Raw genomic sequence first — 56642 nt, forward strand, 5'->3', positions numbered from 1 at the left:
CAGCTCCAGGCGATGGGCCTGGCGATCGACTGGAGCCGCGAGATCGCCACCTGCGATCCGACCTACTACAAGTGGAACCAGTGGCTGTTCCTGAAGATGCTGGAGAAGGGCATCGCCTATCGCAAGACCCAGGTCGTCAACTGGGACCCGGTCGACCAGACCGTGCTGGCCAACGAGCAGGTGATCGACGGCAAGGGCTGGCGCACCGGCGCCACGGTCGAGCGGCGCGAGATCCCGGGCTACTACCTGAAGATCAGCGACTACGCGCCCGAGCTGCTCGAGCACACGCAGCACAAGCTGCCGGGCTGGCCCGAGCGCGTCAAGCTGATGCAGGAGAACTGGATCGGCAAGAGCGAGGGCGTGCGCTTCGCCTTCACGCACGACATCCGTGGCGCCGATGGCGCTCCGGTGCAGGACGGCCGCATGTACGTCTTCACGACGCGCGCCGACACCATCATGGGCGTGACCTTCTGCGCCGTCGCGCCCGAGCACCCGCTGGCCCTGCACGCCGCCCGGACCGACCCCCGGGTCGCCGCCTTCATCGAGGAGTGCAGGAATGGCGGCACCACCGAGGCCGAGCTCGCGACGCAGGAGAAGAAGGGCGTGGCCACCGGCCTGACGGTGTCGCACCCGATCACCGACGAGCCCGTGCCGGTCTGGGTCGGCAACTATGTCCTCATGAGCTATGGCGACGGCGCCGTGATGGGCGTGCCGGCGCACGACGAGCGCGACTTCGCGTTCGCCAACCGCTACGGCATCCCGATCGTGCAGGTCGTGCTGGTCGACGGCGAGCCCCACTTCGACTATCACCGGTGGCAGGACTGGTACGCCGACAAGACGCGTGGCGTGACCATCAACTCCGACAACTTCAGCGGCATGCACTTCAAGGAGGCCGTGGCCGCCGTCGCGCATACCCTGCAGCAGAAGGGGCTGGGCGAGACGCAGACCACCTGGCGCCTGCGCGACTGGGGCGTGAGCCGCCAGCGCTACTGGGGCACGCCGATCCCGATCATCCATTGCGCCGAGCACGGCGCGGTGCCGGTGCCCGAGCAGGACCTGCCGGTCGTGCTGCCGACCGACTGCGTGCCCGACGGCTCGGGCAATCCGCTCGTCAGGCATGAAGGCTTCCACGCCGGCGTCGTCTGTCCGGTGTGCGGCCGGCCCGCGCGCCGCGAGACCGACACCATGGACACCTTCGTCGACTCGTCGTGGTACTTCATGCGCTATTGCGATCCGAAGAACGACCAGGCCATGGTCGGCGCGGGCGCCGACTACTGGATGCCGATGGACCAGTACATCGGCGGCATCGAGCACGCCATCCTGCACCTGCTCTATGCGCGCTTCTGGACCAAGGTGATGCGCGACCTCGGCCTGGTCAAGGTCGACGAGCCCTTCGCCCGGCTGCTCACGCAGGGCATGGTGCTCAACCACATCTACTGGCGGCGCAACGAGAAGGGCGGCAAGGACTACTTCCCGCCGCTGGAGGTCACGCCGGTGCTTGACGCGCAGGGCCGGATCACCGGCGGCACGCTGGCCGACGGCTCGGGGGTCGAGTACGGCGGCGTCGGCAAGATGGGCAAGAGCGAGCGCAACGGCGTCGATCCGCAGGACCTGATCGAGAAGTACGGCGCCGACACCGCCCGGCTCTACACCATGTTCACCGCGCCGCCGGAAGCCACCCTGGAGTGGAACGACGCGGCGGTCGAGGGCAGCTACCGCTTCCTGCGGCGGGTCTGGAACTTCGGCGTCGCGCGGCAGACCGCGCAGGTGGCCACGGGCCTGCCGGGCGCGGCGCCGGCCGCCTTCGGCAAGGCGGCCCAGGCCCTGCGCCGCGAGGTCCACATCGTGCTGCGCCAGATCGACTACGACTACCAGCGCATGCAGTACAACACCGTCGTCTCGGGCGCGATGAAGCTGCTCAACGCGCTGGAGTCGTTCAAGACCACGGGCGAGCCGGGCGACGCGGCGGCGCTGCGCGAAGGCTTCGGCATCCTGCTGCGCGTGCTGTATCCGGCCACGCCGCACATCGCGCAGCAGCTCTGGAACGAGCTGGGCTACGCCCGCGACCATGGCGACCTGCTCGACGCGCCCTGGCCGGTGGTCGACCCCGACGCGCTGGTGCAGGACGAGATCGAACTGATGCTGCAGGTCAACGGCAAGCTGCGCGGCGCGGTGCGCGTGCCCGCCGGCGCCTCGAAGGAGGAGATCGAGGCCATCACGCGCGCCAGCGAGATCCTGGCGCAGCATGCCGCCGGTGCCGTGCCCAAGCGCGTCATCGTGGTGCCCGGCCGGCTCGTCAACGTGGTCCTGTGAGGCTGTCCCCGATGAAGATGAATTCCCCCACGCCGCCCTCGCGCCGCGCCGCGCTCGCCCTGCTGGGCGCCCCGGTGCTGGCCGCCGGCCTGGCCGGTTGCGGCTTCGAGCTGCGCAAGGCGCCGGTGTTCGCCTTCAAGACGCTGTCGGTGGCGGGCAACTCGGCCTTCATCAACTACCTGCGCCGCCTGATCGTCGCCGCCGGCACGGTCACGCTGCTGCCGCCGGAGCGCGCCAACGAGGCCGATGCCGTGCTGGCGATCCTGAGCGAGGGCCGCGAGCGCGTCGTGCTGTCGACCAACGCGGCCGGCGAGGTGCGCGAGCTGCAGCTGCGCCTGCGCGTGCGCTTCCGGCTCGCCACGCCCGGGGGCAAGGAGCTGCAGCTGGCGGAGATCGTGCAGCAGCGCGACCTGACCTACAACGAGACCAACGCGTTGGCCAAGGAGGGCGAGGCCGAGCTGCTGTTCCGCGACATGCAGAACGACATCGCCCAGCAGACCCTGCGCCGGCTCGCCGCGGTCAAGCAACTGTAGGGAGCCGCGTCCCATGCAGCTGAGCCCGGCGCAGTTGCCGGCGCACCTGGCCAAGGGCCTGCGCTCGCTCTACGCGATCCATGGCGACGAGCCCCTGCTGGCGCAGGAAGCCGCCGATGCGATCCGCCAGGCGGCCCGTGCCCGGGGCCATACCGAGCGCACCTCCCACACCGTCGCCGGCGCGCATTTCGACTGGAGCACGGTGCTCGCCGCCGGCGGCTCGCTCAGCCTGTTCGCCGAGCGGCAGGTGGTGGAGATCCGGATCCCCTCGGGCAAGCCCGGCAAGGACGGCAGCGCCGCCCTGCAGCAGATCGCCGAGGCCGCGGATGGCAACGACACCACGCTCACGCTGGTGCTGCTGCCGCGCCTGGACAAGGCCACGCGCAGCGGCGCCTGGTTCGCGGCGCTGGAGAACCACGGCGTCACGCTGCAGGTCGACCCGGTCGAGCGCGCCGCGCTGCCGCAGTGGATCGCCCAGCGGCTGGCGCTGCAGGGCCAGCGCGTGAAACCCGGCGAGGAGGGCCAGCGCACGCTGCAGTTCTTCGCCGACCGCGTCGAGGGCAACCTGCTGGCCGCCCACCAGGAGATCCAGAAGCTGGCGCTGCTGCATCCGGCCGGCGAGCTGGGCTGGGAGCAGATCGAGGGCGCGGTCAACAACGTCGCGCGCTACGACGTCTTCAAACTCTCCGAAGCGGTGCTCGCCGGTCAGCCGGTGCGCGTGGCGCGCATGCTCGACGGCCTGCGCGCCGAGGGCGAGGCCGAGGTGCTGGTGCACTACGCGCTGGCCGAGGACATCCGGGCCCTCAAGCGCGTGCGCGACGCCCTGTCGGCCGGCCGCCCGCTGCCCCTGGCGCTGCGCGAGAACCGCATCTGGGGCGCGCGCGAGCGGGCCTTCGAGCGCGTGCTGCCGCGCCTGGACGACCGCGCCCTGACGCGGTTGCTGCGCGCCGCCCACATCGTCGACGGCATCGTCAAGGGACTGCGGCAGCCCGACTGGCCCGCCGGCGGCTGGCCCGCGCTGCAGCGCCTGGCGCTGATGCTGTGCCGCGCCTGCATGGCCGCTCCGGCGTCCTCCTGAGCGGGACCGGCACAGGCGCTTTCGCCGGCATCGGGCGCCGGCGGTGGGAAAATGCCGACATGAATGCCTTCAATTCGAACGAATCCATGCAGGTCCTGGGATCCCAGGCCAAGGCCGCCTCGGCCCTGATGGCCAAGGCCAGCGCCGCCAGCCGCAACGCCGCCCTGCTGGCGCTGGCCCGCCGCCTGCGCGCCGCCGGCCCCGCCCTGGCCGAAGCCAATGCCCGCGACATCGAACGCGCCAGCGCCGCCGGCCTCGCCGCGCCGATGGTAGACCGCCTCAAATTGACGCCCCCGGTGATCGAGACCGTCGCCCTGGGCTGCGAACAGCTCGCCGCCATGGCCGATGTCATCGGCGAGATCATCGGGCTCAAGCAGCAGCCCAGCGGCATCCGGGTCGGCCAGATGAGGGTGCCCATCGGTGTCTTCGGCATGATCTACGAGAGCCGTCCGAACGTGACCATCGAAGCCGCCAGCCTGGCCATCAAGAGCGGCAACGCGGCCATCCTGCGCGGCGGCTCCGAGGCCATCGAGTCGAACAAGGCGCTGGCGCAGCTGGTGGCCGGGGCGCTGGAGGAGGCCGGGCTGCCGGTCGAGGCCGTGCAGCTGGTGGGCACCACCGACCGCGCGGCGGTGGGCCAGCTCATCGCCATGCCGGAATTCGTCGACGTGATCATCCCGCGCGGCGGCAAGGGGCTGATCGAGCGCATCAGCCGCGAAGCCAAGGTGCCGGTCATCAAGCACCTGGACGGCAACTGCCACGTCTATGTCGACGACACCGCGCCGCTGGACATGGCGGTGCGGGTGGTCGACAACGCCAAGACGCAGAAATACAGCCCGTGCAACGCCGCCGAGGGCCTGCTGGTGGCGGCCTCGGTCGCCGAGATCTTCCTGCCGGAGATCGCCGCCGTGTTCGCGGCCAAGGGCGTGGAGATGCGCTGCGATCCGGCGGCGGCGGCGATCCTGCGCGCCGAGGGGGCCACCACGGCCACGGCGCGCGTCGTCGACGCGGTGGAGTCGGACTGGTCGGAGGAATATCTCGCCGCCGTCATCAGCATCAAGGTGGTGTCCGGCCTGGACGAGGCGATCGCCCATATCAACCGCTATTCCAGCCACCACACTGACGCCATCATCACGCGCGACCACGTCAATGCCCAGCGCTTCCTGCGCGAGGTCGATTCAGCCAGCGTGATGGTGAATGCGAGCACCCGCTTCGCGGACGGCTTCGAGTACGGGCTGGGAGCTGAAATCGGCATCAGCACCGACAAGTTTCATGCGCGTGGTCCGGTCGGGATCGAGGGCCTGACCTCGTTGAAATACGTGGTGCTCGGACAAGGCGAGATCCGCGGCTGAGCGCGCGGGTGGACGGGTGGACGGCGGGCGGTAGCGCTGTCGATTCACGCCACGCGTTGCGAATCTTCGTGGCGCCCCCAAATCCTCTCATTCCACTCAACTTCTTTCGCGCAACGCACAAGGCCGCCGTATGGTCCCCCACCTCGTCACCGCCCTGACCGGCCCGATCAACGAACTCGAACAGCGTGTCCTGGATTCCACGCCGGCCATCGAGCGCTGGTTCCGCCTCGAATGGATGGAGCACACGCCGCCGTTCTACAGCGCGGTCGACATCCGCAACGCCGGATTCAAGCTGGCGCCAGTGGACACCAACCTGTTCCCGGGCGGCTGGAACCACCTGACGGCGCAGATGCTGCCGCTGGCCGTGCAGGCGGCCCAGGCCGCCATCGAGAAGATCTGCCCCGAGGCGCGCAATCTGCTCGTGATCCCGGAGAACCGGTCGGACAACACCTTCTACCTGGCCAACATCGCGCAGCTGGTGCGCATCTTCCACATGGCGGGACTGAACGTGCGGGTGGGTTCCATCGATCCGGCCATCAAGTCGCCGCGCACCATCGAGCTGCCCAACGGCGACGCGGTGACATTGGAGCCCGTGGTGCGCACCAAGCGGCGTCTGGGCATCAAGAACTTCGATCCCTGCACGATCCTGCTGAACAACGACCTCATGGCCGGCACCCCCGGCATCCTGGAGGACCTGCACGAGCAATACCTGCTGCCGCCGGTGCATGCGGGCTGGTCGATCCGCCGCAAGAGCAACCACTTCCGCAGCTACGAGGAGATCGCGAAGCGCTTCGGCAAGCTGCTGGGCATCGATCCCTGGCTGATCAACCCGATGTCCACCCGCGCCGAGGACGTCGACCTGACCACCGGCGTCGGACTGGACGACGTCGCCGGCCACGTCGACGCCATGCTCGCCAAGGTGCGCCGCAAGTACAAGGAATACGGCATCAACGAGAAGCCGTTCGTCATCGTCAAGGCCGACGACGGCAGCCATGGCCTGGGCGTGACCACGGTGCGCGACGCCAAGGACTTCGAGGCCTTCGGGCGCCAGCTGCGCGAGCGCAACCTGCCGGCGGGCGAGGGCCCGGGCCTGGGCTCGCACGACGTCATCATCCAGGAAGGCGTGCTCACCCAGGAACGCGTGCACGACAGCGTGGCCGAGCCGGTGATCTACATGATGGACCGCTATGTCGTGGGCGGCTTCTACCGCGTGCATGCCGGGCGCAGCACCGACGAGACCCTCAACCTGCCGGGCGCCAGCTTCGTGCCGCTGGCCTTCTCCGACAGTGCCCACCTGCCGCAGCATGGTGCCAAGCCGGGGGCCAGCGCGCCCAACCGGTTCTACATGTATGGCGTGATCGGCCGCCTGGCGATGGTGGCGGCCAGCTACGAGATGGAAGCCACCGACCCGGATGCCGAGGTCTATGAGTAACAACCGTCACTGATCTTTGCCAAGGGGTGCGTCGAAGGCAGAATAGCGGCCCCACAGCCAATGGAAAAACAGGCGATTCGACAGGGAGCGGGCAGCGTCGCCCGACACCGGTCGATGTCCTTCCACTCGACGCGTGTCTTCCCCCAAAAGCTCCTCGGCCGGCCTGATCCTGGGCGCCATCGGTGTCGTCTACGGTGACATCGGCACCAGCGTGCTGTATGCCACCAAGGAGGTCTTCGGCCACGGCCACGTGCCGTTCACCGTCGAGAACGTCTACGGCATCCTGTCGATGTTCTTCTGGACGCTCACCACCATCGTGTCGATCAAGTACGTGGTGCTGGTCCTGCGGGCCGACAACGAGGGCGAGGGCGGCCTGGTCGCGATGCTGGCGCTGGCCTCGCGCGCGGTGGCGGACAAGCCCAAGCTCAGGGGCGTGCTGCTGGCGGTGGGCATCTTCGGCACCTCGCTCTTCTATGGCGACGGCGTCATCACGCCGGCGATCTCGGTGCTCTCGGCGGTCGAGGGCCTGGAGGTGGTGTCGCCGCATTTCACGCACTACGTCATCCCGATCACGCTAGTGGTGCTGTTCGTGCTCTTCCTGGTGCAGAAGCGCGGCACCGCGGGCATCGGCAAGTTCTTCGGGCCGGTGACGCTGGTGTGGTTCGTCGTGCTGGCGGTGCTGGGCGTCTCGCAGATCGTCAATCATCCGGAGATCCTCAAGGCGGTCAACCCGTACTACGCGCTGCGCTTCATCTGGGACAACCCGATGACCAGCTTCATCGTGCTGGGAGCGACCGTGCTGTGCGTGACCGGCGCCGAGGCGCTCTACGCCGACCTCGGCCACTTCGGCAAGGGACCGATCCGCATCGCCTGGTTCTCGGTCGTGATGCCGGCGCTCACGCTCAACTACTTCGGCCAGGGCGCGCTGCTGCTGGAGAACCCCGAGGCGGTGAAGAACCCGTTCTTCATGATGGCGCCGGAATGGGCGCTGATGCCCCTGGTGCTGCTGGCCACGCTGGCCACGGTGATCGCCTCGCAGGCGCTCATCACCGGCGCCTTCAGCGTCACGCGGCAGGTGATCCAGCTGGGCTACCTGCCACGGCTGAACATCCAGCACACCAGCGTGCGCTCGGCCGGGCAGATCTACATCCCGTTCATCAACTGGGGGCTGTTCGTGGCCATCGTGCTGGCCGTGGTGATGTTCCGCTCGTCGAGCAATCTGGCGGCGGCCTATGGCATCGCCGTGACGACCGACATGCTCATCACCACCGTGCTGACCTTCTTCGTCATCCGCTATGCCTGGAAGCTGCCGCTGGCGCTGTGCATCGGCGCGACCTCGGCCTTCTTCGTCATCGACTTCGCCTTCTTCGCCTCCAACCTGCTGAAGCTGCCGCAGGGCGGCTGGTTCCCGCTGCTGATCGGTGGCGGCATCTTCATGCTGATGATCACCTGGAAGGAGGGCCGGCGCCTGATGGGCGAGGCGCAGCGCTCCGATGCCATCGACCTGCGCAGTTTCCTCGACGCCGTCTTCGTGAGCCCGCCCGCGCGCGTCGAGGGTTCGGCCGTCTTCCTGACCGCCGAACCGGGCTCGGTGCCCAACGCGCTGCTGCACAACCTCAAGCACAACAAGGTGCTGCACGAGCAGAACCTGTTCGTCACGGTGCGCAGCCACGAGGTGCCCTGGATCCCGATGGCGCAGCGGGTGGAGATCACGCCGCTGGGCCACCACTGCTGGCAGGTGGTGGTGAACTACGGCTTCAAGAACGACATCGACCTGCCCCGCGCGCTGGAGAACGCGCGCATGCGGGGCTGCCAGCTCGAGCGCATGACGACGAGCTACTTCCTGTCGCGCGACGTCGTCATCCCGACGCTGGGCAGCGGCATGGCGCCCTGGCGCGAGAAGCTGTTCGCCCAGATGCACCACAACGCCAGCGGCGCCGCGGATTTCCTCAACCTGCCCAACAACGCGGTGGTGGAGCTGGGGTCCAAGATAGAGATCTGACTCGCCCCCAGGCTGCGCGCACTGCGTGTCGCTTCGCCTACCCCCTACCGGGGGGCGACACTGACGGACCGGCGGAGCCGGTTGCGCTGTGTCCCTGGAATGGGAGCGGGACCGGAGCGAGCGGTGAGGGCGGAGGGCGGCAAGGTTCGTGCTTTCGGGTGGGGTGCTCGCGTTGCATGCCCCAACCCTCCAACTTTCCGGCGTTCACGGCCCTTTCCATGTCGACCTTGCGCCACAGCCATTTCGAGGATGCCCAGGCGATCTTCGCCGGGACGCTGTTCGTCTCGCTCGCGCTGATCCTGTTCAAGCAGGTCGGGTTGCTCACCGGTGGCGCGGCGGGCATCGCCTTCCTGCTGCACTACCTGACAGGCATGGGCTTCGGCAAGTTGTTCTTCCTCATCAACCTGCCGTTCTACGGTTTCGCCTGGCTGCGCATGGGGCGCGAGTTCACGCTCAAGACCTTCGTCGCCATCAGCCTGCTGTCGGCCATGACCGAGTGGTCGCCGGCGCTGTTCGCCATCGAGCGGCTGCATCCGGCCTACGCGGCGGTGCTGGGCGGACTGCTGCTGGGAGCGGGCTGCCTGTTCCTGGCGCGGCACCGCGGCAGCCTGGGCGGTGCGACGATCATCTCGCTCTACATGCAGGAGAAGCACGGCTGGCGCGCCGGCAAGGTGCAGATGGCCATCGACTGCAGCATCGTCGCGCTGGCCTTCCTGGTGATCGATCCGGTCCGGGTGCTGTATTCGGTGCTGGCGGCGGTGGTGATGAGCGTGTTCCTGGCGGTCAACCACAAGCCCGGCCGGTATGTGACGACGATCTAGCGCCGGCCAGGGTCGGCCGGGCCCGTGGCCATGCCCTCCGTTGGGGGCGCGTTCAGGCGAAGTCGTCCGGGCGTTCGGCCGCCAGCGCCTGCATGTGCGCGGCGATGGCGCCCGGCGTGGTGAACCAGATCTCGCCCCGGTCGCGGGCGTGCGCCAGGTGTTCCAGCGCGCGGCGCAGGTGCCGCAGGCGATAGGGCTGGCCGACGATGTAGGGATGCAGCGCGAGGCCCATCACCAGCGGCTGCGCGCGCGCCTGCTGCCGCATCTCGTCGAAGTTGTCGATCACCATGGCGGTGAAGTCCTTCATGTCCAGCTGGCGGCCGACGATCATCGGGATGTCGTTGAGCTCCTGCGGATAGGGCACCGACCAGAGCGTGGCGCCGCCGCGCGTGCGCATGCGCGTGGGCTGGTCGTCGTGGCACCAGTTGAGCGTGTAGCCATAGCCGGTCTCGGCCAGCAGGTCGGGTGTCGTCGCGCTCTCGGAGATCCACGGCGACAGCCAGCCGGCGGGCGTCTGGCCGCTCTCGCGTTGGATGCGTTCGCGGCAGCGCAGCAGCAGGGCGCGCTCCTCGGCCTCGTCGAGCACGCCCTGGCGCTCGGCGTTGCTGTGGCCGTGGCCGATCAGTTCGTCGCCGCGCGCCACGCAGGCCCGCACGAGTTCCGGGCAGTGGTCGTAGAGCGCGGTGTTGATCAGCGCTCCACTGGGCAGGCCGAGCGTGTCGAACAGTTCGAGGCAGCGCCAGGCGCCCACGCGGTTGCCGTATTCGCGCCAGCTGTGGTTGAGCACGTCGGGCTGCGGCGAGGGCGCGCCGATGCTGGCGCCCAGGCCGTCGCCGAAGGCGAAGTGCTCGATGTTGAAGCCCAGGTACACCGCCAGCCGGGCGCCGCCGGGCCAGGTGTGGTCGGGGCGTCGCGTGATGGGCCGGTAGTCGAAGCGGCCATGGTCGGGAAGCGGGCCGGGCCAGCGTTGCGTGGTCATGCGGGCGGACTCAGAGCGTGGCCAGGCCGGCACGCGCCAGCAGCCATTCGGCGCTGTCGTTCCAGACGTCCATCCGCACGATCAGGCCATGGCCGACCACATAGCGGTCGACATAGCGGTTGCCCTCGAAGGGCGTGCCGTCGGGCCAGGCGCCATGGAGGGTGCCCAGGCTGTAGACCACGGTCTCCGCCGGCGTGCCGCCAGCCACCACCTCGGTGCGCTCGATCCGCTTCTTGACCCATGCATAGCGCTGCGCGTTGAAGGCCGAGGTGTCGGCCGGCCGCGTCATCGCGCGGTTGCCGGTGAAGCGGATGCGGATGTCCGGCGCCGTGTAGCGCGAGGCCGCTTCGGGATCGGGAATCATCACCAGGCGCAGGAACTCGTCGACCACGGCGGCGGGGTCGGTGAGGGCCGGCGCCTCGGAGGCGCGGGAGTCGTTCATTGTTTTCTCCAGGGAGGGCCGACGCGATGCCGACGGAATGCCGGGCTGGGCCAGTGCCATTCCGGACAGCAATTCACATGCCTGCAATGACGACTCCGTCATGGTCGCCGGTTTCTCATGCCAGGCCTGCCGTATCAGGCCTGGATGCCGCCCGCGTCCGCCGACGCGGGACGACCGCTGTCCGCCGCGTCGGCGCCAGCCAGGCGTTGGGCACAATCCCGCGATGCGCTTCTTCAAGGACCTGAGCCTCTCCGCCTTCACCGCCGGCTTCGTCGCCGTGCTGGTGGGTTTCACCAGTTCGGTGGTGATCGTGTTCCAGGCCGCCCAGGCCTTCGGCGCCACGCCGGAGCTGATCGCCTCGTGGATGTGGGCGCTGGGGCTGGGCATGGGACTGGCGTCGGCATTGCCGTCGCTATGGCTGAGGAAGCCGGTGATGGTGGCCTGGAGCACGCCCGGCGCGGCCGTGCTGGCGACCGCCGGCGCCGGCTACGGCATGGGCGAGGCGGTGGGTGCCTTCATCGTCTGCGCGGCGCTCATCACGCTGGCCGGCGCCACCGGACTGTTCGAGCGCGTCATGAACCGCATTCCGATGGCGATCGCCTCGGCCCTGCTCGCCGGCGTGCTGGCGCGCTTCGGACTGGCCGGTTTCGCCGCCGCGCAGACCGCGCTGCCGCTGGTGCTGCTGATGCTGGCCACGTACCTCGCGGGCAAGCGCTTCGTGCCGCGCTATGCCGTTCCGCTGACCCTGCTGGTGGCCATCGCCTTCGCGGCGCTGCGTGGCGAGCTGGCCTGGTCGGCGGTGCATTTCAGCCTGGCGATGCCGATCTTCACGATGCCGGTGTTCACCTGGCAGGCGGCCGTCAGTCTGGCGCTGCCATTGTTCGTGGTGACCATGGCATCGCAGAACCTGCCGGGCGTGGCGGCCATCCGCGCGGCCGGCTACGACATGCCGATCTCCAGGCTCGTCACCCTGACCGGCGTCGCGACGCTGGTGCTGGCGCCCTTCGGTGGCTACGCGCTCAACCTGAGCGCCATCACCGCCGCCATCTGCATGGGCCGCGAGGCGCACGAGGACCCGGCCCGGCGCTACACGGCGGCGGTGAGCTGCGGCGCCATCTACGTGGTCATCGGCCTGTTCGGCGCCGCCGTCACGGGACTGCTGACGGCATTCCCGAAGGAACTGGTCGCCGCCATCGCCGGCCTCGCGCTGCTGGGCACCATCGGCGGCGGCCTGGCCGCCGCGCTGCGCGACGAGCCCTACCGCGAGGCGGCGCTGATCACCTTCCTGGTGACGCTCTCGGGCGTGACGGTGGCGGGCATCGGCTCCGCCTTCTGGGGCGTGGTGGCGGGCGCCGTGGCGCTGGCGGCCCAGCGCATCGGCCGAAAGACCCCGGCTGACAAGGACATCGCGCCCGCCTGCAAGATCAGGCTCGATGCCCATGCGGCCGCCGCGCCGGCGGCCCTCACGCCCGATCCGGCCGCGCCCCGGGGCGCCGCCATCGGTCCGACTCCTTCTTCATCCTCCTCCCCGACACGACCATGAACCTGCTCTTCGTCGCCGACCCGCTCGAACAATTCAAGATCCACAAGGACACCACCTTCGCGATGATGCGCGAGGCCCAGCGGCGCGGCCATCGCATCGCGGCCTGCCTGCCGCAGGACCTGCAGTGGAAGTCCGGCGGCGTGGTGGAGGCCGTGGTGCGCCGGATCACGCTGACCGGGGAGGCCGATGCCTGGTTCCACGAGGACGGTCCGGAGACGATGGCACTGAAGGATTTCGATGCCGTGCTGATGCGCAAGGACCCGCCCTTCGACGCCGAGTACATCTACGCGACGCACCTGCTGGAGCAGGCCGAGCGCGAGGGCGCGCGCGTGGTCAACAAGCCGCGCGCGCTGCGCGACCATCCGGAGAAGCTGGCGATCATGCAGTTCCCGCAGTTCACCACGCCGACCCTGGTCACGCGCAGCGAGGCGGCGGTCAAGGCGTTCCATGCCGAGCATGGCGACGTCATCCTCAAGCCGCTCGACGGCATGGGCGGCATGGGCATCTTCCGCGTGCGCCAGGATGCGCTCAATCTCGGTTCGATCATCGAGACGCTCAACAAGGGCGGCGCCGAGACGATCATGGTGCAGCGCTTCGTGCCGCAGATCGCCGAGGGCGACAAGCGCATCCTGATCATCGCGGGCGAGCCGGCGCCCTTCGTGCTGGCGCGCATTCCGCAGGGCACCGAGGTGCGCGGCAACCTGGCCGCGGGCGGCAAGGGCGTGGCGCAGCCGCTGACCGCGAGGAATCGCGAGATCGCCGAGACCGTGGGCCGCGCGCTGGCGCCGCGCGGGCTGCTGCTGATCGGCCTGGATGTCATCGGCGACTCGGTCACCGAGATCAACGTCACCAGCCCGACCTGCTTCCAGGAGATCACCGACCAGACCGGCTTCGACGTGCCGGCGATGTTCGTCGACGCGCTGGAGGCGCATCTGGCCGGAGCCTGAGACGAAAGGGCGCCCGGGCGATCCGGGCGCGGCGTCAGAAGTTGACCGAGGCGGTCAGGCTGAAGGTGCGCGGCGTGCCCAGCACGAGGTAGCCGCTGCCCGGATAGCCGCCGACCGAGGCCCAGTAGTCGCGGTTGGCCACGTTGTCGATGCGCGCGCGCAAGGTCACCAGCTTGCCGGCCATCTCGGTCACGTAGCGCGCGCCGATGTCGAGCCGGCCCCAGCCGCCCACGCGCAGGGTGTTGGTGGCGTTGGCGTAGCTGCCGCCCGAGGCCACCACGCGGCCGTTGAGCGACAGGCCGCGCACGCCAGGCACGTCCCAGTCGACGCCGATGCTGCCCTGGGCCGTCGGCACGCCGATCACACGCTGGCCGTCGGTGGCGGCGACGCCGGTGGATTTCTGCTGGGCGTCGAGCAGGGTGAGACCGCCGAGCAGGCGCAGGCCGCGCGTCACCTCGCCGAAGGTGGTGAGTTCGAGGCCCTGATGGCGGTCCTTGCCCTGGGCGACGAAGAAGCCGGCGCCATCGACCAGCGAACGCGGCTTCTCGGTGGAGAACAGCGCCACGCCGCCGCCGATGCGGCCACCGTCGTACTTGATGCCGATCTCCTGCTGCTTGGAGACATAGGGCTTGAGCGATTCGCCCGCGTTGCGCACCGGAACGCCGTTGAGTTGCGACGGCGCCGACTCGCCCTGCGACAGGCCCTCGATGTAGTTGGCATAGACCGACAGGTCGGGCCGGGCCTTGAACACGATGCCCACGACCGGACTGGTGCGGCTCTGGTCGTACGAGGTCACGGCGCCGCCGGGATTGGTCACGATGCCGTTGAAGATCGTGCGATAGCCCGTGTCCTGCGTCGCCAGGCTCTGCTGGCGCAGGCCGACCGTCAGGCGCAGGCGGTCCTCCATGAACGACAGCGTGTCGCCGATCGCGACGCTGTGCAGGCGGACCTTGCCGTTGAGCGCCGGGTTGGCCAGGTCGTTGCCGAGGAAGTTGAGCGCCGGCGCGGCATAGCTGGACGGGTTGTAGAGGTTGGTGGCCAGCGACGTGCCGGTGCCCGTGCCGAGCCCGTAGGCGTTCTTCTTCTCCAGGTCGAAGAACGAGTAGGCCGCGACCCACTCGTGGCCGACCGTGCCGGTGCGGAAGCGGCCGCGCACGCCGAGCTCGGCGGTGCGCACGTCGTCCTGGCGCGTGTTGTCGAAGCGCGATTGCGTGCCCGCGCCGGTGGCCGCGTCGGTGACGGTGAAGCCGGCGAGCGAGTTGGCCTCGTTGCCGCGCCGCGCGCCGGCGGCGGCCCAGGCCGTGATGCCGGGGGCGAGGTCGTATTCGCCGCGCACGCTGCCGAAGGTGTCGCGCTCGTTCGAATAGGTCCAGGGCTGGGCGAAGTTGGTCTGGTTGTCCGGCGCCCGGGGAATGGCCGTGAGCGTGCCCGATGGCGTGACGTTCGGCCGCGTGCCGCCGAGGCGATGCTCCTGGTGGCCGATGTCGGCGGAGATGCGGGCATCGCGGCCGCGCCAGTCGAGGCCGAGGGAGAACAGGTCGAGCTTGACGCGCTCGCCGTCGACGCCGGTGCCACCGTCGCGGTGCGCCGCGTTCAGCCGGATGCCCAGGCTCTGGTCGGGCCCGAAGCGCCGGGCGATGTCGGTGGCGGCATAGGCCTGCGAACCGGTGGCCAGTCCCAGGCTGACTTCGGTCAATGCCTCGTTGGGCGCGCGCTTGGGCAGCAGGTTGATGTTGCCGCCGATGCCGCCGCCCGAGGGCGTCGCGCCATTGAGGAAGGCGCTCGCGCCGCGCAGCACCTCGACCCGCTCGAAGAGCTCCGACGCGATGTACTGGCGTGGCAGCAGACCGTAGAGGCCGTTGTAGGCGATGTCGTCCGAATTGACGATGAAGCCGCGGATGAAATACGACTCCTGGAAGTTGCCGAAGCCGCGCGCGATGCGCACCGAAGGGTCGTTCTGCAGCACGTCGGCGACGCTGCGGGCCTGCTGGTCCTGGATCAGCTGGTGCGTGTAGCTGGTGGTGGAGAACGGCGTCGCCATCACGTCCTGGGTGCCCAGGATGCCGACCCGGCCGCCGCGCGCCACCTCGCCGCCGGCGTACGGTCTGGCGAGGCCGTCGGCCGAGGCATCGGCGCTGGCCTCGACCGTCACGGTCGACAGCGTCGCGCGGCCGTCGGCGGCGAGGGCCGCGGCGGGCGATGCGGTCTGGGCCGAGGCGCCGAGCGCCTGGAGCGCCAGCATGGCGGCGATCGTGATCGGTCGGAGGGAGCAGGGAAGGGAGGACATCGGGATGGGAATGAGCGGAAGGACGGCATCGCAAATGCGAACCGTTATTATCCTCATCCCACGCCCGTGAGCGTGCGCTCAGACTGCTGGCTGAATGCCCACTGTTGTTTGAATGCGACCTTTGGTACTAGGTCGACGGGCGATGCTCAACCGTGCCGGCGCCCGTCCACGAACACCGCCAGCTCGCCCGGCGCGAAGGCCGTCCAGGTCTCATTGGTGGTCAGCGGAGCCGTCACCACCATGGCCACGCGATCCTCGGGCGTGGTGTGCTGGGCGAAGTCGATCGCCACGTCCTCGTCGGCCAGATGGGCCAGCATGAAGGGATGCTGGCGCTCGATGTACCAGAGGTGGGTCGAGGCATGCGACCACAGCGCCTGCCCGTTGGAGAGCATGAAGTTGAAGGTGCCATGGCGCGCGGCGCGCGGCGCGAGTTCGCGCAGGGTCAGGGTCAGCTCCTCGATGCTGGGGACGTCGGCATGCGACTTGGCCAGCTCCTGCATCAGCCAGCAGAAGGCATGCTCGCTGTCGGTGTCGCCCACCGGATGGAAGCTGCCGTGCAGCCGGGGCCGGAAGTCCTTCAGGTCGCCGTTGTGGGCGAAGACCCAGTAGCGGCCCCAGAGCTCGCGCACGAAAGGATGGCAGTTCTGCAGGTTGACGCTGCCCTGGGTCGCCTTGCGGATGTGGGCCACGACGTTGCGGCTCTGGATCGGGTAGCGGCGGATCAGGTCGGCCACGGGCGACTCGCAGGCTGGCGAATGGTCGACGAAATGCCGCAGGCCGCGATCCTCGAAGAACGCGATGCCCCAGCCGTCGGAGTGATGGTCGGTGCGCCCGCCGCGATGCGCGAAACCCCGGAAGCTGAAAGTGATGTCGGTGGGCGTGTTGCAGTTCATGCCGAGCAGCTGGCACATGGGATCAGGACTCCTTGGGACGCGGGGCGGTGGACGGACGGTCGCCATCGGTGCGCAGCTGCCAGGCCGCCAGCAGGGCGAGGGCGCACAGCGAGGCCAGCATCAGGAAGACCTCGTTGAAGGCCGCGAGCCGGGCCGGGCTGGTGGCCGCCTGGGTCAGCGAGTCGCCATGCACGGCGAGCCGCCACTCCAGCGCGATGGCGCACAGGCTCACGCCGGTCGCGCCGCCGAGCATGCGCAGGAAGCTGATGGCGCTGGCGCCCTGCGGGATCAGCGGCTTGGCCAGCGGCCGCATCGAACCCAGGTTGAGCGAGGGCAGGATGAAGCCCAGGCCGATGCGCCCCACCACGGCGAAGGCCACCAGCCACCACAGGGTGCCGCCCAGGCGCAGCGTGACCATCAGCGCGAACGACACCGCCAGCAGCGCCAGCCCGATGCTCACCAGCAGCCAGGTCGGCTGGCGGTCGGCCAGGCGCCCGACGCCGGCGATGGTGAAGGCCAGCACGATGCCCGCGGGCAGCATGATCGTGCCGACGTGGGAGGCCGACAGGTGCAGCGCCACCTGCATGTAGACCGGCAGCAGGTAGGTCGAGCCGAACAGGGCGGCGCCATAGATGAAGGCCACCACGCTGCCCATGGAGAACTGCCGGTAGCCGAACAGCGTCATGTTCATCAGCGCCGCCTCGCCCCGCGCCGTCATGTGGCGCTGCAGGCGGATGAAGGCGACCAGCGCGACGACGGCGCCGGCCAGCAGCACGCCGGCCTCCAGCGGCGAATCGCCACGCAGCGCGACCAGGCCGTTGAGCAGGCACAGCGTGCCCACCGTGCCGATGAGCAGGCCGCGCCAGTCGAGCGCGCTGTCGCGCGCCGCCGCCACGCCGCCCGGCGCCGTGACCGGCACGAAGCGGTAGGCCAGGGCGATCGAGGCGATGCAGAAGGGCACCACCATGAAGAAGATCGAGCGCCAGCCGAACAGGTCGACCAGCACGCCGCCGATGCTCGGGCCGATGGCCGGTGCCAGCACCACGCCCATGCCGAAGATGCCGCTCGCGCGGCCCTGCTCGTGCGGCTCGAAGGCGCGCAGGATGATGATGGCCGGGATCGGCTGCACCACGCCGGCAGCCAGGCCCTCGACGATGCGCGCGGCCAGCACGAGCGAGAAGTCGGTGGCCAGCCCGCCCGCCACGCCGCCGGCGAGCAGCAACACCATCGTGCCGACATACGTGCGGCGGTAGCCATAGCGTCCGAGCAGCCAGGGCGTGGTGAGCATCGACACCGTCATCGCCACCATGAAGCCGGAGCTGACCCATTGCGCGCGTTCCTGCCCGAGCACGAAGTAGTGGCTCATGTCGGGGATCGCCACGTTGACGATGGTCGAGGACATGATGGACGCCATCACGCCGACCATCACCGACAGCAGGAGATACCACCGGTAGCGCTCGCCGTAGCGGGCCCGCAGGGGAGAGACGGGGTCGGGATTGGACATGGGTGTCCTACAAGGATATCGGCCTTTGCGGGGCCGCTTTGCAGGAGGAGGCGCCCACAATCATCCGCGCGCAATGTCGCGCCGCCGCACCGATCTCCCGACCATGGACGCTTTCGTATCCCAGCCCAGCCAACCGCTCGACGACGGCCGGATCCCGCCCGGGATCCAGGCCGATGCCGAGATGGCGGCGCCGTGCGAGGAGGACAGCGGCTCGCTCGCGGTCGAGCTGCGCGCTCCCACCATCAGCCGGGCCTACCAGTGCCAGTGCGGCCGTCCGGTCTACCTGCGCAACAGCCAGTGCCTGGCCTGCGGCACGCACCTGGGCTATGTCACCGAGCGGCTGGGCGTGGTGCCGCTCGAGACCGCCAACGGCGATGGCTCCGATCCCTACAAGTACGTGGTCCATGGCGACGTGGGCGGGCGCACCTGGCGGCGCTGCGCCAACTTCGACACCGCGTCGCGCTGCAACTGGATGGTGCCGACGCCGCGTGATGGCGAGGAGGGCGAGCTCACCGGGCACGGCCTGCTCGATGGCTTCTGCCTCTCGTGCAGCGCCACGCGCACCATCCCCGACCAGTCCGTCGAGGCCAATGGCGTGCTGTGGAACAAGCTGGAGCTGGCCAAGCGCCGCCTGATGTCGCAGCTGCTCGTGCTCGGCCTGCCGATCGTCACGCGGCATGCCGACCCGGTCGGCGGCCTGGCCTTCGACTTCCTGAGCGACCTGCCCGGCGGCCCCCGCATCCTCACCGGCCACGAGAACGGCCTCATCACCCTGAACGCCGCCGAGGCCGAGGACGTGGTGCGCGAGCAGATCCGCGCCGAGATGCGCGAGCCCTATCGCACCCTGGTCGGGCATTTCCGCCACGAGATCGGCCACTACTACTGGGACCGGCTGGTCTACCCGACCCGCTGGCTCGACGATTTCCGTCTCCTCTTCGGCGACGAGCGCGACAGCTACGCGGATGCGTTGCGCGTCCATTACGAGCAGGGTCCGCGCCCCGACTGGGCCGACCGCTGCGTCACCAGCTATGCGAGCGCGCATCCGTGGGAGGACTGGGCCGAGACCTGGGCGCACTACCTGCACATGGCCGATGCCGCCGACACGGCGATGAGCTTCGGCGTCGATGCGCGCAATGTCGAGATGTCGAGCGACCTGTTCGACTTCGCCGACCTGTGGCAGCCCGACCATCCGGGCGCGTCCAAGTTCCTCGATTTCCTCAACGGCTGGGTGCGCCTGACCAATGTGCTCAACGAGCTGTCGCGCAGCATGGGCCAGTCGGACTACTACCCCTTCACGCTGCCGCGCGCGGCGGTCGGCAAGCTGCAGTTCATCCACCAGATCGTGACCGAGCAGCGCCTGCAGGCGCAGGCCATCGGCGAGATGCCGGCTCCGGTCGCGACGGGTGGCGACGATGGCACGACCGATGTGATCGAGGTCCCCGTGGGCGGTGGCAACGCCGACGCCGGTGGCGATGCATCCGATGGCTTCGCGGCACCGCCCGCCGCGTCATCGGGTTACGCGCCCGCTCCGCTCGGCGCCTGAGCGGCGGCGGCCCGCGCCGCGCAGTCTGCGCAGATGCAGGCGACATCGCGCGCCGCTGCCGGCAACGGGCCGGCCAGCACGGCCGTGAAATCCATCGACAGGCACCAGCACGGCCCTGGCTCGGCGCCGGCGACGCGCGCCGCCTCCATGGCGCAGCCGTTCGGCGCGCCGCACAGCGGGCAGCGCGCCGGATCGGGCGCGGTGGCGCCCGGCTTCGCATCGGGCGCCCGGACCACGATCAGGCTTCGCCCTTCACCTTCAGGCGCCAGGCGTGCAGCAGCGGCTCGGTGTAGCCGCTCGGCTGGTCGACACCCTTGAACACCAGGTCCTGCGCCGCCTGGTAGGCCGCCGAGGTCTCGAAGTGGCCGGCCATCGGCTGGTAGAGCGGGTCGCCGGCATTCTGGCCGTCGACCACCGCCGCCATGCGCTCGAAGGTCTCGTTGACCTGGGCCGAGGTCACCACGCCATGCACCAGCCAGTTGGCGATGTGCTGGCTGGAGATGCGCAGCGTCGCGCGGTCCTCCATCAGGCCGACGTTGTGGATGTCGGGCACCTTGGAGCAGCCCACGCCCTGGTCGATCCAGCGCACCACGTAGCCCAGGATGCCCTGGACGTTGTTGTCGAGTTCCTGCTGCTTGTCGGCATCGCTCCAGTCGGCCTTGGGCGCCACGGGCACCTGCAGCAGGTCGTTCAGGATGCGGTCGCGCTCGGCGTTGGCGTCGATCTTCTCCAGCTCCTTCTGCACCTCGGCCACGTTGACCTGGTGGTAGTGCAGGGCGTGCAGCGTGGCGGCGGTGGGCGAGGGCACCCAGGCGGTGTTGGCGCCGGCCTTGGGGTGGCCGATCTTCTGCTTGAGCATGTCGGCCATCAGGTCGGGCATGGCCCACATGCCCTTGCCGATCTGCGCCTTGCCGCGCAGGCCGCAGGACAGACCGGTCAGCACGTTGTTCCTTTCATAGGCGGCGATCCAGGGCGTGGTCTTCATGTCGCCCTTGCGCAGCATCGGGCCGGCGCGCATGGCGGTGTGCATCTCGTCGCCGGTGCGGTCGAGGAAGCCGGTGTTGATGAAGGCCACGCGCGCGGCGGCCTCGGCGATGCAGGCCTTGAGGTTGACGCTGGTGCGGCGCTCCTCGTCCATGATGCCGAGCTTGACGGTGTTGGCCGGCAGTCCCAGCAGCCGCTCGACGCGGCCGAAGAGCTCGCTGGCGAAGGCGACCTCGGCCGGGCCGTGCATCTTGGGCTTGACGATGTAGACGCTGCCGGTGCGCGAGTTGCCCTTGCGCTTGAGGTCGATGGTGGCGATGGTGGTCGTCACGACGGCGTCGAGGATGCCCTCCGGGATCTCCTTGCCGGCCGTGCCCCACAGGATCGCCGGGTTGGTCATCAGGTGGCCGACATTGCGCAGGAACATCAGCGAACGGCCATGCAGCGCGAGCGGCTTGCCATCGGCGCCGATGTATTCGCGGTCCGGGTTGAGGCCGCGCGTGAAGCGCTTGCCGCCCTTCTCGACCTCCTCGGTCAGGGTGCCCTCGATGATGCCCAGCCAGTTCGAGTAGGCCAGCACCTTGTCGGCCGCGTCGACCACGGCCACCGAATCCTCCAGGTCGAGGATGGTGGAGAGCGCGGCCTCGAGCACCAGGTCGGACACGCCGGCCGGATCGGTCTTGCCGATGGCGGTCGTGCGGTCGATGCGCAGGTCGAGGTGGATGCCGTTGTGCCTGAGCAGCACCGACGACGGCGCGGCGGCATCGCCCTGGTAGCCGACGAACGCGGCCGGGTCCTGGAGTCCGGTGCTGCTGCTGTGCAGCGTGACGACCAGCGCACCGTCCTTCACGGCATAGGCGGTGGCGTCCTTGTGCGAGCCGTTGACCAGGGGCGCGGCCTGGTCGAGCACGTCGCGCGCGAAGGCGATGACCTTGGCGCCACGCACCGGGTTGTAGCCCGAGCCCTTCTCGGCGCCCTCGGTCTCGGGGATGGCGTCGGTGCCATAGAGCGCGTCGTAGAGCGAACCCCAGCGCGCGTTGGCGGCATTGAGCGCATAGCGCGCGTTGAGGATCGGCACCACCAGCTGCGGGCCGGCCTGCAAGGCCAGCTCGGCGTCGACGTTGGCGGTGGTGGTCTGCACGTCGGCCGGCTGCGGCAGCAGGTAGCCGATCTTCTCCAGGTGCGCGCGATAGGCGGGCATGTCGGTGATCGGGCCGGGATTGAGCTTGTGCCAGGTGTCGAGCTCGACCTGCAGGCGGTCGCGCTCGGCCAGCAGCGAGGCGTTCTTGGGGGCCAGGTCGGCCACGATGGCGTCGAAACCCTGCCAGAACGCGGCGCTGTCGACGCCGGCGGCCGGCAGCACCCGGTCCTCGATGAAGCGATGGAGTTCGTTGGCGACCTGGAGGCCGTGGACGGTGGTGCGATCGGACATGGGAACCTCGTTGAATGAAAGTGGGGCGGCCGAAGCGGCGCATGCGTGTGGCACGGGCTTCGGGACCCGTGAGCGTACGCCTCGCGCGGTTCGTCGCATGTCGTACTTTAGGAGATCGTCGCGTGAAGATTGAGGGCCCGGGCGGCTTTTGATTCGTGACCTGGATGAGGGTAATCGAGTACCTCACGCTCTCCAGCCTTCGCGGTGCCTGTCGATAATCCGGCCATGGACCGCCTGACCCAGCTCGAATCCTTCGTCGCCGTCGCCACGCGCGGCAGCCTGGCCGCCGCGGCCCGGGCCGAGGGCGTGGCACCCGCGATCATCGGGCGGCGCATCGATGCCCTGGAAGCGCGACTGGGCGTCAAGCTGCTGGTGCGGACCACACGCCGCCTGAGCCTCACGCACGAGGGCAGCGCCTTCCTGGAGGACTGCCAGCGCCTGCTGGTGGGCGTCGCCGATGCCGAAGCCGGCGTCAGCGCCGGTGGCGTCAAGGCGCGCGGGCACCTGCGCGTGACGGCGCCGGCCGGCTTCGGCCGCCGCCACGTGGCGCCGCTGGTGCCGCGCTTCCATGCGATGCATCCGGAAGTGACGATCTCCCTCAACCTGAGCGACCGCGTGGTCGACGTGGCGGGCGAGGGCTACGACTGCGCGGTGCGGGTCGGCGACCTGCCCGATTCCTCGCTGGTCAGCCTGCGGCTGGCCGACAACCGGCGCCGCTGCGTCGCCACGCCCGCCTTCCTGCAGCGCCACGGCACGCCGCGCCATCCGGCGGAGCTGGCGCGCTTCGCCTGCCTGACATTGTCGAGCGATGCCTCGCAGACGCGCGGCTGGGCCTTCCGGGTGCCGGCCGGGGACGGCGGCGGCACCACGACCATGCATCTCAAGCCGCATGGCCCGCTCGACTGCAGCGATGGCCAGGTGCTGCACGACTGGTGCCTGGCCGGCCACGGCATCGCCTGGCGCAGCACCTGGGAGATCGACGCCGAGATCGAGGCCGGCGCCCTGGTGCCGGTGCTCGACGAATTCGCCGCGCCGCCCAATGGCATCTACGCGGTGTTCCCGGGCGCCAAGCACCTGCCGCTGCGCGTGCGTCTGTGGCTGGACTTCCTGAAGGCGGAATATGGACGCGACGATTTCTGGGCCGGCGCGACCGTGGCGCCCCGCACAATGGCGCGCCACGCCCCGCGTGCCGATGCCACCCCGGAGCCCGCCCGATGACCCTCGAAGCCATTCTTTCCTACCTGCACCTGCTGGCCATCCTCACGATGGTCGTCTTCGTCGCCAGCGAGGCCGCGCTGTGCCGCGTGCAGTGGCTCAACGCCGCCGTGGTCGAGCGCCTGGCCAAGGTCGATCGCATCTACGGCATCGCCGCGCTGGCGGTGCTCGCCACCGGCGTCACGCGCACGCTGCTGGGGGTCAAGGGCACGGCGTGGTACTGGAGCAATCCGCTGCTGCACATGAAACTCACGCTGTTCGTGGTGGTCGGCGTGATCTCGATCTTCCCGACCCTGACCTTCCTGCGCTGGCGCAAGGCCGTGCGCGCCGACGGCTCGCTGCCCAACGAGGCGCAGATCGCCCGTGCGCGGCGCCTGGTCATGGTGCAGGCGCACATCATCGCCGTCATCCCGCTGCTGGCGGTCTTCCTGGCGCGCGGCTACGGCAAGTGACGCGCCGCGCGGGGCACGGGCGTCAGACCGCCGGCGTGCTCAGGCAGCTCTTCATGTAGGTCTTGCGGTCGTCGCCCTTGAGCTTCTTGTCGCTGGCGCCGACGTTGCAGGTCTTCATCTTCTCCTGCTGCGTCATCCTGGGCGCGCTGGCCGACAGGCATTCCTTCATGAACGCCTTGCGCTCGTCGCCCTTCTTGCCGGTGGCGTCCTTGTTGCAGGCCGTCATCTTGTTCTGCTGCGCGGTCGGCGCGCGCTCCGAAGTGCCCGGTGCCGCGGGCTGCGCCTGGGCCGCGCCGAAAGACAGGCTGGCGCCCAGGGCGATCAGGGAGAGGAGGGTCTTCATGGTGCGGAATCCTTAGGAGGGGAAGCGATGGGAGGGAAAGGCGGCTTCGCGTTCACGCGGGGCCGTCCTGGCTAACGTCCGCGTGGCCGGCGCGGATGACGCGGCGCGAGCCGCATGGAACGCGCCGGTAAAATCCTTCGATGCTATTGGTCAAACAGGAGCTGCTCGCCGCGTTCGCGGGCACGCTCGAATCCTTCTCTCCCGGCGCCGGCGCCCGGGCCGTCTTCGAATCCCCCAAGGTCGCCGCGCATGGCGACTTCGCCAGCACGGCCGCCATGCAGCTGGCCAAGCCGCTCGGACGCAAGCCGCGCGAGCTGGCCGAGGACATCGCCGCCGCCCTGCGCGCGACGCCGGTCTTCGAACGCTGGGTCGAGGCCATCGACATCGCCGGTCCCGGCTTCCTCAACATGCGCCTGAAGACCGCCGCCAAGCAGGAGGTGGTGCGCGAGGTGCTGGCCGCCGGCGCGGCGTTCGGCCGCCGCGCGCCGACCGGCGAGCGTGTGCTGGTCGAGTTCGTCTCGGCCAATCCGACCGGGCCGCTGCACGTGGGCCATGGCCGCCAGGCCGCGCTCGGCGATGCCATCTGCAACCTGATGGCCACCCAGGGCGCCGACGTCTGGCGCGAGTTCTACTACAACGATGCCGGCGTGCAGATCCAGACGCTGGCCCAGAGCACCCGGCTGCGGCTGCAGGGCTTCAAGCCCGGCGACCCTGAATGGCCGAGCGGCGAGAAGGCGGCCGCCTACAACGGCGACTACATCGCCGACATCGCCGCCGACTTCAGGGCCGGCAAGACCGTCAAGGCCGACGACCGCGAGGTCACGGCGACCGGTGACATCGAGGACCTCGAGGCGATCCGCCAGTTCGCGGTGGCCTACCTGCGCCACGAGCAGGACCTCGACCTGCGCGCCTTCCAGGTGCGCTTCGACCACTACTACCTGGAGTCGAGCCTCTACACCAGCGGCCGCGTGGCGGCCACCGTGCAGAAGCTCGTCGATGCCGGCAAGACCTACGAGCAGGACGGCGCGCTGTGGCTGAAGTCGACCGACTATGGCGACGACAAGGACCGCGTCATGCGCAAGTCCGATGGCGGCTACACCTACTTCGTGCCCGACGTGGCCTATCACATCGCCAAGTGGGAGCGTGGCTTCCACCGCGTCGTCAACATCCAGGGCACCGACCATCACGGCACCATCGCGCGGGTGCGCGCCGGCCTGCAGGCCGCCGGCGTCGGCATCCCGGAGGGCTACCCGGACTACGTCCTGCACACCATGGTGCGGGTGGTCAAGGGCGGCGAGGAGGTCAAGATCAGCAAGCGCGCCGGCAGCTATGTCACGCTGCGCGACCTGATCGAATGGACCAGCACCGATGCCGTGCGCTTCTTCCTGCTCTCGCGCAAGCCCGACACCGAATACACCTTCGATGTCGACCTGGCCGTCGCCAAGAACAACGACAACCCGGTCTACTACGTCCAGTACGCGCATGCGCGCATCTGCTCGGTGCTGGCGGCGTGGGGCGGCGACGAGGCCGGCCTGAAGGACGCCGACCTGTCGGCCCTGGAGAGCGCGCCGGCGCAGGCGCTGATGCTGCTGCTGGCCCGCTATCCCGAGATGCTCACCGCCGCCGCCCGCGACTTCGCGCCGCACGACGTCACCTTCTACCTGCGCGAACTCGCCGCCAGCTATCACAGCTACTACGATGCCGAGCGCATCCTGGTCGAGGACGAAACGCTCAGGCGGGCCCGCCTGGCGCTGGTCGCAGCCACCGCGCGCGTGCTGCACAATGGCCTCGCCGTCCTCGGCGTGAGCGCGCCGCGCAAGATGTGATGTCACCGAACTCCTGATCCCCTCGTCCCGACCATGAAACACAGACAACGCGGCAACATGGCCATCGGCCTGATCATCGGCATCGTCGTCGGCCTGGGCGTGGCCCTCGGCATCGCGGTCTACGTGACGAAGGTGCCGGTCCCGTTCATGAACAAGACCCAGCGCGGCGGGGCCGACCAGGACGAGGCCGAGGCACGCAAGAACCGCGACTGGAATCCGAACGCGCCGCTCTCGGGCAAGGCCGCCCGCACGGCGCCGGCGCAGCCGGCCACGGTCGGACCGCTCAATCCGCCGGTCTCGGACGGCGCGGGCTCCGGCCCGGTCCCTGTGACCGTCGCGCCCGACGCGCGCGGCGGCTCGGCGGCCGGCGCGGCGCGCGCCACGCGCGTGCCGGTGCCGGCCGAGGTCAGGCCGCCGGCCGCGGCCAATGCGCCGGCGGCATCGAGCGATCCGCTGGGCGACCTGGCGCGCGCCCGCTCCGGCGCCACCGCCACCGCGCCGACCACGGGCGAGGCCGATCCCTTCATGTACTTCGTCCAGGCCGGCGCCTTCCGCAGCAACGACGACGCCGATGCCCAGCGCGCCAAGCTCTCCCTGATGGGCGTCGAGGCCCGCGTGACCGAACGCGAGCAGGCCGGGCGCACCGTCTATCGCGTGCGCGCCGGTCCGTTCAACAAGAAGGACGATGCCGACCGCCTCAAGGAGCGGCTGGACAACGGCGGCCTCGAGTCGAACCTGGTGCGCGTCCAGCGCTGACACCCCTCACCCGGGCCGGGTCCCCCCGGCCGTCCTCCCGGCACCGGAGCGCCGCCGCGCGGGAACTCCCGCCGGCCATCCGGCTCCTCTCAGCCCTACAGGAGAAACCTTTGATGATGAAACGCCGTGATTTTTCGCTGACCGCCGCCTCCCTCGCGCTGCTCCCCCTGGCCGGCGTGGCCGGCATGGCCGGCGCCCAGACCCCGGGCGGCGCCTTCAAGGCCGGCACCGACTACCAGGTGCTGGGCAAGCGCGCCCCGATCGAAACGCCCGCCGGCAAGGTCGAGGTGGTCGAATTCTTCTCCTACAACTGCCCGCACTGCGCCGCCTTCGAGCCACGGCTCGAGAGCTGGGTCAAGCAGTTGCCGGCCGATGTCGCCTTCAAGCGCATCCCGGTGCCGTTCGTGGGCAACGACACCGAGCCCAAGCAGCGTCTCTACTACACGCTCGAAGCCATGGGCAAGCTCGACGAGCTGCATCTGAAGGTCTTCCAGGCCATCCACCAGCAGCGCCAGAGCCTGACCGGCGATGCCGGCATCGTGGGCTGGATCGAGAAGCAGCCCGGCATCGACGCGAAGAAGTTCAACGAGCTGTTCAAGTCGTTCACGGTCGTCGGCAAGGCCAAGCGGGCGATGCAGCTGACCACCGACTACAAGGTCGAGGGCGTGCCGGCCCTGGGCGTGGCGGGTCGTTTCTATGTCGATGGCGGCACCGCCGGCTCGCTGGAGCGCGCATTGCAGGTGACCGACTTCCTGATCGGCGAGGCCCGCAAGGGCTGATACCGCGCTCCCGCGCGCCGCCCGACGCCGCCCACCGATCCCGTGCCGGAAAGCGATGTCGGCACAGGTCGTCCAGCCCGCTTCGGCGGGCTTTCTTTCTGGTCCGCCGACCCGGCGAAACGGACCCTACAATCGATCAGCAAGTTTCGTGCCTTTACGCCCCCGCGGCGTCGAGTTTCAGATCCTTTTCTTGCCCACCCAGCATCCATGAACCTGCGATTAAATCTTTCTACTTCAGAAGTAGCGCGTTCCACTGTCCTGTGGATGGCTTCGCTGGTCCTGGGGGCGCTGCTGGCGGGAGGGGCCTCGCCGGTCCGGGCCGAGAAGGCCGACCGCACCAAGCCCATGAACATCGAGGCCGACGCCCTGCGCTACGACGACCTGAAGCAGACCAGCGTGTTCACCGGCAACGTGCTGGTGACCAAGGGCACGATCATCATCCGCGGTGCGCGCATCGACGTGCGCCAGGATCCGGAGGGCTACCAGTACGGCATCGTCACCGCCGCCCCGGGCAAGCTGGCCTACTACAAGCAGAAGCGCGACAGCGGCACCGACGAGTGGACCGAGGGCGAGTCCGAGGTCATCGAATACGACAGCCGCGCCGACAACGTCAAGTTCATCCGCCGCGCGGTGATGCGCCGCCTGATCGGCAGCAAGGTCAACGACGAGACCACCGGCGCCATGATCGTCTACGACCAGAGCAACGACACCTTCACCGTCAACGGCTCCGCGGTGCCCCCGGGCGCCAGCGTCGCGGCCGGCGCGCAGGGCGGCCGCGTGCGCGCCGTGCTGACGCCGCGCGCGGCGACCGAGGGCGCGGCCGGCACTCCGGCGGCGCCCGCCCAGGCGCCGGCCGCGCCGGCCGGCCGGGGCCTGCGTCCCAGCACGACGCTCGGCGGCGGCAACGGAGCATCCACCCAGTGAACGCCATCGATGCCAACCTCGTCGGCTCCGGTCGCCAGGCCGCAGCCCGCCCCGGCGGCGCCGCGCCGGTCAGCCGGCTGATCGCCCACGGCCTGCAGAAGAGCTATGGCAGCCGCATGGTGGTCAAGAACGTCTCGCTCCAGGTGCAGAAGGGCGAGGTGGTGGGCCTGCTCGGCCCCAATGGCGCCGGCAAGACGACCTCGTTCTACATGATCGTCGGCCTGGTGCGCGCCGATGCCGGCGACATCAGCATCGACGGCGAGCCGATCGCCCACATGCCCATCCACAAGCGCGCTCGCATGGGTCTGAGCTACCTGCCGCAGGAGGCCTCGATCTTCCGCAAGCTCACGGTGCGCGAGAACGTGCGCGCCGTGCTCGAGCTGCAGGAGGAGCCGGACGCGCGCGGCCGCATGGCGCCGTTGTCCAGGCAGCGCATCGACGAGCGGCTGGAGGAACTGCTGGCCGACCTGCGCGTGGAGCACCTGCGCAATTCGCCCGCGCTGGCGCTGTCGGGCGGCGAGCGCCGCCGCGTGGAGATCGCGCGCGCCCTGGCCACGCAGCCGCGCTTCATCCTGCTGGACGAGCCCTTCGCCGGCATCGACCCGATCGCGGTGATCGAGATCCAGCGCATCGTCAGCTTCCTGAAGGAGCGCGGCATCGGCGTGCTCATCACCGACCACAACGTGCGCGAGACGCTGGGCATCTGCGATCACGCCTTCATCATCAGCGACGGCCAGGTGCTGGCACAGGGCACGCCATCCGAGATCGTCGACAACGCGGAGGTGCGACGGGTCTATCTGGGCGAGCACTTCAAGATGTGAGCAAGGCTCGCCCCCAGGCTGCGGCGCACCGCGTGTCGCCTTCGCCCACCCCCTGCCGGGGGCAGCACCGGCGGACCGGCGAAGCCGGATCCGCGGTGCTCGCGGCGCGGCGGGCAGCGGCGGGTGCCGCGCCTCCCCCCGCATCGTGTCGTGCCTTTCCCACTCATCGGCGAATCACATTGAATCTTTCGACTCTTCCTTCTCTGCATTGACCGGACGCTCGTGAAACAAGGACTTTCCCTTCGCGTCTCCCAGCATCTGGCGCTCACGCCGCAGCTGCAGCAGTCGATCCGGCTGCTGCAGCTGTCGACGCTCGAACTCAGCCAGGAGGTCGAGCAGATGCTCGACGAGAACCCGTTTCTCGAGCGCACGATGGAGGAGGCCGCGCGCGAGGAGTTCGGCGTCGACACGGCCGATGCGCCGGCGACGCGCGACGACGTCGACGGGGACGATTTCGCCATCGGCGCGGGGGCCGGCGATGCCGATGCCGACGCGTTCCTCGAGGCCGCCGCCGCCATGGCGCCGTCGTCGGCCACGACATCCGCGACGGCCGAGGGCGACGCGCCGGGATCCGAAGCCGCCGAGACCGCCGCCGTCGATGCCCAGCCCGACTGGGAAGGCGACGGCACCGTCGAGATGGCGCCCGACGACAGCGAGTGGGGCGGCGACGCGCCCGCGCGCAACACCTCCTCGGGCGACGATGGCGAACGCGCCGATGCCGCCGAGCTGGCGCGCAGCCAGGAGTCGCTGCAGAGCTTCCTGCACCGGCAGGCGCTGAGCCTGCGGCTGGGCGAGAACGACCGCGCGGCACTGACCTTCCTGATCGAGTCGCTCAACGACGACGGCTACCTGGAGGACTCGCTGCCCGCGCTGGCCTCGGGCCTGGCGGGCGACGACAACGACGAGTTCGATGGCCTGGTGCATCACTTTCAGGTCGCCCTCGGATTGCTGCAGAGTCTGGAGCCGGTCGGCGTCGGCGCGCGCGACCTGGGCGAGTGCCTGACGATCCAGCTGCGCGCGCTGGCCCTGCCCGACGAAGCCGAGGCGACGGCGCAGGTGCGCCGCATCGCCATCGCGGTCTGCCGCCAGCCGATGGAGCTGCTCGCGCGGCGCGACTTCAAGCGCCTGGCCACCCTCACGCGCAGCAACGAGGAGACGGTGCGCGCCGCGCTGCAGCTGGTGGCGACGCTGGAGCCCAAGCCGGGCCGGCGCTTCGTCGACGTCGAGCGCAACGTGGTCGTGCCCGATGTCATCGTCACGCGTACCGGCCGGGGCACCCACGTCAAGTTCCGCGTCGCGCTCAACCCCGACGTCATGCCGCGCCTGCGCGTGCACGACATCTACGCCGGCGCCTTGAAGCAGCACAAGGGCGAGGGCAGCCAGGCGCTGTCGCAGCGGCTGCAGGAGGCGCGCTGGTTCATCAAGAACATCCAGCAGCGCTTCGACACCATCCTGCGGGTCTCCAATGCCATCGTCGAGCGCCAGAAGAGCTTCTTCATCCATGGCGAGCTGGCCATGCGGCCGCTGGTGCTGCGCGAGATCGCCGACGAGCTGGGCCTGCACGAATCCACCATCAGCCGCGTGACCACCGCCAAGTACATGGCGACGCCCTTCGGCACGGTCGAGCTGAAGTACTTCTTCGGCTCGGCGCTGGGCACCGAGACCGGCGGCAACGCGTCGAGCACGGCCGTGCGCGCGCTGATCCGGCAGTTCGTCGGCTCCGAGGACATCAAGAAGCCGCTGTCGGACAGCCAGATCTCCGAGATGCTGAAGGAGCAGGGCATCGAATGCGCGCGACGCACCGTCGCCAAGTACCGCGAGGCCCTGCGCATCGCACCGGCCAACCTGCGCAAGGCGCTGTGAACGCGGGCGCGACGCCGCCCGCGAGAGACGAGGAACGACCATGAACGAGCTGAGACTTTTCCTGCCCTGCGCCGCCGGCGTCGAGGAATTCCTGGCGCAGGAGGTGCACCAGCTGACCGGCCTGGCCGGCGAGGACCTGCGGTCCTCGCGCGGCGGCGTGTCGGTGCGCGGTTCCTGGCGCGACGCCCTGAAGCTCAACCTGCACAGCCGGCTCGCCCAGCGCGTGCTGGTCGAACTGGCGCATGCCGGCTACCGCAGCGAGAACGATCTCTACGCCATCGCCAGCGGCGTGGCCTGGGAGATCTGGTTCACGCCCCGCGAGACCTTCAAGATCGAGACCACCGCGCAGCACAGCCCGCTCACCAGCCTGAACTTCGCTACCCTGCGCATCAAGGACGCCATCGCCGACCGCTTCCGCGCCAAGGCCGGCGGCGTGCGCCCGAGCATCGAGACGCAGTGGCCCGACTGCCGCGTCTTCGCCCACCTCACCACCGACACCTGCACGCTCTACATCGACACCTCCGGCGAGCCGCTGTTCAAGCGCGGCTGGCGTCAGGACAAGGGCGACGCGCCGCTGAAGGAGACCCTGGCGGCGGCGATGCTGGCGGCCAGCGGCTGGTGGAACCCGGAGACCGGCGAGGTGTCGGCGGCGCCGCTCTACGACCCGTGCTGCGGCAGCGGCACCATCGCCATCGAGGCGGCGCAGATCGCGCTGGGCCTGGCCGCCGGCGGACAGCGGCGCTTCGGCTTCGAGAAGCTGCTGCCGTTCCAGTCCCACGTCTGGGCGGGCCTCCAGGCCGATGCCGAGCGCGAGGCCGCGGCGCGGTCGACGGCCGCGCCCGCCATCTTCGGCAGCGATGTCTCGCACCGCATGGTCGACTTCGCCCAGCGCAACGCCGAACGCGCCGGCGTGGCGGCGGCGATCGACTTCCGCGGCGGCGACGCGCTCCAGCGCATGCCGCCGGCCGAGGGCGGCGTGATCATGCTGAACCCGCCCTATGGCGAGCGCATCGAGGTCGGCGGCGTGGCCGCGCGCGGCGCGCGTGGTCCGGTCCGGCCCCGCGTCGGTGTCGCGGACGACGCGCCGCATGCGCGTGACATGGCGCATGATCATCAGCCGCCACGCGCGCCGCACGCGGCCGGCCGGGAGCAGGCGCAGACCGAGGACGGCGGCGAGTTCTTCGTCCAGCTCGCCAGTCACTGGAAGCGCAACTACGCCGGCTGGACCGCCTGGATGCTGACGCCCGACCTGCAATGCCCCAAGCGCATGCGCCTGAAGGAATCGAGGCGCGTGCCGATGTGGAACGGGCCGATCGAATGCCGTCTGTTCCGCTTCGACATGGTGGCCGGTTCGGCCCGCGGGCGCACCTGATTTCCTGGCGACTGGAGGCTCCATGATGAAAACGCTCGTGTTGGGTGGCTATGGCAACTTCGGGGCCCGCATCTGTCGCATCCTCGGGCGCGATCCCCGCATCGAACTGTGGATCGCGGGCCGCGACGGCCCACGCGCCGAGGCCCTGGCGGTCAGCATCAGGAACCACGGCGTCCGGGGCGTGGCGATCGATCTCGACAGCGCCGACCTCGTGGTCGAACTGCGGCGCCTGGGCATCGAACTCGTCATCCACGCGGCCGGGCCGTTCCAGCAGCAGGGCTATGGCGTGGCCGAGGCCGCCGCCGCCGCCGGCGCGCACTACATCGATCTGGCCGACGGGCGCCGCTTCGTCTGCGATTTCCCGGCCGCCGTCGATGCCGCCTTCCGTGCCGCCGGCCGCACGGCGGTGTGCGGGGCGAGCACGCTGCCGGGACTGTCGTCGGCCGTCGTCGAGCATCTCGCGGCCGGCTGGCGGGAGATCGACAGCATCGACATCTGCATCGCGCCGGCGCAGACCGCGCCGCGTGGCCGCGCTACGCTGGCCGCCGTGCTGAGCTATTGCGGCGAACCGGTCTCGGTCTGGATCGAGGGCGCGTGGCAGACGCGGCGGGGCTGGGCCGCACCCGAGCCGATCGAGTTCGCGCGCCTGAAGGCCCGCATGGGGGCGCTGTGCGACGTGCCCGACCTGGAACTCTTTCCGACACGCTATGGCGTCACGCAGCGGGTGATGTTCAATGCCGCGCTGGAGAGCGGCATGGCGCAGCGGGCCTTCGAACGGCTGTCCAAGCTGCGCGCCCGGCGCCTGCTGCCGCGGCTCACGCACTTCACCGGCCTGCTCAACGCCACCGCCGGCCTGCTGGATTTCCTGGGCACGCCGCGCGGCGGCATGATGCTGCGCGTCCAGGGGCGCAATGCCGCGGGCCGCCCGATGCGGCGCTCCTGGCACATCGTGGCCGAGGACGACCACGGCCCGGAGATTCCCTGCATGGCGGCCCTCCTGCTGGCGCGGCGCCTGGCCAGCCCGGACGCGCGCGGGCCCCTGCCCGTCGGCGCCCACATCGCCGCCGGCCTGCTGACGCTGATGGAATTCGCGCCCGAGTTCGCGCGCTGGGGCATGGCCACCGACACCCTCAACGAAACGGTCGGAACGCCGGCCTGGCGCGTCGCGTGACGCCCGAGCGGCATCGCGCGTCGGAGCCATCCGGGCCGTCGGGGCCATCCGGCAACCCACGGCCAGAGGCCGGGGACGACATGACGGCCATCGCCACGGCCATCGTCATCGACACCAACATCGCGCTCGACCTGCTGGTGTTCTACGATCCATGCTGGGCCGCGCTGCGCTCGGCGCTGGCCGCGGGCGAGCTGCGCTGGATCGCCACGCCGCCGATGCGCGCCGAGCTCGCGCGCGTGCTGGGCTATCCGCTGATCGCGCGCCGGCTGCTGCGCGATGGGCGCCGGCCGGAGGCGGTGCTGGCCGCCTTCGATGCCGGCTCGCGGACCATCGATTCCCCGCCACCGCGCGCGCCCTTCGTCTGCAAGGATGCCGACGACCAGATGTTCATCGACCTCGCCGTCGCCCGGCGCGCGCGGCTGCTGAGCAAGGACCGCGCGGTGCTGTCGATGCGCAAGCGGCTCGCCACCCTGGGCGTGGCGGTGGCGCCGTCGTTCGGCTGACCGGCCGCGTCGCGCGGCGCCACCGGCCTCCCGCCGCCAGCCTCTAAGCTCGGCCCCATGACGAGTTCCCCTTCCTCTCCTTCCGTCTCTGCGCTGCCCCGGCGCCTGATCGCGCTGGTCGTCACGCTCGCCGTCCTGCTGGGCGCCTGGGCGGTGCCGTTCGAGGCGCCGGCGCGCGCCAGCGTCGAGGCCGGCCTGAAGCGCGCGCTGGTGGCCTTCGCCGCCGCGCGCACGCTCGGCGCGGTGATCTCGGTGGCGCAGGGCACGCAGGTCGACGTGAAGCCCGGCGGCATCGGCGTCGGCACGGCGCCCGGGCAGGTGCTGCAGCCGGTCAACGAGCTGGTCGACCATTTCGCCAGCGCCATGCTGGCGGCGAGCGTCGCCTTCGGCGTGCAGCGCGTGCTGCTCGACATCGGGGGCAGCACGGCGCTGGCGCTGGCCCTGAGCGGCGTCGCCGTGCTCTGGCTGGCCGCCATGTGCTGGCGCGATGGCCACTCCGCGCGCTGGCTGCGACCGGCGCTGGTGGTGCTGCTGCTGGCGCGCTTCGCCGTGCCGGCCACCGTGCTGGCCAACGAATGGCTGTATGTCGCCTACATGAAGCCGCAGCACGACGCCGCCCTGGCGCTGGTCGAGCGGACGCCGCCCACGGCCGTCGAAGCCGCCACCACCGCGCCGGGCGGCCTGGCCGAGCGCGTCGAGCGCTGGTGGAAGGGCATGCCCGACCTCAAGGCCGGCTATGCGGCCCTGCTGGCCGAAGCCGCCACCTGGGCCGACCGGATCGTCGACCTGATGGTGGTGTTCCTGGTGCAGACGGTGATCGTGCCGGTGGGCGGCCTGTGGCTGACCTGGCGCATCGCGCGCTCCGCGACGGCGGCGCCCGGCGGCGGCGGGCGCCGTCCGGCCTGAGGACGCCGCCGGGGCTTCACAGGGCTTCGGTGTGCCAGCGCGCCAGCAGCCGCGCGCAGGCGCGCACGCGCTGGGTGTCGCGACCCCAGCGCCGGCTCTGCGGCAGGTGGCGCAGCCAGCGCATGCGGCGCGCCGCGCCGGCGATGCGCTCGCGCACCGCGTCGCTGGCATCGGCCAGCACGGCGTGCCAGTGCGCGCCGGCGGCCTGCGGCGTGGCGGCGCGCACCAGCATGGCGGTGGAATGCAGGTAGCTCAGCCAGTCGCGGACCTGGCATTCGTCCAGCCCGAGCGTGGCGCGCGGGTCGTCCTCGAAGTCGATGTAGCCGATCACGCCGTCCGGGCACTGCACCAGGTTGCGGTCGAAGGCCTGGCTCAGGCAGGTGCCCCGCGCATGCACGGCGGCGATGGCGTCGAGCCCGTCGCGCCACACCGCCAGCAGGGCCGCCGGGCCGAGCGCCGCGGCCTGGTCCAGGCGTTCCTGCAGCACCACCACCGTGGCGCGGCTCTCGCCGAGGTCCGACAGCAGCAGGCCATCGTCCTGCTGCGCCAGCACGCGCGGCACGCGCAGGCCCAGGGCATCGAGTTCGCGCAGGCGCCGCGCCTCGATGGCGATGGCCGCCGCGCCGCCCGGATTGGGCACCGGGCGCAGCACGTCGAGCCGCAGCGTGGCGGCGATGAAGCCCAGCACGTGGTAGCGCCAGGCGCCATGGCGCGGCCCGGCCTTCTTCAGCCAGACGCGCTCGCCATCGAGGCGATGGCTGGCGATGCCGCGCGTCTGCCGGGGCAGCATCGCGCGCAGGAAGCCGGTGTAGTCGCCGGCCGCCAGTCCGATGACCGGGGCGGGGCCGGGCACCGGGGACGGCAGCGGCGTCGAGCGGGAGGAGGAGGGAGCGCGTCCGTCGGGCGTCGGGCGGCCCGGCGCGGCGGCGCGGGCACGGCGGCGGAAGGGATTCATGCGGTGGGAGCGGTCTCGATGGGGGGTGGGGCGGTGGACGAGGTGGCGGTGCCGGCGACCGGGACGGGCGCGGCGGCGGCGCGGATCGCGGCGTCGGCATCCGGAGCGCGGATGTCGCGGGCGATGGCGGCGGCATCGGACGTCCCGGCGCCCATGGCGGCATGCGCGCCGGTGTCCGCGACCAGGCCATAGGCCGTGGCCGGGGTCCGCCCGCCACCGGCATCCGCCGCCGCCGCCGGGTCGACCGCCTGGAAGCTGTAGGCGCTCGCCAGCGGCCAGTAGTTGCGGAACACCGTGTGCTGGTCGTCCAGCGGACCCAGCAGCGCGCCCGGTGCGACCTGCATCACCAGGTTGCTCAGCAGGCGCACCTCGGTCGCCGAGATACGCCGCACGATGTGGTGGGCCGTGATCTGGCGCGGATGCGCGAGGCCGGCGGCCTGCACCAGTTCCTGCAGCGCGTGCAGCGTGCTGCGATGGAAGTTGCGCACGCGCTCGGCCTTGTCGGGCACCACCAGCGCCTGCTGGCGCCCGGCGTCCTGCGTGGTCACGCCGGTCGGGCAGAAGCCGGTGTGGCAGGTCTGGGCCTGGATGCAGCCCAGCGCCAGCATGAAGCCGCGCCCGGCGTTGCACCAGTCGGCGCCCAGCGCCATCACGCGCGCCAGGTCGAAGGCGGTGATGACCTTGCCGGCGCAGCCGATGCTGATGCGATCGCGCAGGCGGGTGCCCACCAGGGTGTTGTGGACCAGCAGCAGTCCTTCCTGCATCGGCACGCCCACGTGGTCGATGAACTCGACCGGGGCCGCGCCGGTGCCGCCCTCGGCGCCGTCGACGACGATGAAGTCGGGCGTGATGCCGGTCACCTGCATCGCCTTGACCAGGGCGAACCACTCCCAGGGATGGCCGAGGCAGAACTTGAAGCCGGTCGGCTTGCCGCCCGAGAGGCGGCGCAGCCGTTCGATGAAATGCATCATCTCCACCGGCGTGGAGAACGCGCTGTGCGCCGATGGCGAGATGCAGTCCACGCCCTCGGGGACGCCGCGCGCCTCGGCGATCTCGGCCGTCACCTTCGGCCCCGGCAGCACGCCGCCGTGGCCGGGCTTGGCGCCCTGGCTGAGCTTGATCTCGATCATCTTCACCTGCGGATCGCGCGCGTTCTCCTCGAAGCGCGACTCGCTGAAGCGGCCGTCGTCGTCGCGGCAGCCGAAATAGCCCGAGCCGATCTCCCAGATCAGGTCGCCGCCGTGGACGCGGTGGTGGCGCGAGATCGAGCCCTCGCCCGTGTCGTGCGCGAAGCCGCCGAGCTTCGCGCCCTGGTTGAGCGCCAGCACGGCGTTGGCCGACAGCGAGCCGAAGCTCATGGCCGAGATGTTGAACACGCTGGCGCTGTAGGGCTGCGTGCAGCCGGTGCCCGGCGCGCTGGCGGTGGCCGGCGCGCCGCCGATGACGATGCGGAAGTCGTGGTCGTCGAGCCGGGTCGGCTGCATCGAATGGTTGATCCATTCGTAGCCGGTGCGCCCGACGTCGATCTGGGTCCCGAACGGCCGGTTGTCCGGTTCGCCCTTGGCGCGCTGGTAGACCAGCGAGCGCTGCGCGCGCGAGAACGGCGTCGCCTCCTGGTCGCTCTCGATGAAGTACTGGCGCAGTTCCGGCCGGACGTACTCGAGCAGGAAGCGCAGGTGGCCGACCACCGGATAGTTGCGCAGGATGGCGTGGCGCGTCTGGCGCCGGTCGTGCAGGCCGAGCGCCGTCAGCGCGCCGAAGGATGCCGCCACGGCGAGCCAACCGCCGCCGGCCGTGGCCGATGCCGCCAGCGCGGCGGCGCCCAGGCTGGCGGCGAAGCCCGCCGCGCACAGCGCGAAGACCGTGTAGCGGACCGGGAAGGAAGCGAATGAGGGGGCGCGAATGATGTCTCTCCGGAAGCCTGCTGCATCATAGAGGGCCGATCCCGACCCGATCCCCACCCGATTCCGACATGACCACGCCCGCCTCCGACCTGCCTTCCGACGTCCCCGCCGAGCCGCCCGCGATGGCGCCGTCCGCCCTGGCGGCCGACCAGCCGCTCGGCCCCGAGGACTTCGACCTGCTCGACAGCCTGCTCGACACCCTGCGCGAGAGCGACGACGAAGTCCCGCAATGGGAGTTCTGCGAGGGCTTCATGGCCGCCCTGATCTGCTGCCGCCGCCCGGTGCCGCCCACCGAGTACTTCCCGTTGATCTTCGGCGACGGCTTCGTCGCCGCGCGCCACATGGAGCTGGTCTGGCACTGGAAGCGCCGCTGGCAGGAGATCGAGACCGCGCTCGATGCCGCCGTGGAGGCGCTCGACGACGACCGCGCCTACCAGCCCGAGGTGCTCGACACGCGCGGCGCCATCGCCTCGCTGCCCGAGGAGGAGCGCGCCGAGGTCGCCGGCGAGGCCATCCCGTCGTTCGCCCAGGTGTGGGCGCTGGGCTTCATGTTCGCGGTCGAGAACTGGCCCGAGGACTGGGCCGCGCCGCGCGACAAGGAGGCCGCCGGCATGCTCGACGACGCGCTCGATGCCATCGTCGCGCTGACCGAGGACGACACCGGCAAGCCCGAGGTCTCGATGTTCAGCGAGGACGGACCGCCCAGCGTCAGCCAGCGCCGGCTCGATGCCTTCGGCGAGGCGATCTGGGCCGTCTACGACCTGCGCCAGCTCTGGAAGAGCATGGGTCCGCGCCAGGAGACCATCCGCAAGGAGGCCACGCCCGGGCGCAACGATCCGTGCCCGTGCGGCAGCGGCAAGAAATTCAAGAAGTGCCACGGCGCCTGAACCCCCCGACCCGGAGCATCCATTCCCATGACCGACAAGATCCTCGTGTTCTATGGCTCCTACCGCGCCGACCGCCAGGGCATCCGCCTGGCGGACTATGTCGTCGCCGGCCTGAAGGCGCGCGGCGCCGAGGCCGAGCTGATCGATGCCCGCGCCGTCGGGCTGCCGCTGCTCGACCGCATGTACAAGGAATATCCGCCTGGCGAGGCGCCCGCCGCCATGGAGACGCTGGCCGGCAAGCTGCGCGCCGCCGATGGCTTCGTCTTCGTCACCGGCGAATACAACTGGGGCCCGCAGCCCGGCCTGAAGAACCTGACCGACCACTTCCTGGAGGAGTGGTTCTGGCGTCCGGCGGCCATCGCCAGCTATTCGGCCGGCCGCTTCTCCGGCGTGCGCGCCGGCGCGGCCTGGCACCCGATCCTGTCGGAGATGGGCATGGTGGTGGTCTCCAGCACCCTGGCCGTCGGCCCGATCGCGCAGACGCTCGACGAACAGGCCCAACCCATCGGCAAGCCGGGCGAGTCGCTCGACCGTTCCTTCGTGCGCTTCGCCGACGACCTGGCCTGGTGGACCGAGGCGGCGCGCGCGCAGCGGGCGCATCGCGCGCCCCCGTACTGAGCCGGGGGCGCCCACGGCGCTCCCCACGCCTCATCCCCCCAGCCCTTCGACGACGGAGTCCTCCCATGCTTCAGATGCGCCCCGGTTGCGAATGCTGCGATCGCGACCTGCCGGCCGACGGACCGGAGGCGCGGATCTGCTCCTTCGAATGCACCTTCTGCCAGGACTGCGCCACGCGGCGGCTGGCCGGCATCTGCCCGAACTGCGGCGGCGAACTGGTGCCGCGTCCACGCCGCCCGACCGCCCGGCTGGCGACCGCGCCGGCCTCGACCGAGCGGGTCTTCAGACCCGGGCCACCACCCGCCTGAGCGCCTCGAAGCAGTCGACGTCGATCGCCGTGCCGACGTTCTCGGCCATGATCTCCAGGGTGCCTTCCACCGGGATCGCGCCCCGGTAGGGCCGGTCGGCGGAGATGGCGTCGAAGATGTCGGCGGTGGTGATGATGCGGGTCTCCAGCGAGATCTGGTCGGCGCCGAGGCCGCGCGGATAGCCCTTGCCGTCGAGCCGCTCGTGGTGCGCCGCCGCGATGCGCGCCAGTTCCTCGAAGGCGCCGATGCGCGAGAGGATGGCTTCGGTGTGCTGCGCGTGCTGCTGCACCGACACCCACTCCTCGCGGTCGAGCTTGGCGGGCTTGTCCAGCACCGAGTTGCTCACCCCCAGCTTGCCGACGTCGTGCAGCAGGGCGCCCCGGCGCAGCCAGCGGCGCCGCTCGGGCGCCATCCCCAGGTCGGCGGCGATGGCCTCGACATAGGTGGCCACCCGCGTGCTGTGGCCGCTGGTGAAGGGGCTCTTGCTGTCCACCACCTGCCCGAAGGCCGCGGCGATGTCGTCGAGGTAGTCCTCGTCGAGCACCGCGCGCTCCGAGCCCGGCTCCATGGCGAACACCAGCGCCTCGACGCCCGGCGAGGCCAGGTGACGCCAGAACACCGGATCCAGCGCGACGCGCTCGAAGGCCTTGACCAGCATCGGATCGAACCAGCCGCCGGCGCGGCGCCGGGCCTCGCGCAAGGCGGCATCGGCACTGCCGGCGGTATGGAAGACGTCGATCACCTGGGACAGCAGCGCGATGCGCGCGTACAGCGGGATGCGCTCGCCGGCCAGATGCCGCGGCCGGCCACCGCCGTCCCAGTGTTCGTCCAGGCCGGCGATGCCCTCGGCCACCGCCTCGCCGAAACGCAGCTGGCGCGCGATGTCGGCGCCGCGCGTGCAGCGCGTCTGGATCAGCTCGTCGGCGATGCGCGGCCCGTTGCGCAGGATGCCGACGATGCCGCGCAGCCGGTCCGACAGTCCCGCCTTCAGCCCGGTGTGGCTGAAGACGAAGCTCAGCATCTGCGGCAGGCCGTCGCCGACGGTCTTGAAGTCGCGCTTGAAGCTCAGGTCGTCGGTCATGTAGAGCTCGCAGATGCGCGCGGCATTGCTGCTGCAGCCCAGGTCCTTCAGCAGGATCGTGTAATAGAGGTCGCGCAATGCCGTCTCGTCGAGCCCGAGCTGCAGCCCGATGTGCATGCCGATCCAGCAGGCGCGCACGCAATGGCCGCGCGGCTGGCCCTCGGTGATGTCCAGGGCGTGGCTGAGCGAGCCGATCAGCTCGCTCAGTCGCAGGCCGGCGACCGCCGGAGGTGGAGGCGGAGGCTGAGGCTGAGGCGTTGCCATGTTCGGATGGTCGTGGGAGGGCTTCATCACCGCTGTATCGGCAGGACCGGCGCGCGACTTGAAGCGACTGTCGATGCCGAATACCAAATCCTGCATGCAGAACCGACGATCGACGGCTCGCCATCGATTCGGGGGGTGGGGGCGGGGGCGGTGCCCCGGCCGGCTCAGGCGCGCCCGGGACCTTCGAGCCGCAGCACCAGCGTGCGCAGCGCGTGGCGCACGGTGGCCTGGCGCACGGCGGCGCGGTCGCCGTCGAAGCGGCGTCGCTCGGTGTGCACCGTGCCATCGAGCGACCAGCCGAACCACACCGTGCCGACCGGCTTGTCGGCCGAGCCGCCGGTGGGACCGGCGACGCCGGTCACGGCCACCGCCACCTGGGCCCGGGACCGGGCGATGGCGCCTTCGGCCATGGCCCGCGCGACCGGCTCGCTGACCGCGCCCCGGCTGGCGATCAGCGCCGCGTCGACACCCAGCAGCTCGTGCTTGGCGGCGTTGGAATAGGTGACGAAGCCGCGTTCGAACCAGGCGCTGGAGCCGGCCAGGTCGGTGCAGGCACCGGCGATCAGGCCGCCGGTGCAGCTCTCGGCGGTGGCGAGCAGGCGGCCGTCGCGCTGCAGCAGGGCGGCCAGCCGCAGGGTCAGCGCCGGGATGTCGTCGGTGGCGTCGGTGGCGTCGGTGGCGTCGGGCAGGTCGTTCGGGAGCTCGTTCATCGCGGGTACCACCAGGGAAGGAGGAGGAGGGAGGAAGAGGGGATGGCGTGACGCCCGGATGGCGGTCGTGCGTCGTTCAGGCCACGAAGGCGCGCCACAGCGCGATCACGAACAGCGTGCAGAAGGCCGCCACCAGGTCGTCGAACAGGATGCCGAGGCCGGCCAGGTGCCAGCGCACATCGCCGGCCGGGCCGCTCTCCGGCTTGAACAGCGCATCGGCCCAGCCCACCGGTCCGGGCTTGGCGGCGTCGAAGTAGCGGAACAGCGCGAAGGCGACGATCTGGCCCCACAGGCCGGCCGGCGTGATCAGCCACAGGACGATCCAGAAGGCGACGATCTCGTCCCAGACGATGTTGCCGGGGTCGGTCACGTTCATGCGCCGGGCCGTCACGGTGCAGGCCCACCAGCCCAGCGGCAGCGCGGCCAGGATCACCGCGCCCAGCGTGGCGTCCGACCAGCCGAAGCCCTGCATGACCAGGAACGCGACCCAGCCCCACAGGGTGCCGATGGTGCCCGGCGCGCGGCGGGCCAGGCCGGCGCCGAAGCCCAGCGCGATCCAGTGCGCCGCGTGCCCGCGCATGAAGCCGAAGGTGGGGCGCGTGCTGGCCGGCGCGGTGGCGGGGCGGTCGAAGGAGGCGGTCATCGAAGGTGGGGTGGGCTCGAAGGAGGGGCCGTGGGGTGTCGCTCGAGGGCCCGGGGGGATTCAGGTGTCGGGCGTCAGGCGAAGTGGTCGAAGGCCGTGAAGCGCTGCGCGACCGGCGCGCCGGCGGCGTCGACGATGCGCAGGCCGGCCTCGGCGTCGATGCGGCCGATGCGCGCCACCGGCGTGGCGGCCTCGCGGCCGGCCCGCTCGACGGCGGCGCGGGCGGCGGCCGGGGCGGTGAACAGCAGTTCGTAGTCGTCGCCACCGGACAGCGCGCACAGGCGCAGGATGTCGATGCCGAGGTCCGGCGCCAGGTCCGGCGCGCCCAGCGCCACGCGCGCCACGGCGGCATCGGCATCGAGCGTCGCGCCGACGGCGCTGGCCTCCAGGATGTGGCGCAGGTCGCCGACCAGGCCGTCGCTGACGTCGAGCGCCGCCGTGGCGATGCCGCGCAGCGCCAGGCCCAGCGCGACGCGCGGCGTGGGCGTCTCCATGCGCCGCCGCGCCAGCTCGAAGGCGGCGGCCGGCAGCGCCAGCGTGCCGCGGAACACCTCCAGCGCCAGCCGGGCGTCGCCCAGCGTGCCACTGACCCAGAGGTCGTCGCCGGCGCGCGCGCCCGAGCGCAACGCGGCCGCGCCGGGCGGCACCTCGCCGAAGACGGTGATGCAGATGTTGAGCGGGCCGCGCGTGGTGTCGCCGCCCACGAGTTCGCAGTCGTGCGCCTCGGCCAGCGCGAAGAGGCCGCGCGAGAAGCCCTCGAGCCAGTCCTCGTCGACAGCCGGCAGCGCCAGCGCCAGCGTGAAGGCCAGCGGCCGGGCGCCGCAGGCGGCCAGGTCGCTCAGGTTGACCGCCAGCGCCTTGTGGCCGAGCCGCGCCGGATCGACGGTGGACAGGAAGTGCCGGCCCTCGACCAGCATGTCCGAGGACACCGCCAGCTGCAGGCCGGGCGCCGGCGCCAGCAGCGCGCAGTCGTCGCCCACGCCCAGGGGCGAGCGCGTGGCGGGGCGCTTGAAGTAGCGCCTGATCAGGTCGAATTCCCCCATGGGATCGAGCATAAGCGCTGCCGCCTCAGCCCTGGCCGCGAAAGCGCAGCGCCGCCTGGCGCACCACCTCCGGCAGCATCCGCTCGCGCGCCTGCCGCTCGCGCAGCCAGCGCGCGTCGTTGTGGCCGCGCTCGACGTCGGTGCGCAGCGCGGCGATGGCGCGGGTGGCGTCGAGCGCCTCGCTGTGCCATTCGAGCTCGGTCATGGTCATCAGGATGTGGTCGCGCAGCGGCATGTGGTCGCCGGTGGCGGGGTCGACATAGACCGCGTCGAGCCCGAAGCGGCAGGCCTGGAAGCGGTTGTAGGTGTAGACCAGGTAGTCGTCCTCGGTCGGCACGAAGGGCTGCTCCTGCAGGAACCAGGCGCCCAGCGACTGCACGTAGCCGGCCAGCGCGGCGGCGCGCTCGACCGTCAGCGGGGTGTCGAAGACGCGGATCTCGATGGTGCCGAACTCCGGCTTGGGCCGGATGTCCCAGTAGAAATCCTTCATGCTGCGGACCACGCCGGTGCGGGTCATGCGCTCGAAGTAGTTGCCGAACTCGTCCCAGCTCAGGGTGAAGGGCGCGCGGCCGGACAGCGGGAAGGCGAACACCGAGTTCAGCCGCGCCGAGTCGAACTGCGTGTCCTGGCCCTGCACGTAGGGGCTGGAGGCCGACAGCGCGATGAAGTGCGGGATGTAGCGGCTCATGCGGTGCAGCATCAGCAGCGCCGCGTCGGCATCGGGGCAGCCGATGTGCACGTGCTGGCCGAAGATGGTGAACTGCTTGGACAGGTAGCCATAGAGCTCGGAGAGCTGGCGGAAGCGCGGCTTGTCGTAGATGCGCTGCTCGTGCCATTGCTGGAAGGCGTGCGTGCCGCCGCCGAGCACCGCGATGTTGAGCCGGTCGGCGCTGCGCACCAGGGCGTCGCGGATCGGCCCCAGCTGCTCGACCACGTCCTGGGCCGAATGGCAGACATCGGTCGAGATCTCGATCATGCTGGAGGTCATCTCCGGCACCACGCTGCCCGGCAGCTTCGTCTCCGCCATCAGGCGCAGCATGTCCTCGGCATAGGGCGCGAGGTCGTAGTCGTGCGTGTTGACCAGCTGCAGCTCCAGCTCGACGCCGAGCGACAGCGCGCGCGAGTCGTTGAAGCGCTCCAGCGCGACCGTGCGGTCCTGGCGCGCCGGCAGCGGCCGGGCCTGGGGCGAGTCGAGCGGCTGCGTGCTCATCGATGCGTCTCCCGTGCGTCGTCGTCGTGGGCCAGGAAGGCCTCGGGCCGCCACGGCCGCGAGCTCTCGCCGCAGGCGTGGATGGCCACCGTCGCCAGCACCGCGCCGAGCATCTCCATCACCAGGATGGTGGGCAGCGCAATCTGCGTGATCAGCGCGCCCAGCAGCGGCGAGGCGGTGGAGAAGTTGGAGGCGATCAGCAGCGCGATCGAGGACAGCGGCGACATCGCGCAGCCGACCCAGAAGGCCTGCTTCCAGCTCGCGCCGCTGCCCGGGTTGGCGATCGCGACGCCGGCGATCTTGGCCAGCGCGCGCACGCCGATCAGCGCCATCACCACGCCGGCGACCGGCACGCTCCAGTCGCCCTGCGCCGCGACGATCGAGACCAGCACGAACATCAGCATCGTCAGCAGCGATGCCGCCGTGCCGAGCTGGCGCTGCCAGGCCCAGGGCTTGGGATTGAGCTGCTTGAGCAGGATGCCGCCGATCAGCGCCGCCAGCGCCGCCGCGCCGCCGAAGTGGGCCGCCACCGCCGCGCCGGCGCCGATGATGGCCAGCAGCAGGATCGAGGTGTTCTCGCTGGTCGGGCTCATCACGCGCAGCGCCGAGCGCAGCGCGAGGGCCATCAGCGCGCCGACCACGAAGGACAGGCCGAGCACCACCAGCACCGGATGCAGCTTGCTGATCAGGCCCTCGGGGCCGCGCTCGAGCAGGCCGGCCTGCGCATAGCCCAGCGCCAGCGCATAGAAGGTGTTGAGGGTGGCGAGCGTCATGGCGCGCTCGGTCATCGGACCCGAGGCCCGCGTGTCCATGACCACGCGGCTGAGCACGGCGGGCGAGGCGACGATGGCCATCAGCGCGACCGGATTGGCCACCGGATCGGGCACCCCCATCGCGTGCAGGGTCCAGAAGACGCCGAAATACGTCAGCGCCGATTCCAGCAGGCTCTGCAGCAGCACCTGCGGGTTGTGGCGGAACCAGCGCAGCGGAAGCCGGCCGCCGGCCTCGAACAGCACGATCGCCACGCCCAGCTCCAGCAGGAACAGCGGGATGCCCTGCAGGGGCCAGATCGCGCCCTCGAAGCCGGCCAGGCCGACCAGCGTGCCGACCATCGAATAGCCCACCACCTTGGGCAGGCCGAGGTAGCGCTGCACCAGGTGGCCGCTGGCGGCGGCCGCGGCCAGCAGCAGCGACCACAGCACGGTCGGCAGGCCGGCCGAGGGCCGGACCCATTCGGCCCAGAAGCCCAGCAGGTCGGCCGGCAGCAGCGAGGAGATCATCGGCCGGCCCCCACGGGCAGGAAGAAGCTGGTCGCGCGGCGGCGCCAGCGCGCCAGGATCGCCGCCCGGATCAGCACCCGGTCGGCCCGGCTGACGCTGTGGGCCCGCAGCGCCAGGCGGAAGGCGAAATAGAAGCTCACGCTGACGTTGATGGCGCCGGTCACGGGGATCGCCGCCGCCGCCCACCACAGCGCCGGCAGGTGCAGCGCGTCCGGGCCGATCGAGGCCGCGGCGGCGGCGATCTGCCCGGCCGACAGCGTCACGTGGCGCACTTCCAGGCCGATGCCGAAGAAGGCCGCGAACGCCGGCGCCAGGCCCAGCATGAAGCCCAGCGAGATGTTGGAGGCGAAGCCGGAGATGTGGGTGCGCATGAAGCCGGCCCAGCGGCGCGCGCGCTTCGGACCCAGCACGGCGCCGATGCGCGGGTTGTGGCGCAGCGCCGAGTCGAGCCGGTGCAGCACGAAGGCGTTCTCGGTCCAGCCCGCGACGATGCTGGCGGCGAACAGCAGCACGCCGGTGAAGGCGGCATAGATCGCCGTCGGCCCGGCCAGGGAAAGCGACTTCAGCACCGCCATGGCGTGCTCGTCGTCCAGCACCGGGTGGTCGAGCACCACGCGGGCCAGCACCCCGACGCCCAGCATCACCGGCACCACCACGCCGACATTGCCCAGCACCGCCGCCACCTGCGAGCGCACCAGGTGCGTGACCTCGTCGACGAAGGCCTCGACGCCGCCCTGGTCCTTGAGCCGGTGCAGCCGCGCGGCCATGGCCGGCGCCGTCATGGCCGGCTGCTTGGTGGCCAGCGTCAGGTGCAGCAGCTGGATGGTGACGAAGCTCGCCGCGTACATGGCGCCGGCCCAGAAGCCGTTCCAGAACGCCGACAGCCCGAGCGCCACGATGGCGAACTTCATCAGCACCGTGACGGCGGTCAGCGCGCCGCCGCCGGCGGCCTGGCGCACCATGCGCAGGTAGGCCGGCCGGTCGCGGGTGATGTAGTGCTCGCCGGCCTCGGCGCTGCGCTCGGTGACCTTGGCCGCCAGCAGCGAGGAGTTGGTGGCGATCAGCCCGCGGATCGAGCTGCGTTCGCCGCCGGCGGTCACCAGCTTGCCCACCAGCCGCGCCACGCTCGGCGCCGGGGCCGGCGCCAGCACGCAGTCGAGCAGCTCGCGGATGCGCAGCACGCGTTCGCGCAGCTGGCGCAGGCGGAACACCAGGCCGACCGAGATGCCGTTGTCCTCCAGGTGCGCGTAGACCGAGGCGGTCGCCAGGCGGCAGTCGTCGAGCCGGTCGCGGAAGACGATGAACGCGGCCTGCAATGCCTCGGGGTCGCGCGGGGTCCGGAAGACCTCGGCGCGCAGTTGTTCGAGGGCGGCCATCAGCGTCTGGAAGGCCTGCACGCGCGAGGCCGGCGCGGCGCCGTCCGGCCCGGTGGTCGCGCCTTCGCCGCTGCCGGCGATCGGACCCATGCGCAGCCGCAGCTCGGGCGAGAAGCCGGCCGCCACCACCTGGCTGGCGCAGTAGGTGACGGCATCCATGACGGTGCGGCGCCAGTAGGGCGCGGTATCGGTGGGGGTGGCGGGGGTGGCGGGGGCGGTGGCGGCGGTCGTCGCCGGTCGCATCGGCGCGGTCTCGGGCAGCGTCAGCAGGCGGCCGATGCGCGAGAGCGTGTCCTCGTCGACGAGCGCGATCCAGCGGGCGTCGAAATCGCTCGGCAGCACCATGCGGAACAGGTCGGACGCATCGGTGGTCTCGGGCGTCCCCGGCAGGATCTTGCGGCGCAATCGTTCGCCCAGCTCGCTGAGGAAGGCGGTGCGCGGCGCGAAGCCGTGGTCGGCCAGCAGCGCCGTGAGATCGACCGTGCGGATGAAGACCGCCCACCAGGCCTGCGCCTTGGCGCGCAGGTCGGCGCGCGCCTCGATGGCATCGACGAGCAGCACGGCGCGGCCCGCGGCCGCCTGCGGCGAGGCGCGGTCGCCGCGCAGCCAGTCGAACATCTGGATCAGCCAGATGTGGCGCGCGGCCAGGTCGGCCTCCGGGTCGAGGCGGGCGAGCAGGGTCGACAGATCGCGCACGGCGGCCATGGGTAGGGAAGGAAGGAAGGGCAGGGGTGGGGCCGGTGGGGAAGGGGGTCCTGGCGAGCGTGGCGACGACCGGCGGACGACGGGAATCGCGGCCTGGTCGTGGCGGCGGGCGGGCGCTGCGGGCCGTCGCCCCGGCTAGTGGAGCACGCGCGGCACGGACCGTCCGCCGGTGTCGTCCTGCACCTCCAGCACGAACAGGGGCACCGGCACCTCGAAGCGCTCGCCGCGCTCGTCGATCACCAGGAAGCTGCCATGCATGGTGCCGCTGGGCGCGTGAAGCCGGCAGCCGCTGGTGTAGCGGAACGACTCGCCCGGCGAGAGCATCGGCTGCTGGCCGACCACGCCCAGCCCCTTGACCTCCTGCCGGTGGCCCGAGGCGTCGTGGATGATCCAGTGCCGCGCGATCAGCTGCGCGGGCACCTTGCCGACGTGGGTCACGGTGATGGTGTAGGAGAAGGTGTAGACGTGGTCGTCCGGTGCCGACTGATCGGCGAGATAGCGCGGTTCGACCGTCACGCTCAGTGGGTTCTGGGACATGGCGTGCATGGTAACTGGAGCCTCCCCCATCGGCTGTCGGATGGGAGGGCGACAATTCGGCCATGAGCACTCCCCACGCCCCTTTCCTCATCGCCCCCTCCATCCTGTCGGCCGATTTCGCGCGTCTGGGCGCGGAGGTCGGCGAGGTCATCGCCGCCGGTGCCGACTGGATCCATTTCGACGTGATGGACAACCACTACGTCCCCAACCTGAGCTTCGGGCCGATGGTCTGCCAGGCCCTGCGCCCGCACGCCAGGCGTCCCGACGGCACGCCGGTGCCGATCGACGTGCACCTGATGATCCAGCCGGTCGACGCGCTGGCCGCGGCCTTCGCGCAGGCCGGCGCCGATTACATCAGCTTCCATCCCGATGCCTCGCCGCATGTGCATCGCAGCATCCAGGCGATCCGCGCGGCGGGCTGCAAGCCGGGCCTGGTGTTCAATCCCGGCGCCGGGCTGGAGGCGCTCGACTGGGCCATCGACGAGATCGACCTGATCCTGATCATGAGCGTCAACCCGGGCTTCGGAGGCCAGAGCTTCATCGACTCGGCATTGCGCAAGGTCGAGCAGGCCCGCCGCCGCATCGAGGCCTCGGGCCGCGACATCCGGCTGGAGGTCGACGGCGGCATCAAGGCCGACAACATCGCGCGCGTGGCCGCCGCCGGCGCCGATACCTTCGTCGCCGGCAGCGCCATCTTCGGCGCCAAGGACTATCGCGGCGTCATCGACACCATGCGCGCCAACCTCGCGGCCGTCGCGCCGGCGTCGGTCACGGCTTGACCTTGTCGTTGTAGACCTTGTCGGTCACGGGCGCCAGGCTGGTGTCCTGCGTGTCGCCGACGGCATCGTCGTAGGCGCGCCTGCTCACGCCGACCTTGTCGTCCTTGGTGGTGTCGTCCATCTTCTCCTGGGTGCCCGAGCCGCCGGCGGTCTGGTCGCGCTCGTTGGGATTGCGGGGCAACGATTCGCCATCCTGGCTGGCGCGCGTGTTGCCCCGGGCGACCTTGTCGGCCCCGGGCGTCGCCGGAGTGTCGGTGTTGCTGGCGGCGGCGTTCTCGCGCGGATCGGCATCGGCGCCCTCGGTGCCGGCGTCGGAGCGGGGTGGGGATGCGGGTTGCTGGGTCATGGGGTGTTCTCCGTGGATCGATGTCCTGTTCCGTCTTGTCGGTTCGATGCCTTCGCCTGTCGGTAGGACCGCCGGGCCGACGACTGTAGGTAGGATGATCCGATCATGACGCCCCCCCTGTCCTCCATCCCCTCCACCCCCAACGCATCCTCCGTCTCCGATCGCGACAGCATCCTGCGCGTCCACGCCTTCGCCAGCACCGAGCCCGGTCCGCGCCTGGTCGTGCTGGGCGGCGTGCACGGCGACGAGACCTGCGGCACCGAGGGCATCGAGCGCGTGCGCGCCGAACTCGACGGCGGCGCGCTGCACCTGGCGCGCGGCCAGCTCACGCTGGTGCCGGTGGCCAACCCGCTGGCGCGCAGACTCGGGCGGCGCGAGGGCGAGCGCAACCTGAACCGCTCGTTCCGTCCGAGCGCCGCGCCGGCCGACCACGAGGCGCGCCTGACCAACCTGCTGTGCCCGCTGCTCGATCGCCACGACGTGCTGCTCGACCTGCACTCGTTCCAGAGCGCGGGCGACGCCTTCGCGATGATCGGCCCGCGCGACAACGCCGGTCCGCTCGAACCCTTCGGGCGCGCCTGGGAGGAGGGCCAGCTCGCGCTTCACCTGGGCACCTCGCGCGTGGTGGAGGGCTGGCTCGACATCTACGCGGCCAGCCTGGCCGAGCGCGCCGGCGGGGCCGCGCCCGGCGACGCCGCGCTGGCCTTCGGCTGGGGCACCAACGAGTACATGCGCAGCCGGGGCGGCTATGGCGTCACGCTCGAGTGCGGCCAGCACCGAGATCCGGCCGCGCCGGAGGTCGCCTACCAGGCCATCCATGCCGCCTTGCGGCTGCTCGGCCTGATCGACGTGCCGGCCGCCGTGGCCGCCGCGATGGCCGCCGTGCCGCCGCCCGCGCCGACCCTGCTGCGCCTGGTGAGCGTGACCGATCGCCGCCACCAGGGCGACCGCTTCGTGCGCGACTGGGCCACCTTCGACCCCGTGGCCGCCGGCCAGCGCATCGCCGTGCGCGCCGATGGCGGGGAACTGCGGGCCGAGCGCGACGGCTTCATCGTCTTTCCCAACGCCGTGGCCGGCGTGGGCACCGAATGGTTCTATTTCGCGGTGGCGAGCGAGCGCGATCTCGGCCCCCGCTCGGATGGCGCCTGAAGTCCGGACCCGCCAGGCTCCTACAGCACGAGGGCGCGCGCGGGACTAGGTTGGCGTTTCCTTTCGTGGGAGCAGCGTCCATGCCTCGATCCTCGTCGGCTTCTTCTTCCTCCTCCTCCGGGTCCTCCTCGGCGGCCCCGGCCACCGGCGGCCATGCGCCGCGCGCGCTGTGGAAGGGCGCCATCAGCTTCGGCCTGGTGCACATCCCGATCGCGCTGTATTCGGCCACCTCCGACCACGCGATCGATTTCGACTGGCTCGACAAGCGCACGCTCGACCCGGTCGGCTACAAGCGCATCAACAAGAAGACCGGCCGGGAGATCCCGCACGAGCAGATCGTCAAGGGCATCGCGTACGAGAGCGGGCGCTACGTCGTGCTCAGCGACGACGAGATCACCGCCGCCTATCCCAAGACCACCCAGACCATCGAGATCGAGAGCTTCGTGCCGGCCGATGGCATCCCGTTCATCTACCTGGAGCGGCCCTACTACGTGGCGCCGATCGGCAAGGCGCAGAAGGTCTACGCGCTGCTGCGCGAGGCGCTGCACGCGGCCGGCCGCGTCGGCGTGGCGCGCGTGGTGATCCAGACCAGGCAGCACCTGGCGGTGCTGGTGCCCAGCGGTCCCGGCCTGGTGCTCAACCTGCTGCGCTGGGGCGCCGACATCCGGCCCTGGAACGACCTGCCATTGCCGGCCGAGGGCGCCGAGGCGGCCGGCCTGAGCGAGCGCGAACTGAAGATGGCCACCCAGCTGGTCGACGACATGAGCGCCGACTGGGATCCGGCGGCCTATCGCGACTCGTTCAAGGACGCCATCATGAAGCTGGTCGACCACAAGGTCGCCAGCGGCGAGACGTCCGCTGTCGGCGCGCTGGAGGACGCCGAGCCGGCGCCCGCGCGCAGCGAGGCGCGGATCATCGACCTCACCGAGCTGCTGCAGCGCAGCCTGCGCCGGGGCGGCGATGCCAAGGGCACCCGCGCCGGCGGACCGGGGTCGGGCAAGGGCGACAAGGACGGCAAGGGCGACAAGTCCGCCAGGGCCGGCCGGACCGCGAAGGACGGGGCCGCCCCCAGGTCGTCCCGGGCGGGCGCGACGGCGGCGCGCACGAAGGCCCCTGGCAAGGCATCGACCGGCGCCGCCGGTGGCACCGCGCGCAAGGGCGCCGCGCCGGCCAGGACGCCGGTCCGCCGCGCCGCCTGATCGCCGGGGTCCGCACCGGCGGGCCGTCGCACGACCGCACGACCGCACGACCGCACGACCGAAAGGAGCATTGCCATGGGTGAACGCGAATCGCTGGCCGCCTATCGCGAGAAGCGCGATTTCGAGCGCACGCCGGAGCCGCGACAGGCCACCGACCCGGCCCGCCGCGCCGGCGACGCGCTGTCGTTCGTGATCCAGAAGCACGACGCCAGCCACCTGCACTACGACTTCCGTCTCGAACTCGACGGCACGCTGCGCAGCTGGGCGGTGCCCAAGGGACCGAGCCTGGATCCGGCGGTCAAGCGCATGGCGGTCGAGGTCGAGGACCACCCGCTGTCGTATGCCGACTTCGAGGGCACCATTCCGAGCGGCCAGTATGGCGCCGGCAGCGTGATCGTCTGGGATCGCGGCGAATGGCGGCCCGAGGGCGATCCGCGCGCCGGCCTGGCCGCCGGCAAGCTGAAGTTCGAACTGCGCGGCGCCAAGCTGCGCGGACGCTGGACCCTGGTGCGCATGCGCGGCAAGGGCGAGAAGAAGGCGCCGTGGCTGCTCATCAAGGAACGCGATGGCGAGGCGCGCGCCGCCGACGACTACGACGTGCTCGACGCCCTGCCCGACAGCGTGCGGGGCACGCCCCCGCCCCGGACCGTGGCGTCCGCGCCCGTCGATGCGACCGCGGCCCCGGGCCAGGACAAGGGGAAGGGGAAGGGGAAGGGGAAGGCCACGGCCCCGACCGCGCGGAAGACCAGGGCGACGGGCGCGGTGGCGCTGCCCGAGGTGCTCGCGCCCCAGCTCGCGACCCTGGCGGCCGAGCCGCCGGCGCCCCCGCAGGACTGGCTGTGGGAGCTCAAGTTCGACGGCTACCGCATCCTGGCGCGCATCGAGCATGGCGAGGTCCGCTGCTTCACCCGCAACGGCCACGACTGGACGGCGCGATTGCCGGAGGTGGCGCAGGCGCTCGGCCGGCTGAAGCTGCGCTCGGGCTGGCTCGACGGCGAGATCGTCGTCATGGGCGACGAGGGCCGGCCATCGTTCCAGGCGCTGCAGAACGCCTTCGACCGCCGCGCCACCGCGACCATCGTCTACTGGCTGTTCGACCTGCCGTTCTGCGATGGCGAGGACCTGCGCGAGCAGCCGCTGGAGGAGCGCCGCGCCCGCCTCGCCACACTCCTGGGCGACGACGAGGCGCCTCGATTGCGCTTCAGCGAGCCCTTCGACGCCCCGCCGCGCGACCTGCTGGAGTCGGTCGGGCGGCTCGGCTTCGAAGGCGTGATCGGCAAGCGGCGCGGCTCGGCCTATGTGTCGCGGCGCTCGCTCGACTGGATCAAGCTCAAGGCCGGCCGGCGGCAGGAATTCGTGATCGGCGGCCACACGGCGCCGCGCGGCGCGCGCGAGGGTTTCGGCGCGCTGCTGCTGGGGGTCCACGATGCCGAAGGCGCGCTGCGCTACTGCGGCAATGTCGGCACCGGCTTCGATGCCGAGACGCTCGACGAGGTCAAGGCGCGGCTCGACCGGCATGCTGCGCCGGCTTCGCCATTCGCGGCCGGCGAGGTGCCGCGCTCGGTCAAGGCGAGCTGGGTCGAGCCGGTGCTGGTGGCCGAGGTCGCCTTCGGCGAATGGACCCGCGACGGCCGCGTGCGCCATGGCGTCTTCCATGGCCTGCGCGACGACAAGCCGGCGCGCCAGATCGTGCGCGAGGAAGCCGTGACGCTGGCCGCCGGCATGGCGCCGCCGACCCGGGCCCGGCACGCCGGTGCCGGTGCCGGCGCCCGCGCGCGCGCCACCGGCGCGGCCCGGGGCCCGCGCATCACCCACCCCGAGCGCGTGATCGATGCCGCCAGCGGCGTCACCAAGGGCGAGCTGGCCGGCTACTACGGATGCGTCGCGCCGCTGCTGCTGCCGCACCTGCGGGACCGGCCGGTGTCGCTGGTGCGCGCGCCCGACGGCATCGGGGGCGAACTGTTCTTCCAGAAGCACGCCAAGGGTCCCGGCCTGGCGGGCGTGACGCGACTCGATCCGGCGCTCGATCCCGGCCATGCACCGCTGCTGCGGATCGACGACCTGCGTGGCCTGCTGGGCGCGGCGCAGATGAACGTGATCGAGCTGCACACCTGGAACGCGACCTCGGCGGCCATCGACCGGCCCGACCGCATGACGCTCGACCTCGATCCCGGCGAGGGCGTGGCCTGGGCCCGGGTGCAGGAGGCGGCGCTGCTGGTGCGCACCCTGCTGCAGGAGATCGGCCTGACGGGCTTCCTCAAGACCAGCGGCGGCAAGGGCCTGCACGTGGTGGTGCCATTGCGCCGCCACTATGGCTGGACGGCAGTGCGGGCCTTCTCGCAGGCGCTCGTCGAGCACCTGGCGCGCACCATCCCCGAGCGCTTCTCGGCCCGCAGCGGCGCCGCCCACCGGGTCGGCAAGGTGTTCGTCGACTACCTGCGCAATGGCTTCGGCGCCACCACGGCGAGCGCCTGGTCGGTGCGGGCGCGGCCGGGGCTGGGCGTGTCGGTGCCGGTGGCCTGGGACGAACTGCCCGGGCTGACCGGCGGCGCCCACTGGACGCTGCGCTCCATCGACCCGCGCCTGCCGACCGGCAACGCGCCCTGGGACGGCATGGAGCGCTCGCGCAAGGGCCTCGCGGCCGCCATGAAGGGCATGGGCTTCCGGCCCCCGGCCGAGGAGCGCGCGACCCCGGCCGGCGGATGACGAACGGACCGGGCGTTGTCCGGCGGCCGGCCTGCCCCCAGGCTGGCGGGCGCGGCGCCATGCCGGCCCAACGCTTCCAGGCGTTTCCAACGAGTGCCACAACAACATGAAGAACGTCTCGACGAACGGCCACGGCGCAGCCGCGTCCGGACCGACCCCCTTGCCGGGCTCCGTCCATGGCGACTGACCACTACGACCTGATCGTCGTCGGCAGCGGGCCGGGCGGCGCCTCGCTGGCGCACCGGCTGGCCTCGAGCGGCAAGCGGATCCTGATCCTGGAGCGCGGCGACTACCTACCGCGCGAGACCCAGAACTGGAGTTCGAGCGAGGTCTTCGTGCATGGCCGCTACCAGGCCCGCGAGACCTGGTACACGGCGGCGGGACGGGCCTTCGAGCCGGGCCTGCATCGCTATGTCGGCGGCAATTCCAAGGTCTATGGCGCGGCATTGCTGCGGTTGCGCGAGCGCGACTTCGGTGCGCTCGCGCACGTCGATGGCATCTCGCCCGCCTGGCCATTGGACTACCAGGACTTCGCGCCCTGGTACGACGAGGCGGAGCGCCTGTTCCACGTCCATGGCCAGCGCGGCGAGGATCCCAACGAACCACCCTCGGCGACGCCGTTCCCCCATCCGGCGGTCTCGCACGAGCCGCGCATCGAATCCCTGAGCGCCAGCTTCGCGGCGCAGGGCCTGCGGCCGTTCCACCTGCCGCTGGGCATCCTGCTCGAGGAGCGCGACGGCCGGCCGACCCGCACCAGCCGCTGCATCCGCTGCGATGCCTTCGACGGCTTCCCGTGCCCGATGGATGCCAAGGCCGATGCGCAGGTGGTCTGCATCGATCCGATGCTGCGCGCCCACTCCAATGTCACGCTGCTGACCGGCGCCCTGGTCGAGCGCCTGGAGACCGATGCGTCGGGCCGGCGCGTCACGGCGGTCCGGGTCACGCGCGCCGGCCAGGCCGAGCGCTACTCGGCCGACATCGTGGTGGTCGCCTGCGGCGCCCTGAGCAGCGCCTTGCTGCTGCTGCGCTCGGCCAGCGACGCCCATCCCGACGGCCTGGCCAACGGCTCCGGCCAGGTCGGGCGCAACTACATGCGCCACAACCAGTCGGTGCTGATGGCGCTCTCGCGCGAACCCAATGAGACGACCTTCCAGAAGACCCTGGCGGTCAGCGACTTCTATTTCGGCGCGCCCGACTGGGCGCATCCGCTCGGCCTGATCCAGATGTGCGCCAAGTCGCATGCCGACCAGATCCGGGGCGAGGCACTGCCGTCCTGGCTCGAATGGCTGCCCGACATGCCATTCGACGTCATGGCCCGCCACTCGATGGACTTCTGGCTGTCGAGCGAGGACCTGCCACGGCCGGAGAACCGCATCCGGCTGGGCGCCGACGGCCGCGTGACGCTGGAGGTCACGCCCAACAACATGGAGGCCCACCACCGGCTGCGAGGCAAGCTGGAGTCGCTGCTCGATGGCGCCGGCGTGCATGGCAAGCTGCTCGAGCGCAAGCTCTACTTCGGCAAGGACATCGCCCTGAACGGCACCGCGCACCAGGCCGGCACGGCGCGCTTCGGCACCGATGCGGCCGCTTCGGTGCTCGATGTGAACTGCAGGGCGCACGAGCTCGACAACCTCTATGTCACCGATGCCAGCTTCTTCGTCTCGATCGGGGCGGTCAACCCGACCCTGACGATCATCGCCAACGCGCTGCGCGTGGCGGCCCACATCGGCGAGCGCTTGGGCGTGCCACTGCCATGACGACGCACGAGACCTGGCTGTGGGTGGCGCGCGTCTGCCTGGTGCTGATGTTCCCGTTCAGCGCGCTCGACAAGGTGCTGCACTGGAAGGACGCCCTGGCGCAGGCCGACTCCTCATTCCTGCCCGGCGGGCCGGTGCTGCTGCTGGGCGCGATCGCGATCGAGACGGT

The 56642-nt window shown here is 71.0% G+C and carries 50 protein-coding genes (2 of these 50 cut by a window edge); 31 read left to right on the forward strand and 19 right to left on the reverse strand.

Annotation, left to right across the window (positions count from 1 at the left end):
- The 7 genes from leuS to AC1MLT_RS13795 form a co-directional block, all read left to right on the forward strand.
- Nucleotides 1-2313, forward strand: partial view of a leucine--tRNA ligase gene (leuS, locus tag AC1MLT_RS13765; RefSeq protein ID WP_481032766.1) — the 3' portion only. The gene continues 330 nt to the left of window position 1, outside the view; only the last 2313 of its 2643 coding nucleotides appear in the window; its start codon lies beyond the left edge, outside the window; it ends in the stop codon at nt 2311-2313.
- Between the two features lie 17 nt (nt 2314-2330).
- Nucleotides 2331-2846 carry an LPS-assembly lipoprotein LptE gene (locus AC1MLT_RS13770; RefSeq protein WP_481035018.1) on the forward strand — a complete coding sequence of 172 codons (516 nt, stop codon included), beginning with the start codon at nt 2331-2333 and terminating at the stop codon, nt 2844-2846.
- Between the two features lie 13 nt (nt 2847-2859).
- Nucleotides 2860-3924 (forward strand): DNA polymerase III subunit delta, encoded by a 1065-nt coding sequence (gene holA / locus AC1MLT_RS13775; protein ID WP_481032767.1) that lies wholly within the window; start codon nt 2860-2862, stop codon nt 3922-3924.
- Between the two features lie 59 nt (nt 3925-3983).
- Nucleotides 3984-5276, forward strand: coding sequence for a glutamate-5-semialdehyde dehydrogenase (locus AC1MLT_RS13780; RefSeq protein WP_481032768.1), 1293 nt, complete (start codon nt 3984-3986; stop codon nt 5274-5276).
- Nucleotides 5277-5406: 130 nt separating this feature from the next.
- Nucleotides 5407-6708, forward strand: coding sequence for a glutamate--cysteine ligase (gene gshA, locus AC1MLT_RS13785; RefSeq protein WP_481032769.1), 1302 nt, complete (start codon nt 5407-5409; stop codon nt 6706-6708).
- 133 nt (nt 6709-6841) lie between these two features.
- A complete protein-coding gene (locus AC1MLT_RS13790; protein ID WP_481032770.1) occupies nt 6842-8710 on the forward strand; it encodes a potassium transporter Kup in 1869 nt (622 codons plus the stop codon).
- Nucleotides 8711-8928: 218 nt separating this feature from the next.
- Nucleotides 8929-9531, forward strand: coding sequence for a YitT family protein (locus AC1MLT_RS13795; protein ID WP_481032771.1), 603 nt, complete (start codon nt 8929-8931; stop codon nt 9529-9531).
- A gap of 52 nt (nt 9532-9583) precedes the next feature.
- On the opposite strand, the gene AC1MLT_RS13800 is transcribed toward AC1MLT_RS13795, so the two are convergent.
- Nucleotides 9584-10510, reverse strand: coding sequence for a polysaccharide deacetylase family protein (locus AC1MLT_RS13800; protein WP_481032772.1), 927 nt, complete (start codon nt 10508-10510; stop codon nt 9584-9586).
- Between the two features lie 10 nt (nt 10511-10520).
- Entirely contained in the window at nt 10521-10952 is a 432-nt protein-coding gene (locus tag AC1MLT_RS13805; protein WP_481032773.1) for a nuclear transport factor 2-like protein, read from the reverse strand.
- Nucleotides 10953-11175: 223 nt separating this feature from the next.
- Between AC1MLT_RS13805 and AC1MLT_RS13810 the strand changes: the two genes are divergently transcribed.
- Both AC1MLT_RS13810 and gshB read left to right on the forward strand, forming a co-directional pair.
- Nucleotides 11176-12495 carry a benzoate/H(+) symporter BenE family transporter gene (locus AC1MLT_RS13810; RefSeq protein WP_481032774.1) on the forward strand — a complete coding sequence of 440 codons (1320 nt, stop codon included), beginning with the start codon at nt 11176-11178 and terminating at the stop codon, nt 12493-12495.
- Nucleotides 12492-13442, forward strand: coding sequence for a glutathione synthase (gene gshB, locus AC1MLT_RS13815; RefSeq protein ID WP_481032775.1), 951 nt, complete (start codon nt 12492-12494; stop codon nt 13440-13442). The genes AC1MLT_RS13810 and gshB overlap by 4 nt, the downstream gene beginning before the upstream one ends.
- Before the next feature lie 34 nt (nt 13443-13476).
- On the opposite strand, the gene AC1MLT_RS13820 is transcribed toward gshB, so the two are convergent.
- The 3 genes from AC1MLT_RS13820 to AC1MLT_RS13830 all read right to left on the reverse strand — a co-directional run bounded on the left by AC1MLT_RS13820 (nt 13477) and on the right by AC1MLT_RS13830 (nt 18126).
- Nucleotides 13477-15729: a TonB-dependent receptor gene (locus AC1MLT_RS13820; protein ID WP_481032776.1), complete on the reverse strand. Its 2253-nt coding sequence runs from the start codon at nt 15727-15729 to the stop codon at nt 13477-13479.
- 146 nt (nt 15730-15875) lie between these two features.
- Nucleotides 15876-16640 (reverse strand): class II glutamine amidotransferase, encoded by a 765-nt coding sequence (locus AC1MLT_RS13825; protein ID WP_481032777.1) that lies wholly within the window; start codon nt 16638-16640, stop codon nt 15876-15878.
- A gap of 4 nt (nt 16641-16644) precedes the next feature.
- Complete coding sequence (locus AC1MLT_RS13830; protein ID WP_481032778.1) at nt 16645-18126, reverse strand: MFS transporter; 1482 nt, start codon at nt 18124-18126, stop codon at nt 16645-16647.
- 103 nt (nt 18127-18229) lie between these two features.
- On the opposite strand from AC1MLT_RS13830, the gene AC1MLT_RS13835 reads away from it, so the two are divergent.
- Complete coding sequence (locus AC1MLT_RS13835) at nt 18230-19669, forward strand: zinc-binding metallopeptidase family protein (protein WP_481032779.1); 1440 nt, start codon at nt 18230-18232, stop codon at nt 19667-19669.
- Here the strand turns inward: AC1MLT_RS13835 and AC1MLT_RS13840 are convergent.
- Nucleotides 19642-19905: a cysteine-rich CWC family protein gene (locus AC1MLT_RS13840; protein WP_481032780.1), complete on the reverse strand. Its 264-nt coding sequence runs from the start codon at nt 19903-19905 to the stop codon at nt 19642-19644. The two genes, AC1MLT_RS13835 and AC1MLT_RS13840, sit on opposite strands and share 28 nt — an antisense overlap.
- A gap of 2 nt (nt 19906-19907) precedes the next feature.
- Entirely contained in the window at nt 19908-22085 is a 2178-nt protein-coding gene (locus tag AC1MLT_RS13845; protein WP_481032781.1) for a malate synthase G, read from the reverse strand.
- Nucleotides 22086-22310: 225 nt separating this feature from the next.
- Between AC1MLT_RS13845 and AC1MLT_RS13850 the strand changes: the two genes are divergently transcribed.
- Both AC1MLT_RS13850 and AC1MLT_RS13855 read left to right on the forward strand, forming a co-directional pair.
- Complete coding sequence (locus AC1MLT_RS13850; RefSeq protein WP_481032782.1) at nt 22311-23303, forward strand: LysR family transcriptional regulator; 993 nt, start codon at nt 22311-22313, stop codon at nt 23301-23303.
- Nucleotides 23300-23752: a DUF2214 family protein gene (locus tag AC1MLT_RS13855; protein ID WP_481032783.1), complete on the forward strand. Its 453-nt coding sequence runs from the start codon at nt 23300-23302 to the stop codon at nt 23750-23752. Before AC1MLT_RS13850 ends, AC1MLT_RS13855 begins: the two co-directional genes overlap by 4 nt.
- 22 nt (nt 23753-23774) lie before the next feature.
- Here AC1MLT_RS13855 and AC1MLT_RS13860 read toward each other — a convergent pair whose 3' ends face one another.
- Nucleotides 23775-24095: a PsiF family protein gene (locus AC1MLT_RS13860; protein ID WP_481032784.1), complete on the reverse strand. Its 321-nt coding sequence runs from the start codon at nt 24093-24095 to the stop codon at nt 23775-23777.
- A 140-nt stretch (nt 24096-24235) separates the two neighbouring features.
- Here AC1MLT_RS13860 and argS point away from each other — a divergent pair, with 140 nt between their 5' ends.
- From argS to AC1MLT_RS13910, 10 genes are all read left to right on the forward strand, one after another.
- Nucleotides 24236-25921 (forward strand): arginine--tRNA ligase, encoded by a 1686-nt coding sequence (gene argS, locus AC1MLT_RS13865; RefSeq protein WP_481032785.1) that lies wholly within the window; start codon nt 24236-24238, stop codon nt 25919-25921.
- A gap of 33 nt (nt 25922-25954) precedes the next feature.
- Nucleotides 25955-26677 (forward strand): SPOR domain-containing protein, encoded by a 723-nt coding sequence (locus AC1MLT_RS13870; RefSeq protein ID WP_481032786.1) that lies wholly within the window; start codon nt 25955-25957, stop codon nt 26675-26677.
- A gap of 116 nt (nt 26678-26793) precedes the next feature.
- Nucleotides 26794-27456 (forward strand): thiol:disulfide interchange protein DsbA/DsbL, encoded by a 663-nt coding sequence (locus tag AC1MLT_RS13875; protein ID WP_481035020.1) that lies wholly within the window; start codon nt 26794-26796, stop codon nt 27454-27456.
- A gap of 264 nt (nt 27457-27720) precedes the next feature.
- Entirely contained in the window at nt 27721-28380 is a 660-nt protein-coding gene (gene lptA, locus AC1MLT_RS13880; protein ID WP_481032787.1) for a lipopolysaccharide transport periplasmic protein LptA, read from the forward strand.
- A 5-nt stretch (nt 28381-28385) separates the two neighbouring features.
- Nucleotides 28386-29201 carry an LPS export ABC transporter ATP-binding protein gene (lptB, locus tag AC1MLT_RS13885; protein WP_481035021.1) on the forward strand — a complete coding sequence of 272 codons (816 nt, stop codon included), beginning with the start codon at nt 28386-28388 and terminating at the stop codon, nt 29199-29201.
- A 222-nt stretch (nt 29202-29423) separates the two neighbouring features.
- Entirely contained in the window at nt 29424-31064 is a 1641-nt protein-coding gene (locus AC1MLT_RS13890; protein WP_481032788.1) for an RNA polymerase factor sigma-54, read from the forward strand.
- Nucleotides 31065-31104: 40 nt separating this feature from the next.
- The gene (locus tag AC1MLT_RS13895) at nt 31105-32436 is read left to right on the forward strand and encodes a THUMP domain-containing class I SAM-dependent RNA methyltransferase (RefSeq protein ID WP_481032789.1); all 1332 of its coding nucleotides are present in this window, start codon (nt 31105-31107) and stop codon (nt 32434-32436) included.
- Between the two features lie 22 nt (nt 32437-32458).
- Complete coding sequence (locus AC1MLT_RS13900; protein WP_481032790.1) at nt 32459-33607, forward strand: saccharopine dehydrogenase NADP-binding domain-containing protein; 1149 nt, start codon at nt 32459-32461, stop codon at nt 33605-33607.
- An 80-nt stretch (nt 33608-33687) separates the two neighbouring features.
- Complete coding sequence (locus AC1MLT_RS13905) at nt 33688-34110, forward strand: PIN domain-containing protein (protein ID WP_481032791.1); 423 nt, start codon at nt 33688-33690, stop codon at nt 34108-34110.
- Between the two features lie 57 nt (nt 34111-34167).
- A complete protein-coding gene (locus AC1MLT_RS13910; protein WP_481032792.1) occupies nt 34168-35016 on the forward strand; it encodes a hypothetical protein in 849 nt (282 codons plus the stop codon).
- A 16-nt stretch (nt 35017-35032) separates the two neighbouring features.
- Here the strand turns inward: AC1MLT_RS13910 and AC1MLT_RS13915 are convergent, their stop codons facing one another.
- Nucleotides 35033-35971 (reverse strand): BUD32 family EKC/KEOPS complex subunit, encoded by a 939-nt coding sequence (locus tag AC1MLT_RS13915; protein WP_481032793.1) that lies wholly within the window; start codon nt 35969-35971, stop codon nt 35033-35035.
- Entirely contained in the window at nt 35968-37824 is a 1857-nt protein-coding gene (locus AC1MLT_RS13920) for an FMN-binding glutamate synthase family protein (RefSeq protein ID WP_481035023.1), read from the reverse strand. Before AC1MLT_RS13920 ends, AC1MLT_RS13915 begins: the two co-directional genes overlap by 4 nt.
- Before the next feature lie 173 nt (nt 37825-37997).
- Between AC1MLT_RS13920 and AC1MLT_RS13925 the strand changes: the two genes are divergently transcribed.
- The 3 genes from AC1MLT_RS13925 (at nt 37998) to AC1MLT_RS13935 (ending at nt 39688) form a co-directional block, all read left to right on the forward strand.
- Nucleotides 37998-38762, forward strand: a complete 765-nt coding sequence (locus AC1MLT_RS13925) for a YecA/YgfB family protein (RefSeq protein ID WP_481035025.1) — start codon at nt 37998-38000, stop codon at nt 38760-38762.
- 27 nt (nt 38763-38789) lie between these two features.
- Nucleotides 38790-39380, forward strand: coding sequence for an NADPH-dependent FMN reductase (locus AC1MLT_RS13930; protein ID WP_481032794.1), 591 nt, complete (start codon nt 38790-38792; stop codon nt 39378-39380).
- A 65-nt stretch (nt 39381-39445) separates the two neighbouring features.
- On the forward strand, nt 39446-39688 hold the full coding sequence (locus tag AC1MLT_RS13935; RefSeq protein ID WP_481032795.1) for a DUF1272 domain-containing protein: 243 nt from the start codon (nt 39446-39448) through the stop codon (nt 39686-39688).
- Here the strand turns inward: AC1MLT_RS13935 and AC1MLT_RS13940 are convergent.
- From AC1MLT_RS13940 to apaG, 8 genes are all read right to left on the reverse strand, one after another.
- The gene (locus AC1MLT_RS13940; protein WP_481032796.1) at nt 39663-41033 is read right to left on the reverse strand and encodes an HD-GYP domain-containing protein; all 1371 of its coding nucleotides are present in this window, start codon (nt 41031-41033) and stop codon (nt 39663-39665) included. The genes AC1MLT_RS13935 and AC1MLT_RS13940 overlap by 26 nt on opposite strands.
- A gap of 164 nt (nt 41034-41197) precedes the next feature.
- Nucleotides 41198-41743 carry a CinA family protein gene (locus tag AC1MLT_RS13945; RefSeq protein WP_481032797.1) on the reverse strand — a complete coding sequence of 182 codons (546 nt, stop codon included), beginning with the start codon at nt 41741-41743 and terminating at the stop codon, nt 41198-41200.
- Between the two features lie 76 nt (nt 41744-41819).
- Nucleotides 41820-42386, reverse strand: a complete 567-nt coding sequence (locus tag AC1MLT_RS13950; RefSeq protein ID WP_481032798.1) for a phosphatidylglycerophosphatase A family protein — start codon at nt 42384-42386, stop codon at nt 41820-41822.
- 74 nt (nt 42387-42460) lie between these two features.
- Nucleotides 42461-43429 carry a thiamine-phosphate kinase gene (thiL, locus tag AC1MLT_RS13955; protein ID WP_481032799.1) on the reverse strand — a complete coding sequence of 323 codons (969 nt, stop codon included), beginning with the start codon at nt 43427-43429 and terminating at the stop codon, nt 42461-42463.
- A gap of 25 nt (nt 43430-43454) precedes the next feature.
- Nucleotides 43455-44639: a YbdK family carboxylate-amine ligase gene (locus AC1MLT_RS13960; protein WP_481032800.1), complete on the reverse strand. Its 1185-nt coding sequence runs from the start codon at nt 44637-44639 to the stop codon at nt 43455-43457.
- Nucleotides 44636-45919: a cation:proton antiporter domain-containing protein gene (locus AC1MLT_RS13965; protein WP_481032801.1), complete on the reverse strand. Its 1284-nt coding sequence runs from the start codon at nt 45917-45919 to the stop codon at nt 44636-44638. Before AC1MLT_RS13965 ends, AC1MLT_RS13960 begins: the two co-directional genes overlap by 4 nt.
- A complete protein-coding gene (locus AC1MLT_RS13970; protein WP_481032802.1) occupies nt 45916-48000 on the reverse strand; it encodes a site-specific recombinase in 2085 nt (694 codons plus the stop codon). The genes AC1MLT_RS13965 and AC1MLT_RS13970 overlap by 4 nt, the downstream gene beginning before the upstream one ends.
- A gap of 135 nt (nt 48001-48135) precedes the next feature.
- On the reverse strand, nt 48136-48537 hold the full coding sequence (apaG, locus tag AC1MLT_RS13975; protein ID WP_481032803.1) for a Co2+/Mg2+ efflux protein ApaG: 402 nt from the start codon (nt 48535-48537) through the stop codon (nt 48136-48138).
- 62 nt (nt 48538-48599) lie between these two features.
- Between apaG and rpe the strand changes: the two genes are divergently transcribed.
- Nucleotides 48600-49316 carry a ribulose-phosphate 3-epimerase gene (rpe, locus tag AC1MLT_RS13980; protein WP_481032804.1) on the forward strand — a complete coding sequence of 239 codons (717 nt, stop codon included), beginning with the start codon at nt 48600-48602 and terminating at the stop codon, nt 49314-49316.
- Here rpe and AC1MLT_RS13985 read toward each other — a convergent pair.
- Nucleotides 49306-49662, reverse strand: a complete 357-nt coding sequence (locus AC1MLT_RS13985; protein ID WP_481032805.1) for a hypothetical protein — start codon at nt 49660-49662, stop codon at nt 49306-49308. The genes rpe and AC1MLT_RS13985 overlap by 11 nt on opposite strands.
- Before the next feature lie 105 nt (nt 49663-49767).
- Here AC1MLT_RS13985 and AC1MLT_RS13990 point away from each other — a divergent pair, with 105 nt between their 5' ends.
- From AC1MLT_RS13990 to AC1MLT_RS14010, 5 genes are all read left to right on the forward strand, one after another.
- A complete protein-coding gene (locus AC1MLT_RS13990) occupies nt 49768-50811 on the forward strand; it encodes a M14 family metallopeptidase (protein ID WP_481032806.1) in 1044 nt (347 codons plus the stop codon).
- 80 nt (nt 50812-50891) lie between these two features.
- A complete protein-coding gene (gene ku / locus AC1MLT_RS13995) occupies nt 50892-52010 on the forward strand; it encodes a non-homologous end joining protein Ku (RefSeq protein ID WP_481032807.1) in 1119 nt (372 codons plus the stop codon).
- A 75-nt stretch (nt 52011-52085) separates the two neighbouring features.
- A complete protein-coding gene (gene ligD / locus AC1MLT_RS14000) occupies nt 52086-54716 on the forward strand; it encodes a DNA ligase D (RefSeq protein WP_481032808.1) in 2631 nt (876 codons plus the stop codon).
- Nucleotides 54717-54892: 176 nt separating this feature from the next.
- Entirely contained in the window at nt 54893-56473 is a 1581-nt protein-coding gene (locus AC1MLT_RS14005; protein WP_481032809.1) for an FAD-dependent oxidoreductase, read from the forward strand.
- On the forward strand, nt 56470-56642 hold the 5' end (the start) of the coding sequence (locus AC1MLT_RS14010) for a DoxX family protein (RefSeq protein ID WP_481032810.1). Its footprint extends 223 nt past the window's final position; the window shows 173 of its 396 coding nt (coding positions 1-173); the start codon lies at nt 56470-56472; its stop codon lies off the right edge, out of view. Before AC1MLT_RS14005 ends, AC1MLT_RS14010 begins: the two co-directional genes overlap by 4 nt.

Source organism: Variovorax sp. PEI5, from assembly GCF_056679935.1.

Excerpts from the sequence above, each read along its gene's own strand:
- AC1MLT_RS13835 (WP_481032779.1), top strand. The coding sequence starts at position 18,230 with ATGGACGCTTTCGTATCCCAGCCCAGCCAACCGCTCGACGACGGCCGG.
- AC1MLT_RS13915 (WP_481032793.1), bottom strand. The coding sequence starts at position 35,971 with ATGAATCCCTTCCGCCGCCGTGCCCGCGCCGCCGCGCCGGGCCGCCCG.
- AC1MLT_RS13970 (WP_481032802.1), bottom strand. The coding sequence starts at position 48,000 with ATGGCCGCCGTGCGCGATCTGTCGACCCTGCTCGCCCGCCTCGACCCG.
- gshB (WP_481032775.1), top strand. The coding sequence starts at position 12,492 with ATGAACCTGCTCTTCGTCGCCGACCCGCTCGAACAATTCAAGATCCAC.
- AC1MLT_RS13935 (WP_481032795.1), top strand. The coding sequence starts at position 39,446 with ATGCTTCAGATGCGCCCCGGTTGCGAATGCTGCGATCGCGACCTGCCG.
- AC1MLT_RS13965 (WP_481032801.1), bottom strand. The coding sequence starts at position 45,919 with ATGATCTCCTCGCTGCTGCCGGCCGACCTGCTGGGCTTCTGGGCCGAA.
- AC1MLT_RS13950 (WP_481032798.1), bottom strand. The coding sequence starts at position 42,386 with ATGACCGCCTCCTTCGACCGCCCCGCCACCGCGCCGGCCAGCACGCGC.
- AC1MLT_RS13990 (WP_481032806.1), top strand. The coding sequence starts at position 49,768 with ATGACGCCCCCCCTGTCCTCCATCCCCTCCACCCCCAACGCATCCTCC.
- AC1MLT_RS14005 (WP_481032809.1), top strand. The coding sequence starts at position 54,893 with ATGGCGACTGACCACTACGACCTGATCGTCGTCGGCAGCGGGCCGGGC.
- AC1MLT_RS13830 (WP_481032778.1), bottom strand. The coding sequence starts at position 18,126 with ATGTCCAATCCCGACCCCGTCTCTCCCCTGCGGGCCCGCTACGGCGAG.
- AC1MLT_RS13795 (WP_481032771.1), top strand. The coding sequence starts at position 8,929 with ATGTCGACCTTGCGCCACAGCCATTTCGAGGATGCCCAGGCGATCTTC.
- AC1MLT_RS13870 (WP_481032786.1), top strand. The coding sequence starts at position 25,955 with ATGAAACACAGACAACGCGGCAACATGGCCATCGGCCTGATCATCGGC.
- AC1MLT_RS13860 (WP_481032784.1), bottom strand. The coding sequence starts at position 24,095 with ATGAAGACCCTCCTCTCCCTGATCGCCCTGGGCGCCAGCCTGTCTTTC.
- AC1MLT_RS13770 (WP_481035018.1), top strand. The coding sequence starts at position 2,331 with ATGAATTCCCCCACGCCGCCCTCGCGCCGCGCCGCGCTCGCCCTGCTG.
- AC1MLT_RS13780 (WP_481032768.1), top strand. The coding sequence starts at position 3,984 with ATGAATGCCTTCAATTCGAACGAATCCATGCAGGTCCTGGGATCCCAG.
- holA (WP_481032767.1), top strand. The coding sequence starts at position 2,860 with ATGCAGCTGAGCCCGGCGCAGTTGCCGGCGCACCTGGCCAAGGGCCTG.
- AC1MLT_RS13875 (WP_481035020.1), top strand. The coding sequence starts at position 26,794 with ATGAAACGCCGTGATTTTTCGCTGACCGCCGCCTCCCTCGCGCTGCTC.
- AC1MLT_RS13925 (WP_481035025.1), top strand. The coding sequence starts at position 37,998 with ATGGCGCCGTCCGCCCTGGCGGCCGACCAGCCGCTCGGCCCCGAGGAC.
- apaG (WP_481032803.1), bottom strand. The coding sequence starts at position 48,537 with ATGTCCCAGAACCCACTGAGCGTGACGGTCGAACCGCGCTATCTCGCC.
- argS (WP_481032785.1), top strand. The coding sequence starts at position 24,236 with ATGCTATTGGTCAAACAGGAGCTGCTCGCCGCGTTCGCGGGCACGCTC.
- AC1MLT_RS13900 (WP_481032790.1), top strand. The coding sequence starts at position 32,459 with ATGATGAAAACGCTCGTGTTGGGTGGCTATGGCAACTTCGGGGCCCGC.
- AC1MLT_RS13850 (WP_481032782.1), top strand. The coding sequence starts at position 22,311 with ATGGACCGCCTGACCCAGCTCGAATCCTTCGTCGCCGTCGCCACGCGC.
- AC1MLT_RS13960 (WP_481032800.1), bottom strand. The coding sequence starts at position 44,639 with ATGAGCACGCAGCCGCTCGACTCGCCCCAGGCCCGGCCGCTGCCGGCG.
- AC1MLT_RS13930 (WP_481032794.1), top strand. The coding sequence starts at position 38,790 with ATGACCGACAAGATCCTCGTGTTCTATGGCTCCTACCGCGCCGACCGC.
- AC1MLT_RS13910 (WP_481032792.1), top strand. The coding sequence starts at position 34,168 with ATGACGAGTTCCCCTTCCTCTCCTTCCGTCTCTGCGCTGCCCCGGCGC.
- AC1MLT_RS13945 (WP_481032797.1), bottom strand. The coding sequence starts at position 41,743 with ATGAACGAGCTCCCGAACGACCTGCCCGACGCCACCGACGCCACCGAC.
- lptA (WP_481032787.1), top strand. The coding sequence starts at position 27,721 with ATGGCTTCGCTGGTCCTGGGGGCGCTGCTGGCGGGAGGGGCCTCGCCG.
- AC1MLT_RS13985 (WP_481032805.1), bottom strand. The coding sequence starts at position 49,662 with ATGACCCAGCAACCCGCATCCCCACCCCGCTCCGACGCCGGCACCGAG.
- gshA (WP_481032769.1), top strand. The coding sequence starts at position 5,407 with ATGGTCCCCCACCTCGTCACCGCCCTGACCGGCCCGATCAACGAACTC.
- AC1MLT_RS13805 (WP_481032773.1), bottom strand. The coding sequence starts at position 10,952 with ATGAACGACTCCCGCGCCTCCGAGGCGCCGGCCCTCACCGACCCCGCC.
- thiL (WP_481032799.1), bottom strand. The coding sequence starts at position 43,429 with ATGGGGGAATTCGACCTGATCAGGCGCTACTTCAAGCGCCCCGCCACG.
- AC1MLT_RS13845 (WP_481032781.1), bottom strand. The coding sequence starts at position 22,085 with ATGTCCGATCGCACCACCGTCCACGGCCTCCAGGTCGCCAACGAACTC.
- AC1MLT_RS13855 (WP_481032783.1), top strand. The coding sequence starts at position 23,300 with ATGACCCTCGAAGCCATTCTTTCCTACCTGCACCTGCTGGCCATCCTC.
- AC1MLT_RS13895 (WP_481032789.1), top strand. The coding sequence starts at position 31,105 with ATGAACGAGCTGAGACTTTTCCTGCCCTGCGCCGCCGGCGTCGAGGAA.
- AC1MLT_RS13810 (WP_481032774.1), top strand. The coding sequence starts at position 11,176 with ATGCGCTTCTTCAAGGACCTGAGCCTCTCCGCCTTCACCGCCGGCTTC.
- AC1MLT_RS13940 (WP_481032796.1), bottom strand. The coding sequence starts at position 41,033 with ATGGCAACGCCTCAGCCTCAGCCTCCGCCTCCACCTCCGGCGGTCGCC.
- ligD (WP_481032808.1), top strand. The coding sequence starts at position 52,086 with ATGGGTGAACGCGAATCGCTGGCCGCCTATCGCGAGAAGCGCGATTTC.
- AC1MLT_RS13800 (WP_481032772.1), bottom strand. The coding sequence starts at position 10,510 with ATGACCACGCAACGCTGGCCCGGCCCGCTTCCCGACCATGGCCGCTTC.
- AC1MLT_RS13905 (WP_481032791.1), top strand. The coding sequence starts at position 33,688 with ATGACGGCCATCGCCACGGCCATCGTCATCGACACCAACATCGCGCTC.
- rpe (WP_481032804.1), top strand. The coding sequence starts at position 48,600 with ATGAGCACTCCCCACGCCCCTTTCCTCATCGCCCCCTCCATCCTGTCG.
- AC1MLT_RS13825 (WP_481032777.1), bottom strand. The coding sequence starts at position 16,640 with ATGTGCCAGCTGCTCGGCATGAACTGCAACACGCCCACCGACATCACT.
- ku (WP_481032807.1), top strand. The coding sequence starts at position 50,892 with ATGCCTCGATCCTCGTCGGCTTCTTCTTCCTCCTCCTCCGGGTCCTCC.
- AC1MLT_RS13820 (WP_481032776.1), bottom strand. The coding sequence starts at position 15,729 with ATGTCCTCCCTTCCCTGCTCCCTCCGACCGATCACGATCGCCGCCATG.